Genomic DNA, 56,744 nt, shown 5'->3' on the forward strand with positions numbered 1-56,744 from the left:
AGGCGGTCACGGGGGCGTTCATGGCGTGGACGAGCGAGCAATCGATGGCTGCTCGATCCCGACCTACGCGGTGCCGCTCAGGAGTTTTGCGCTTGGCTTTGCCCGCATGGCCACGACGAATGGTTTTGGCCCCGAGCGGGCCAAGGCCGCGAGGCGCCTGCTGGCGGCCTGCATGGCAGAACCGTTCTTTGTCGCCGGCACCGACCGTGCCGACGTCGCCTTGATGGAGGCCGCACCCGGGCGGATTTTTGCGAAAGGCGGTGCCGAAGGTGTCCACTGTAGCGCGATACCTGAACTTGGCCTCGGCATCGCCATCAAATGTGATGATGGCGCCGGCCGCGCTGGCGAAGCCATGGCTGCCGCCGTGCTGGCCAGCCTGCTGCGGGCTGACGAGGCCTTGGCGGCAAAGCTGGTTGAATTGGCGAACACGCCTATTGAAAGCCGGATTGGCGCCAAGGTCGGGGCGCTCAGGCCGACGTTGGCACTCAGCTGACGTGATTGCGCTCGACGGTCAGATGGGCATAGCCGCTCTTGTCCGATAATGTCAGGTCGCCTGTCGCCGGTTCGGCCCAGCGCTGGCCGACAACGGCGCCGTTCAGCGCGCCATCGATGACATTGTCCGAGATGACGGCCGTGCCGGCGCCCTCGACCACGCTGACGACGATGCCGGTTCCAGCCTTGCGGATGATGTTTCCCGTGGCGACGACATTGCGCAGGTACGGCCCCCAGCCGATCTGCATGCCATAGAGCGGTGCGTTCTCGATGACATTGTTGGAAACGGTGGTGTCGGCCTCGACGCCGATGCCGACGCCAAAGCCGGGCGGGTCGGCGGGGTAGGGGCCGCTGGTCGACAGATTGCGCACGATGTTGCCCGAGCACACACCCATGCGGCCGCCTTCGTTGAAGTTGACGATCGAGATGCCGTTGGCAGCGCCGTCGACAATGTTGTTGCTGATGATGGCGCCTTCGAAGGAGAATTCGGAATAGACCGCGGTCTCGCCCGAGCGCGAGCAGGTGTTGCCGGAAATCTGCAGATTGCTGGCGCTGTTGGCGCGGATTGCCGAAAAGGCGCAGTCCGAGACGATGTTGCCGGAGATCACGACATTGCCGGCCCGGAAAGCATTGATGCCGTTGCCGTTCTGCCCGGTTCCGCCACTGCGCGCCTGGATGCGTTCGACGCGGTTGCCGGTGATCATGGTGCCGTCTTCCGCCGCCTGCCAGCGGTGCACCAGAATGCCGCCATTGGCGCAGTCGGAGATGGTGTTGCCTGTAATTGCCAGCCCGCCGGCCTCGACCGAATAGATGCCGGCATCGGCGGCCCCCGATATGTCCGAGCGCTCGACCCGGCCCGCCGCGTGTTCTAGCGCCAGTCCGTTCTTGCCGCTGCCGGTTATCTGGCAATTGTCGACGACGAGGTGCGCGACCCGGCGCAGATCGAGCAGCCCCTGCGCGTAGTCGCCCATCGAGCGGTTTGTGCCGTCGAAGACCAGCCCGCTGAGTTCGATATGGTCGGCCTGTTCGGCCTTGAACAGGTGGCCATCGCCGCCATAGACGATCCGCGTTGCGCCCGGCACGCCGGAAAGACGCACACGGCCGGGCAGCGCGAGGTTGGACACCACATAGGTGCCGGGCGGCAGGAACACCGGCATGTCGCGCTCGTTGGCGTCGCGCAGCAGCTTGGCGAAGGCCTTGCTCTGATCATCAAAGATGCCAGGTGAGACGCCAAGTTCGGTGGCGTTGATCGAACCGCGCATCGACGCTCTCTCGATGCCGGTCAGGCTGGCGGCCGCCGCTCTGCCAAGCGAGAGGCCCATGACGGTAAAGCCGGCGGTTCCGGTTAAGAGCGTTCGTCTGTTCAACATCGGCACAGGATCCTGGCGTTCAACCGCGATACCGCAGGAATCGTGCCAGACATTCTGTCTCTCATCGCCAGCGCGGCGACAATGGCTTGTCGAGTAGCCTCAGCGCGCCTAAGTTCAGTGGATGAGCAGAGCTTTCACCCGCGAGGAAGACAGCGAAAACGCCATTGCCGGCGTCGGCGAGCGGCCGATCAGCCACCACCGCAATCTGGTGACGGAGCGCGGCCTGGCGATGATCGAGGAGAATCTGGCCGACCTGCGCGACATAATGGCCAAAGCCGAGAGAAAGGCGGATCGCGAGCGCATCGCGGTGGTCTCGCGCGACCTCCGTTATTGGACCGCCCGACGCGAAAGCGCCGAATTGTCGGTGCCGGAACCGGGCAGCGACCTTGTGCGCTTCGGCATGGGCGTCACGCTTGCGGGCGATGACGGCAGGAAGGTGCACTGGAAAATCGTTGGCGAGGACGAGGCCGACCCGGCCAAGGGCACCATTTCCCACGTCTCGCCGATGGCCATCGCCTTGTTCGGCAAGAAGGTCGGCGACTTGGCAGTGGTCAACGGCAACGAATGGCAAATTGTCAAGCTCTCCGACAGCTAGTCCTCGAGCTTGACAACATGGTCTCGGAAGAAAGCTGCAGCTCCGGCTTCATCGATTTCGCCGGCGGCAACCATCAAGACCAGCTGAATGATATCCTGTTGCTCGGCTTCGATGCTGAACCCGTTGAAGTAGAGGAACAAGTCCGCTGCGGTAAAGGCGGTGCGTTTGTTGCCGTCGACGAAAGAATGGTTCTTGGCTATGCCGAAGAGATAGGCGGCCGCCAGTTCGCACAAATCCGGTTCGCCATAAATCTCTCTTTGTTGCGGCCAGTGGAGAGCCGACTTAAGCATTCCCTCGTCGCGGATGCCTGCCGTGCAGACGCAACTGCTCGGCGTGCAGCGCTCCACGAATTCCCGCGAATGATGCTCGGTCATTTTGCGAGCGCACGGTAGGCAACCTCGTATTTTTTCATCCGCTCACGCGCGACGCGGCTGACTTGCGTTGCAACGGATATTATAACATGGCCTGTCAGGCCTGTAGCAGCCGGTCCATCAGCCGGTCCGCCGCCTCCGGAATGACCGTACCCGGCGGGAAGATTTCCGCCGCACCCGCCTGCACCACCGCGTCGTAGTCCTGCGGCGGAATGACGCCGCCGGCCACGATCAGCATGTCGCCGCGACCGAGCTTTTTCAGCGAGTCGCGTAATTCCGGGATCAGCGTCAGGTGTCCCGCCGCCAGCGACGAGGCGCCGATGATATGGACGTCGTGCGCGACCGCCAGCCTGGCGATCTCATCCGGTGTCTGGAACATCGCGCCGACGGTGACGTCGAAGCCGAGGTCGGCAAAGGCGGTGGCGATCACCTTCTGCCCACGGTCGTGGCCGTCCTGTCCCATCTTGGCAACGAGGATGCGCGGCTTGGCGCCGAATTTCTTCTCGAAGGCATCAAGCTTGCCCTGCAGTCCGTCGACCACGGCATTGTCGCCGAGCGCCTTGCGATAGACGCCTGAAATGGTCTGCACCGTAGCGACATGGCGCCCAAATGCCCTTTCCAATGCGTACGAGATTTCACCGACCGTGGCATTGGAGCGCGCGGCGCGGATGGCGAACTCCAGCAGGTTTTCATTGCCCTCCGCCGCACGGGTCAACGCATCGAGTGCGCTCTCGACGGCGCCGACATCGCGTGTGCCTTTCAGGCTTTGCAGCTTCGACAATTGCCGCGCCCTGACTTCGGCATTGTCGATCTTCAGCACATCGACCTCGATGTCGGTCTCGGGGCGATGCGCATTGACGCCGACCAGCATCTGCTCGCCGGAATCGATGCGCGCCTGCGTGCGCGCTGCCGCTTCCTCGATGCGCAGCTTGGGAATGCCTTGTTCGGTCGCGGCGGCCATGCCGCCGAGCGCCTCGACCTCCTCGATATGGGCAAGCGCGCGCGCCGCCAGATCATGCGTCAGCCGTTCGAGGTAGGCCGAACCGCCCCACGGGTCGATGACGCGCGTGGTGCCGGATTCCTTCTGCAGGATGAGCTGGGTGTTGCGGGCGATCCGCGCCGAATGGTCGGTCGGCAGCGCCATCGCTTCGTCGAAGGAATTGGTGTGCAGCGACTGCGTGTGGCCCTGCGTCGCCGCCATCGCCTCGATCATGGTGCGGATGATGTTGTTGTAGGGATCCTGCGCCGTCAGCGACCAGCCCGAGGTCTGGCAATGGGTGCGCAGCGACAGCGAGCGCTCGTCCTTGGGCGAAAAATTCTTCTTCATCAGGGTTGCCCACAACAGTCGCGCCGCCCGGAGCTTGGCGACTTCCATGAAGAAGTTCATGCCGATCGCCCAGAAGAAGGACAGGCGCGGCGCGAAGCGGTCGATGTCGAGGCCCGCCGCGACGCCGGCGCGGGCATATTCGATGCCGTCGGCGATCGTATAGGCAAGCTCGAGGTCGGCCGTCGCCCCGGCCTCCTGCATGTGATAGCCGGAGATCGAGATCGAATTGAACTTCGGCATGTTCTTCGACGTGTAGGAGAAGATGTCCGACACGATCCGCATCGAGGGTTTCGGCGGATAGATGTAGGTATTGCGGACCATGAACTCCTTCAGAATGTCGTTCTGAATGGTTCCGGCGAGATCCTTCTGCGCAACGCCCTGTTCTTCCGCGGCGACGATGTAGAGCGCCATGATCGGCAGCACCGCGCCGTTCATGGTCATCGACACCGTCATGTCGCCGAGCGGAATGCCGTCGAAGAGCTGCCGCATGTCGAGGATGGAATCGATGGCGACTCCCGCCATGCCGACATCGCCGGCGACGCGCGGATGGTCGCTGTCATAGCCGCGATGCGTGGCGAGATCGAAGGCGACCGACAGTCCCTTCTGGCCCGCGGCAAGATTGCGCCGGTAGAAAGCGTTGGATTCCTCCGCCGTCGAGAAGCCGGCATATTGCCGGATCGTCCAGGGCTGCTGGACATACATGGTCGGGTAGGGGCCGCGCACGAAGGGCGGCAGGCCCGGATAGGTGTCGAGATGCGGCAAACCCTTGAGGTCGCTTTGATTGTACAGATGCTTGGCGACGAGGCCTTCCGGCGTCATCCGCTGGCCTTTGACCTCGACGGGTACGCGGCGTGGCGGCACCCAGCCGATCTGGCTGAAATCAGGGATCAAGACGCGGCTCCGATCGATTGGTCGATGCGGACCGGAAACAGGGGCTCGCAGACGGCAACGCCTTCGGTGAAGGCAGGCCGCCGTTCCGCTGCCAGGGTCTCGACCGGACGCTCGCTCTTCGATGGGTAGAGTGTTGTGCCGATGATGGCTCGCTCGCCTGCCTGGTAGGCTGCGTTGCGCCGCGTTGCCGCGGCATGAACGCGCTTCTGGATATGTCCGTCCTGAAGGCTGGACAAGATGCCGCCCTCGGCCTCGATTGTCTGCAATTCCGCCCAGGCCATCTCGCACAGTTCCGCGGTCAGCGCTTCGACCGCGCCGGACCCGTTGGCAGGATCGGCGACATGATCGATATGGCTTTCATGGGCCATGATCAGCTGCGCGTTGCGGGCGACGCGACGGGCAAAACCCGCCGGCAGGCCATGCGCGATCGTGTGCGGCAGGATGGAGATCGAATCGGCGCCGCCGGATGCCGCGGCAAAGCAGGCAATCGTGGTGCGCAGGATGTTGGTCTCCGGGTCCATGGCCGTCATCATGCGAAACGACGTCTCGGCATGGATATTGGCGGTGGAATTGGGGATCGAGCAGGCCTCCTGCAGCCGTGCCCAGAGCCTGCGCAAAGCCCGCACCTTGGCCATCGACAGCAACTGGTCCTGGTCGACGCTGAGCGCAAAGCCGATATGGGGCGCGGCATAGACAAGCGGCTGCCGCGCCGTCTCGAACATTCTGAGATAGGAGACCGCCGAAGCCAGCATGATGCCAAGCTCCTGCGCTTCCGTGGCGCCGGCATTGTGGAACACGCGGCCGTCCGCCTCCAAGAGCACGCCCGGAACGCCCATCGAGAAGAAATGCGCCAGCGACTGCGGCATCGAGGCCTGCAAAGCCTCGATCGACATGCGCAGCCGGCCGGTTCCGGCGAAGATCGCCGCCGGATCGATGCCGAAGGAGAGATTGAGTTTTGCCGGGTCCGAACGCCGCTTGCTCAGGAACGCCACCAGCCAGTCGGCCACCGCGCGACTCCAGGGATGCGCATCGATACGGACCTGGATGCGGTTGATCGGCACACCATCCAGCACTGTCTCCAGCGCCTGCGCCGTTCTCGGCAGGCCGTAGCCGAACGCGTTCGGCGCTCCTTCGAAGACAAGCGACAGGCCCGTCGCGCCTTGCGCCACGTCCTCCAGGGCCTGGGCTTTGGCGCGGTCGATATCCGGATCATCGATGCGCTGGCTGACGATCCAGGGCGATTTCGGGTTTGCGCGCACGGCCGGTTCCGCTGCGATGCTGCGGTCGTAGAGCGGTTCGATGCGGATGTTGTCGTCGCTATGCGAGACCAGCGTTTCCTCGAAGGAAGCGCCCGCCAACGCCTTTTCCGCCAAGGCCAGCCATCGCTGGCGCTCGGCATTTTCTGGTTCAACGTCCTGGATCAAGGCTCCGGCGCCCATCCGTCTTCCTCATTTCATGCGGCCGCACCAGCCTGGAGCAGTTCAGTCTACGGTCCCCGGTTCGATATCGCAATTGCAATGCGCTTTGGCGGTCCGAATTCGATCCATCAGATATAGGTCAGCCCGCGTGGACGAACCATGAACGATTGCCAAACACCGGCAAAATCCGCAAGTTCCAAAATCCGATTTCGACGATTGGCCTCCACTTGAACGAATGGCCCCTCACTTGAAACGAATGGCATTGTCGCTGTGCGACGGCCTCACTATACCTGCGGCAAGGCCACTGGCCTTAAACACATCAGTCTGCGGAGACCGGACATATGGCTGACGACACCAGTATTTTCATCGGCGCCAGCCGCAAGCCGGACGACAGCTATCAGCGTGCCGAGCATTTGTTGCTGCAATATGGGAATCGTCACGGCCTGGTGACCGGCGCCACCGGCACCGGCAAGACCGTCACCTTGCAGATCCTGGCGGAAGGATTTTCCAATGCCGGCGTGCCGGTGTTCTGCGCCGATATCAAGGGCGACCTGTCCGGCATCGCCATGATGGGAACGGCGCAGGATTTCCTGGTCAAGCGGGCCGAGCAGGTCAAGCTCGACCCTTACGACTTCCAGGAATTTCCGGTCATCTTCTGGGATCTGTTCGGCGAGCAGGGCCATCCCATCCGCGCCACGGTTTCCGAAATGGGACCGTTGCTTTTGTCGCGCCTGATGAACCTGACCGAGGCACAGGAAGGCATCATGAACATCGCCTTCCGCCTGGCGGACGAGGAAGGCCTGCTGCTGCTCGACATGAAGGACCTCCAGGCGCTGCTGGCCAACATCGCCGAGCGCGCCGACGAGCTGGGCTCGCGCTACGGCAATGTGACGAAACCGTCCGTGGGAGCCATCCAGCGCACGCTGCTGGTTCTGGAGCAGCAAGGTGCGGCGCATTTCTTCGGCGAGCCGGCGCTGCGCATCGCCGACATCATGCGCACGACCCGTGACGGACGTGGCGCCATCAGCGTGCTTGCCGCCGACAAGCTGATGATGAATCCGCGGCTCTACGCGACCTTCCTGTTGTGGCTGATGTCGGAGCTGTTCGAGGTGCTGCCGGAAGTCGGCGATCCCGACAGGCCGAAGCTGGTGTTCTTCTTCGACGAGGCGCATCTGCTGTTCGAGGACGCGCCGAAAGTGCTGATCGACAGGGTGGAGCAGGTGGTTCGCCTGATCCGCTCGAAGGGCGTCGGCGTCTATTTCGTCACCCAAAACCCGCTCGATGTTCCGGAAACCGTTCTCGCCCAGCTCGGCAACCGGGTGCAGCACGCGCTGCGCGCTTATACGCCGCGCGAGCAGAAGGCGGTGAAGACCGCGGCAGAAACCTTCAGGCCGAATCCCGACTTCGACTGCGCCACCGCGATCACCCAGCTCGGCACCGGCGAGGCGCTGGTTTCCACGCTTGAAACCAAGGGCGTGCCGTCCATGGTGCAGCGGACGCTGATCCGCCCGCCGTCCTCGCGCCTCGGGCCGATCACGCCCGCCGAGCGGCAGAAGCTGATCCAGGAAAGCCCGGTCGCCGGCCAGTACGATCAGGTCGTCGATCGCGAATCGGCTTTCGAGATGCTGCAGAAGAAGGCCAGGGAAGCGCAGGACGCCGAAGAACAGGCACAGCAGGCGGGCAGCGGCGGCTCGCGCTGGACCATTCCGGGCTTCGGCAACGACGATCCGGCGCCGCAATCGGGTGGCAGGCGAGCACCCGCGCCGCGGCCGTCCAATCGCCAGACGGTGGCCGAGGCCGCGATCAAGTCGGTGGTGCGCTCGGTTGGCTCGTCGGTGGGCCGCGCGATCGTGCGCGGGATATTGGGGAGTTTGTCCAGGGGGCGCTGAGCTTCAGACCGAAGCGGAGCGGCGTGGCTCCGCCGCCCTACAGCGCCACGTGTCCCCGGCGCTGTCGTCGGTTCAGAAAATCGAATTCGTGATCTCTTTCAACGGCCCGAGCAGGATCGATCCGTCCGGCACGCCGGCGTCGATCGGGATGGCCCGGCGGTTGGCGGTCGCCACCATCGGCTGATTGACATCGGCGGTCACGATGACCGGGCTCTTCGAGGGCACGCGATCGTAGAGATCGATGATGTCCTGGTTCATCAGGCGAACGCAGCCTGATGAGACCGATTTGCCGATCGACTTCCATTCAGGCGAGCCATGCAGGCGGTAGAGTGTGTCGACATTGCCCTGGAACAGATAGAGCGCACGCGCGCCGAGCGGGTTCTTCAGCCCGCCGGGCATGCCGCCATTGTCGGCGCTGTATGGCTTCAATTCCGGCTGCCGGGCGATCATTTCATCCGGCGGCGTCCATTTCGGCCATTTCTGCTTCCATTGGACGACGGCGTCGCCGGACCATTCGAAGCCGGCGCGGCCGAGACCGACACCGTAACGGATCGCCTGGCCGCCCGGGCGCACGAGATAGAGGTGGTGCCCGGTGGTGTCGACGATGATGGTGCCGGGCTTCTGTCCCGTCGGATCGGGAACGATCTGGCGCAGGAACTGCGGATCGATCTTCTCGAACGGTATCGCCGGAAGATCGAAGCCGCCATCGCTGACCGCCGCGTACATCGTCGCATAGTCGGGCAGCGGCGGCTCGACATAGGTTGGCGGTGGCGGCGGCTCGACCGGTGCCGGTCCAGTGGTAACGCATGCGGAAACCGCGATCGAAGCGGCGCCCAGTGCGGCGGCATTGAGAAAGCCGCGACGGCTCAGGCGATAGGATTCGATTTCGGCTATGGACATGGTTGCTTTCTTTAAGTCTCAAAATCGCAACAAAGCGTGTACGCTGGCAGTTGCGCTGGCGCGATAGGCGGTTCCGATTCTGGCCCGAACGTGGACAAAGAAAGGCGAAGCTGTGACTGCGTCGCCACTGTGTCGCCAGAGCCACAGCTTTGCGACCTCTGTTTTGTGGATGTCGTTGTCCCAAAACCGGGGCCACTTTTGGGCGGCATGCACTAGCTGCCGGGCACCAGCGCTTCGAGCGATGGCAGGATCAGGGCCGGCGGAAAGTCCCGGTACTCTTCCGGCTGGTTGGAACGGTTGATCCACACCGTGCGGAAGCCGAATTTGGCCGCACCGGCGATGTCCCAGCGATTGGAGGACTGAAAGGAAACCGCGTTGGGATAGAGGCGCCAGCCGGTGGTGACCATGTCGTAGACCGCCGGATCGGTCTTGAAGCGCCGCACCGTATCGACGGAATAGATGTCGTCCAGAACCTGATCGAGCGCGGCCGATTTGACCGCTGCCTGCAGCATTTCGGGCGAGCCGTTGGACAGGATCGCCAGTTTGGCTCCCGAGGCCTTGAGCGCCTTGAGCACGGCCGGCACTTCCGGATAGCAATCGAGCCGCCAGTAGGCGTCCAGCAATTTCGCCTTGAGGCCGGGATCGGCGGAGGGAACCTTGCGCAAGGCGAAATCGAGCGCCTGTTCGGTCAGTTGCCAGAAATCGGCATAGGCGCCCATCAGCGTGCGCACCCAGGAATATTCGAGCTGCTTGGCGCGCCAGATTTCGGACAACAATTGGCCGTCCGGCCCTATCTGGTCGGCATGCCGACGCACGGCGGCATGCACGTCGAACAGCGTGCCATAGGCGTCGAAAACATAGGCGGCGTATTGCATGGCAACAGTTTTGAGGCGAGGCGCGACAAGGTGCAAGCCTTGATTGCATCGCGCCCGTCGCTGGCCTCAACAAAACTCCTCGATGCCGGTTGACGGCGCCCGCCAAAGCGTCCTCCAATAGCTGTGACACAGGATTGATTGAAACGGGACAAGGCGATGACACTGGCGGCTGCGGCACAATCCGCGACATGGACTTTCGTCGATGGTGATTGGCACGAGGGCAATGTCGCCATTCTGGGGCCGCGCAGCCACGCCATGTGGCTTGGCACCAGCGTGTTCGACGGCGGCCGCTGGTTCGAAGGGGTGGCGCCCGACCTCGACCGCCATGCCGCCAGGGTGAATTCCTCGGCGATTGCGCTCGGCCTCAAGCCGTCGATGACCGCCGACAAGATCGTCGGGCTGACCTGGGACGGGTTGAAGAAGTTCGATGGCAAGACAGCCGTCTACATCAGGCCGATGTATTGGGCCGAGCATGGCGGCTATATGGGCGTGCCGGCCGATCCCGCATCGACCCGTTTTTGCCTTTGCCTCTATGAATCGCCGATGATCCCGCCGACCGGCTTCTCGGTGACCGTGTCGCCGTTCCGGCGCCCGACCATCGAAACCATGCCGACCAACGCCAAGGCCGGCTGCCTTTATCCCAACAACGGACGTGCCATTCTCGAAGCCAAGATGCGCGGCTTCGACAACGCGCTGGTGCTCGACATGCTGGGCAACGTCGCCGAGACCGGTACCTCGAACATCTTCCTGGTCAAGGATGGCCATGTGCTGACGCCGGCACCGAACGGCACCTTCCTGTCCGGGATCACCCGCTCGCGCACGATGGCGCTGTTGGGCGAGTATGGCTTCAAGACCACCGAAAAGACGCTGTCGATACGGGATTTCCTGGAAGCGGACGAAATCTTTTCGACCGGAAACCATTCCAAGGTGGTGCCGATCACGCGCATCGAGGATCGCAATCTGCAACCCGGGCCGGTGGCCAAGAAGGCGCGCGAGCTCTATTGGGATTGGGCGCATTCGACGTCGGCTGGCTGACGCGCCCGGCCCGGCCCTTTTGCCGCTGCGCGCTTCGTTGTCGGAAAACCGTGTGACAGTTTTCCGCAACCCGCTTAGAAAGGGAACCGGCGCTTCATTTCGGCGTTGTTCCAGCTCAATCCAGACCTATCTTAGTCCGGTATCGACACCGGATTTTTCCACGAGGGAGTACCATCCATGGCTTTTGAATTGCCCGCTCTGCCTTACGACTATGAGGCCCTGCAGCCTTACATGTCGAAAGAGACGCTGGAATATCACCACGACAAGCACCACAAGGCCTATGTCGACAACGGCAACAAGCTCGCCGCGGAAGCCGGCATGGGCGATCTGTCGGTCGAAGAGGTGGTCAAGCAGTCGTTCGGCAAGAATGCCGGCCTCTTCAACAATGCCGCCCAGCACTACAACCACATCCATTTCTGGAAATGGATGAAGAAGGGCGGCGGCGGCAACAAATTGCCCGGCGCCCTGCAGAAGGCGGTCGACAGCGATCTCGGCGGCTACGACAAGTTCAAGGCCGATTTCATCGCCGCCGGCACGACGCAGTTCGGTTCCGGCTGGGCCTGGGTATCGGTCAAGGACGGCAAGCTGGCGATCTCGAAGACGCCGAACGGCGAAAACCCGCTCGTCCATGGCGCGTCGCCGATCCTCGGCGTCGATGTCTGGGAGCATTCCTATTACATCGACTATCGCAACGCCCGGCCGAAATATCTCGAAGCGTTCGTCGACAGCCTGATCAACTGGGATCACGTCCTCGAAATGTACGAAAAGGCCTGATGCATGTCGCCCAAAAGCGCGCAGCGGTTTTGGGACAACGACATGCACTAAAACAGAGACGCAAACTGCGTCGTTCGAGTCCGTCTGGGCACGACGCGTTTGATGTCCTGATCGATCTCCAGAAAAGCCTCGGCATGCCGGGGCTTTTCTTTTTGCGCGCCGTGGCCTCGTGCCGTTAAAGTCGGACAAATCATCCGAGGAGAAGGGAATATTCCCCCCATCGCATCCGTTAACGTCCTGTCCCGAAATCCCTCATCGCCGAAATACCTTCATCCTGGAGCCAAATGAATGAGAAAGCTTGTTATCGCCATCTCAATGCTCGCACTCGCCGGTTCGGCGGCTTTTGCCGACCCGATCCTCGATCGGCAGGTTTTGATGAAGGAACGTGGAAAGATTGCCGGCGGATTGTCGAAAGTGGTCAACGGCCAGGAGCCTTTCGAGGCAGCAGCGGTGCTGACGGCGTTGCAGGCGCTGCAGGCGAATGCTGAGAAGTTGGATATCGACGCTCTTTTCCCGGTCGGCAGCGATGCTGGCGACACCACGGCTGCTCCCAAGATCTGGGAAGACATGGCCGGATTCAAGACGGTTCAGGCCAAGTATCTCGCTGACGTCAAGGCTGCGGTCGCAGCCGCACCAGCGGATGTCGACGCCTTGAAGGCGCAGTTCGACACCATCGGCTCCGATTGCGGCACTTGCCATCAGACCTACAGGATCAAAAAGGGCTGATCGCGGGCAATGCCCTTGCTGAAAAAACTCGTCGGCGCCGCCCTCGTTCTGGGTGGTGTCGGTGCTGTTGCCGGATGGCTGCTGTCGGCGCCGGTCAAGCTCGACGTCGAAACCTTGGCGCAACTCGGCCCCGGCGATTCCGCTAGAGGCAAGCGCATTTTTAATGCCGGCGGCTGCACGTCCTGTCACGCCAAGCCGGGTTCACAGGGCGAGGCGCGGCTCGCGCTCGTGGGCGGCCTCGCGCTCAAGACGCCGTTCGGTACCTTCGTGCCGCCGAACATTTCGCAGGATGCCAAGGACGGTATCGGTGCGTGGTCGGTCGAGGACCTCGCCAATGCCATGCTGAAGGGGGTGTCGCCCTCGGGGGAGCATTTCTACCCGGCGTTTCCCTACCCGTCCTACGCACGCATGAGGCCCGCCGACATCGCCGATCTATACGCCTTCCTGAAGACGCTTCCGGCGGTTGCCGGCAAGGCGCCAGATCACTCGTTGAGTTTTCCCTTCAACATCCGTCGCGGTCTCGGGTTGTGGAAACGGCTCTATTTGAGCAAGGAGCCGGTGATTGCTTTCGCTGATGGCACGCCGGATCCGGTGATGGCCGGTCGCTACCTTGTCGAAGGGCCAGGCCACTGCGGCGAATGCCACACGCCGCGTGACTTTGCGGGCGGCACCAAGAAGAGCGCGTGGTTGGCGGGTGCCTTAGCCGCCGAAGGCAGCGGCGTCGTGTCGAACATCACCTCGGGCGAGGGCGGCATTGGCAACTGGTCGGAAGCCGACATCGCCAACTATCTCGAAACCGGCTTCACGCCGGAGTTCGATTCCGCGAGCGGTGCCATGGTCGATGTACAAAAGAACATGGCCGAACTGACCGCAGGGGATCGCACGGCGATCGCCGCCTATCTCAAGGCCATACCGCCGCATCCAAACGGCTATCCAGCGCGCAAGAAGACGGCGAACTGATGCATGTCATTCAAAAACGCGCGGCGGTTTTGACAACGACATACATAAAAACAAAAAGCGCGTCGTTTGAACCCCTCGAACTCGACGCGCTTCAGATGTCGGATGCCGCGTGGCGATCACCCAGGAAATCGAAGCCGGTTTCGAAGAAGTGATTGTAATCGCAGGTCAATTCCTCGCCGGGCGCGATGTCGCGCAAGGCGTAGGTCTCCTCGGGCGAGGAGACGTCGCAATTCGGCTCGTCGTCGTGGTTCATGTAGCGCGCGTCGTCGGCTTCGAAGACGATATAATTCGGGTCGCGCCGGTCGGGATAGGAATAGCGGTCGAGATAGTTCTTCACCGGCCCGGTCTCGCCCTCATAGGTCTCGACCTCGATGATCCGGTCGAACCTCGGATCCAGCTTCCAGATCAGCGTGCCGCGTGGAATGCGGTTCTTGGCAAAGACGCCGATGCCCTGGATGGGCGATTTGTCGAGATAGACGTCGACGAGCAGCATAGTGGACCTTTACGCGATTGGGACGGTGGTGGCCTCGGAGAAGCAGCGCATTGGGTAGCGCGCAGCCATTGCAATTGCGAGCGGAAAATCCACTTCCCATGGCTGGAATAGAAGCGTCGGACGGGATCATGCGCAAATCAAAAGTGATGACTGTGAGCGGCCGGCAGCGCAGTGCCGGCACCTCGCAGCGCGTCAGCGCTGCTGCAGCGCCAGACGAACACCCAGAGCACAGTAGATGCCGCCGACAATCTTGCCTTGCCACTTGAGCACCCTCGGATTTCGGCGCAGGAAACTGCCGAGCCGACCGGCGCTCACTGCAAAGACGACCGTGCTGAGAAGACCCAGCATGACGAAGACGACCCCTAGTATGGTGAACTGAAGCATCACCGAGCCGTTTTCAGGCCGCACGAACTGAGGCAGGAAGGCAAGAAAGAAAAGCGCGGTCTTGGGGTTGAGCACTTCGGTCAGGATAGCCTGTCGAAACGCCTTGCCGGCGGAGATCGCAAGTGACCCGGCAGCCGGGTTGGCCGGCGTTTTCTCGATGATCGCGCGAATGCCGAGATAAACGAGGTAGGCGGCGCCGATGTACTTAACGATGCTGAACAGCGCCGCCGACGTGGCGATGATCGCCGATATGCCGACCATGGCCATGGCGGTGTGAACCACGTCGCCGGCCGCGATCCCGGCACCGGTCGCGATGCCCACCTTCGTTCCGGAACTCGTTGCCCGCGCGACGGTAAGGAGGGTGGCTGGACCTGGAATGAAGACAAAGCCGAGCACAATCGCGATGTAGGCTGTCAATGTGGCCAGATCGATCATTGGCGGATATCTCCTGTAAGCTGCGCCTTGCCCGTCACTTTCAGCGCGAAGGAAGTCACTTTCAGCGCGAAGGAATAAGTATAGGCGATTTCCTCCAGTCGCGAAAACCGGCCGGAAGCGCCGGCGTGGCCTGAATCCATGTTGATCTTGAACAGCACAGGATTGTCGCCGCTCTTGCGGTCGCGCAGCCGGGCCACCCATTTGGCCGGTTCCCAGTAGGTGACGCGCGGATCGGTGAGACCGGCCAGCGCCAGGATCGGCGGATAGTCGAGCGCGGCGACATTGTCGTAGGGCGAGTAGGCGGCGATGGTTCGGTAATCGTCCGCGGACGCGATCGGGTTGCCCCATTCCGGCCATTCCGGCGGCGTCAGCGGCAGGCTGGCGTCGAGCATGGTGGTGAGCACGTCGACGAAGGGAACCTCGGCGACGATGCCGCCGAAACAGTCCGGCGCCATGTTGGCGACGGCGCCCATCAGCATGCCGCCGGCCGAGCCGCCATGCGCGACGATTCGGTCGTGCGCCGTGTAGCGCTCGGCAACAAGGTGGCGGGCACAGGCGATGAAATCCGTGAACGTGTTCATCTTGTGCGCGCGCTTGCCGTCATCGTACCAGCCATAGCCCTTGTCCTTGCCGCCACGGACGTGAGCGATGGCAAAGACAAAGCCGCGGTCGACCAACGAGAACCAGTTGGTGTTGAATGCGGCCGGCACCGCGATGCCATAAGAGCCGTAGCCGTAGAGCAGGCAAGGTGCGGACCCATCCAGCGGCGTATCGCGATGATGCAGAAGCGAGATCGGCACCAGTTCGCCGTCGGTGGCGGGCGCCATCAGGCGCCTGGTGACATAGTGGTCCGGGTCATGGCCGGACGGCACTTCCTGGGTCTTGAGCAGCACCCGCTCGCGGGTGCGCATATTGTAGTCGAACACCTGGGCCGGCGTCGTCATCGACGAGTAGGAAAAGCGCATGATCTCGGTGTCGTACTCATAGGAACCCGACAGGCCGAGCGAGAAGGCCTCCTCGTCGAGGGACAAAAGATGCTCCTCGCCGCTGTTGCGGTCGCGCACGACGATGCGCGGCAGGCCTTCCTTGCGTTCGAGCCGGACCATGTGGTCCCTGAAGCCGATCACCGACAGGATCAGCCGGCCGGGCTCATGCGGCACCAGTTCCTGCCAGTTGGCGCGCACCGGATCGCTCGCCGGCGCCGTCATGATCTTGAAATCCTTGGCGCCGTCGGCGTTGGTCAGGATGAAGAAGATGTCGCCGCCTTCTTCCAGATCATACTGAAGGCCGATCTCGCGCGGCGAGACCAGTTTCGGTTCGGCAAACGGGTCGCCGGCGCGCATCAGGCGGTATTCCGAAGTCTCGTGATCGTTGATGCCGATCATGATCCACTCGTTGTTGCGGGTGCCGTCGACATTCATGAAGAAGCCGGGATCGGTTTCCTCATAGATCAGCCGGTCACTTTCCGGGCTTTGCCCAAGCGCATGGAACAGCACCTTGGACGGGCGGTGGTTGGGATCGAGGCGGGTGTAGAAGAAACCGTCATCGCCGGCGTTCCAGACGCCTGAACCGCCGGTGTCGGGAATCTGGTCCGCAAGCTCCTTGCCATCGGCAAGGTCGCGCACGCGAAGCTTGTAGAATTCGGAGCCCTTGTCGTCGAATGCCCACAAGAGCTTGCGATGGTCTGCCGAATGATCGACGCCGCCAAGACGGAAATAGGCTTTGCCCGCGGCCTCCGCGTCGCCGTCGAGCAATATCTGCTCGGCGCCGCCGTCACGCGGCATGCGGAAATAACGCGGCTGCTCGCCGCCGAGCTTGAAGGATGAGCCGTAGGCATAGGGTCCGTCCTTCATCGGCACGGAGGAATCGTCTTCCTTGATGCGGCCCTTCATTTCCTTGAACAGCTGCTTCTGCAGCTCGGCCGTGTCGGCCATCAGCTTCGACTGATAGGCGTTCTCGGCCTCGAGCTCGGCGCGGATTCCCGCATCGAGCAATGACGGATCCCGGAACATCTCCTGCCAGTTGTCGGCCCGCAGCCAAGCATAGTCGTCGGTTCGCGTGATGCCGTGATGCGTGTCGGAAACCGATCGTTTCTCGGGCGTTGGCGGGCTGACGTGTGGAAATACGGAAATCTTGGTCATTGCGTCTCGCTTTGCCAGTATCTTGTATGGGGAAGTATCTTGAATGGGGAAGTACCTTGAATGGCGAATGAACACGCCGATCAGCGCGGGTTCAAGAGCCGCGGCGTAGGGATCGTGTCGGCTTCAGGAGATGAGCCCGGGGGAGAGATGATGAATATTTATTCTCGGACTGCTGCGGCTTTCGCCGTTGCTTCGCTAACTCTGGCTTTTACCGGCCAGTCTCATGCGGCCGTATTCGCGGCTTGGCAAGTGGCCAATGTGCCGTTCGGTGACACGCTCAATGTGCGCAAATACCCTTCGGGCACATCCCAGAAGCAGGCGGCATACCCGAACGGCACCGTTCTGCAGATGACCGGGCGATGCACCGGCGGGATAAACCTGCTCGACATCGCCAATCAGCCTGCGTGGAAGCAGGAACAGACGGTTCGCTACCGCTGGTGCGAAGTCTGGCATGATCCGGCCCAAAACGGCAATTTCGTCACCGGCTGGGCCTATGGCAAATACGTCACCCCGTATTGATTGACCTGGCAGCGATTGATCCCGAGCCAGCCAGATGACAGCCGTGTCGCCTGATTGCTTGTGCGGGACAGTGGCAACCTGTGGTTTTGTGGACAGATATGAACAACCAATCTTGCCCATACGGCAGCCAAGCAAAATCAAGCATTGAGGCTGCTTTGTGAGTTATCGCGAATGTAACGGCGAACTGACGTTGCGTCAGCGGTTGCTGGTTGGCGAGCGAAATATCGAAAAATTACACAATGCACGAAAGATTGAAGCTGATCCGGGAATAATTGACCAACATTGTTAAATATAGCGCAAAGAGCGAATTGACTTACTTGGTCTGCAGGCTCATTGATGTGTCCGCGACACGAATCGCAGAAGCTCTACCTACACAAAATTCGTGCAATGCCCTGCCTGAAAAAGGGCGCACACCGACGTAACTCTTGTTGGGGCCTGATGACCATGGATATTGTCGAAACACCTTCCAGAGACAGCGATGCGCTGATCGAATTGACCGCCGATGTGGTGGCCGCCTATGTCAGCAACAACCCCGTGCCGGTCGGCGAATTGCCGAACCTGATCGCTGATGTCCATGCCGCGCTCGGGCGCGTGGGCGGAACCGCCGAACTGCCGCCTGCCGACAAGCAAAAGCCGGCGGTCAACCCGAAGCGCTCGGTTCATGACGACTACATCGTTTGCCTTGAAGACGGCAAGAAGTTCAAGTCGCTGAAGCGTCATCTGATGACCCACTATGACCTGACGCCCGATCAGTATCGCGAAAAGTGGAACCTCGACCCGACCTATCCGATGGTTGCTCCCAACTATGCCGCCGCGCGGTCCCAGCTTGCCAAGAAGATGGGTCTCGGCCGCAAGCGCAAGGCGCGCTGATCGCTGCTCGCCGGATCGAATCGACATCAACGGCGCCTTCGGGCGCCGTTTTTGATTTTGCAAGGCGCCAACGCGCTGATTGATTGCTGTGGCTAATGCATGTCGCTCAAAAGTGGCCCCGGTTTTGAGACAACGACATGCATGGAACAAAGACTTAATGCGCGTCGCATGACCCCGTTTCGGCGCGACGCGCTTCAGGCGGTCTGTTTGAGCGCCGCCTCGGCATCGCGCTTGATGCGCTTGACCATGGAGCGAAGGCCGTTGGCGCGCTGCGGCGACAGATGTTCGTCGAGGCCGAGCTCTTTCAATGTCGCTTCCGCATTGGTCTTCTGGATCTCGCTGGCGGTCCTGCCGGAAAACAGCGCCAGCATGATCGCGACCAGCCCGCGCACGATATGGGCGTCCGAATCGCCGGTGAAGGTGATGACCGGATCGGCTCCCGCCCCCTGTTCGGTGGTCAACCAGACCTGACTGACGCAGCCCGGCACCTTGTTGGCCGGGTTGCGCTCATCGTCCGGAAACGGCGGCAGCGCCTCGCCGAGTTCGATGACGTAGCGATAGCGGTCTTCCCATTCCTCAAGGAACGAAAAATCGTCGCGGATCGTCTGGATCGTGGTCGTCATGATCTGGATATAGTCACGCAGCGGTGCCACGTCACGGAAAAAACAAGGACACCGCGGGCGTCGAGAGGGCAGACAGCCCGCGGTGCGCCGTCGAGACGGCTTAATTCTGCGCCGGCAATGTGACCGGCAAATTGACTGTTTGGGGCAAGACGATTTCCTCCGGCACACTGCCGGTCGTCGTCGACGTGTCGGGGCCCGCGGCTGACTTGTCGTCGAGCATGGCTGCCGCGATCTTGGCGGTCTCCTTGGCGCGGGCGGTGATGGTGTGCATGGCCGACTTGCCGGTTTCGCAGACGTCGGGCTTGCGTTCGCAAATGCCGGCGATGTCGCCGACCGCCTCGCGCGCCGCAAACAGAGCCTGGATCGGCCCGACGCTCTCGCGGCCCGAGTCATCGGAGCCGACGCTCAGCGGCAGCGCCAGCAGCACCAGCGAGAACCAGAAAGCCATTCTTATCAGGAAGACCATGCCCTTGCCCTCTCGTCGTGACCGGATCATGCATCCATATGGCATGACCTCTTTTGTGGGCAGGATGTTGGCACACAGGCGCAAAGGGCGGCTTGCGGGTTAGCCGAGAATTTTCCTCAAATTTTAGGCGAATTCGAAACGAACCGTTGTGCAATCAATTCGTTTCAAATCCGAACGATTTTCCTTAACGCCGGACAACCATCTATCTATCTGTCTCAAATACGTTTTTCGTGAAAGCCGGGAGTCCAGGCGCGGCGTGCATCCACCCCACGGGCGCCGGCGCTGGATAACCCTCCGTTTACTATGGCGGCATTTGTGCGGGCTTTCGGCTGCCGGCATCCCGATATTTGCCGCGGGCCGGGTCTTGGTCGGCCCTGCCTTATCCATTCCTTAAACGCTGGATGCGAGTTTCGGAGCCAACCAGAACAATCTGCAAAAGCAGAGCTGTCCACGACGAGTGCGGGTGCGTTGAGTTGAGTTCGATCAAGGCCAGATACGTTGAATTGCCTGGTGCGATGGCCGCTGGTTGCGAACGCATGGTGCATCCGTCCATCCTTGGGCGGAGCGACCGCGAGCGCCAGCGCCGTTTCATCGGCGTCATGCTGGCGGCACCTTTCTTTGCCGCCGGTGCCGCGGTCACATTGGTCACTTCGGGCATGGGCGCCGCCGTCACCGTGGCCGCCATTTTTGCGGCCTTTGGTCTGTGCTGGTTCATCGCCCTGCTGGTGGCGGCGACCGGCAGGATGGCCATCGCTGCCCAGGTTGCCCTGGCGATGGCGGGCATTGCGCTCGGCGGTCTCATCGCCGCCGCCGGCGGGCTGAGCTCGCCGGTCGCCATGCTTGTCGTGGCGCTGCCGTTCGAAGCCTGGTGGATCGGCGCCTCGCGGCGTGCGGCACTGTGGGGAGCCGTGGCGGCCGCTGTCGCCATCCTGGCGCAGCCTCTGGCCGGAATTCTGTTCCCGTTCGCCGGAGCACAGATTGCCGCGTGGCACTGGCTGGTGCCATTGGCCTGGGCGCTGACACTGATCCCGCGCGCGTCGGCGTTTCAAGACACCACCGGTGCAGCCGATGTCACCGACACGACCGACAGTCTTGAAGACATCATCGATGCGGTGGTCTTGCGCGTCGCCCGCCATGGCGAAGTTCAGGATGCTTCGGCCAAGGCGCGCACGCTTTTGAAGCTGCCGCCCGAGCTGCTTTCCGGAAACGGCCTCTTTGATCGCATCCATCTGTCGGATCGCGTTTCCTATCTCAGCGCCTTGGCCGACATGCGCGACGGCGCGCTGTCGCGCCGGCTCGAACTACGCATCAGGTTGCCCCAGAACGGCAATGGCCTGGCGGCCGACAATTATCGGCCGTTCTCGCTCGACATGGTGCGGGGTGAGGAACAGGGCGATGTCTTCACCATTGTCCTGCGCGAGAATGGCGAGATTGCCCGGCTGCGTGACGAACTCGCGGCGGCCAATGAGGCGGCCGCGTCCGCCGAGGTGGCAAAGGGACGCTTCCTGGCGGTGGTGAGCCATGAGCTGCGCACGCCGTTGAATGCCATCATCGGCTTCTCGGACATGCTGCTGCACGAGATGTTCGGCGCCTTCAAGGATCCGCGCCAGAAGGAATATGTCGGCCTGGTGAGGGATTCGGGCCAGCATCTGCTCGCCGTCGTGACCTCGATACTCGACGTGTCCAGGATCGAATCAGGTGTCTATGCGACCGAGCCGGAGCCGTTCCGGTTCTCCGAAGCGGTCGACATGTGCCAGTCCATGCTGCGGCTGCAGGCGCAGGCGAAGAACATCGATCTGCAGGCACAGATCGCGCCTGACGCGGGCGACATCAATGCCGATCGGCGTGCCGTGCAGCAGATGCTCATCAACCTGGTCTCCAATGCGGTCAAATTCACCCCCGATGGCGGCGATGTGGTGGTCGGCGCCAAGCGGATCGGTTCGCGCCTGCATTTCTGGGTCAGGGACACCGGCATCGGCATCGCCGAGGAGGATTTTGCCAATCTCGGCAAGCCCTTCATGCAGATCCAGAACGACTATACCCGCCGCTTCGAGGGCACTGGCCTCGGCCTTTCGCTAGTCAAGGGCCTGGTGGCGCTGCACGAAGGCACGATGTCCATCGAAAGCATGCCGGGCGAGGGCACCACGGTGACCATCAGCCTGCCGGTGAACGGACCGAAGGGACATCAGGCGGAGAAGGCCGGGGTGCTGACGATGCCGATGGCCATGGGGAAAGGGGACAGAAATGGCTCGCTCCGCAAAACAGCCTAAGGCGGTCAAGCGCCGCGGCAATGCCTTTCAGGACGGCGCCGTCGCCGTCGGCGGCATGATCTCGCGCAACCCCGTCCTCGTGGGCGGGTCGACGGCATTCCTGGTGACGCTGTTTTACGTTTCCGCCAATGCGTTGTGGTATCAACCTTTCCCGCACGCCGGCGCGTTCTTCGCGACCCGCAGCATCGAGGGCTTTCCGCGCACGGCGTCCGACGAACCGGAGACGACATTCAACATCCTACGGCCATCCGGCGCGCCGGCACCGATCAAGGGCGATCCGGTGGTCGAGCAGGTGCAGGGCATATTGAAGGATCTCGATTTCTACTCCGGAACGGTCGATGGCATTTCCGGGCCCAACACGCGCAAGGCCATCCAGGCCTATCAGCAGAAAGTCGGGCTCAATGCGTCCGGCGAGATCGACGCGCTTCTGCTGGATCAGTTGGGCGCTACGCCGAAAACGGCGGCCGTCATACCGAAACCGCAGCCGCGCCCGGATATGCAGGCCGCCGTTCCGGTGTCTTTGCAGACAAATTCCGGGCAGACGAATTCAGGGCAGACGAATGCCGACCAGACGAGTGCCACGGCGCAGGAACCCGATGCCCGCATCGTCAAGATCCAGGCCGGGCTCAAGGCATTCGGTAATGACGACATGCAGCTGGACGGCGTCGTCGGCGCGCGCACCAAGGCGGCGATCAAGGAATTCCAGTCGCTTTTCGGGCTGCCTCAGACTGGCGAGCCCGATGAGCTCGTCTACGTCAAGATGCGCGAGATCGGCCTGACCAACTGACGGCTGAAACGACGCCTCGCGGAGCGGCGGAAATATCGGTAGATAGCCCGTGTGCCTAAAGCGTGTCGCGCCGAAACGGATTCATGCGACGCGCTTCAAGCCGTTGTTTCATGCATGTCGTTGTCCCAAACCGGGGCCACTTTTGGGCGGGCATGCATTCGCGGAGTTCTGTCATGCGCGTCACGTCGGATCTGTGGGTGTCGGCCCTGTTGCGCCGGGTTTTCGTCGCCGGCGGATTTGCCGCCGTGGTCAAGCGCGGCGCAACCGAAGCCGGCGCTGTCTTCGTCCTGGCGCGAGGCAGGTCGGGAGACATTGCCCTGTTCGGGCCGGCACCGCAGACAAGCTACGATTCGGCCAAGCCCGACGATCGCTTCTTCAGCCTTCTCGGCGCCGGCGATGATGCCGCCGTCCTCGAGGCGCGGCTGGAACGGGAAAAGAGGTTCGATCCCGACATCTGGGTTGTCGAGATCGAGGCCGGTGCTGTCCCTGTCGAAGAGCTTATTTCCGTGAAGACGCCCTGAGGCCGGACGAACCCACGGCATCGTCGCTGTTCGATGCCGTACGGGTATCGTTGTTTGCAGGTGCGGCGCCGCGAACCACTCTTGAGAGGGTCTCGGCTTTCCAGAGCCGCACCTTGTCCACCGCCGCATCGCGATGCAGCAGGCGGTAGCGGTCGAGGAAGGTGCGGATGGCCTGCGGATGCGGGAACTGGCTGGGATAGACGGCAACCGCGATCAGGAATGCCCTGTCCTCGCTGAGGTCGAGCGAGCGCAGCGCTGCGAGCAACGAGGCATAATTCTGGTTGGCGGTGAGCGATCGCGCGATCGAGAAATCGATGTCGAGCGCATCGGCGAGCGCGGTCTGGAAGAACGCCGCGTTTCCCGTCAGCGCCGTCTCGCGCAATTTGACATAGGTGTCCGCGCCCGTGAAAGCATCGGCGTTCGTCGCCGCTGCCTCGTCGCCGGTGCGCATCATGGAGCGCAGCCTGCGACTTGCATTCTCGGCGGCAATGCCGGGCGACCGTTCAATCGGAGGCTCTTCGGAAGCGGCTTTCGTGCTCACCGGGGCGATCTTGTCCGCCGCAGCCGTCGCGGCTTTGTCCGCCGACGTGGCTTTCGCGTCGGGCTCCCGCACCCGTACCAGGGTCGGCCTTTCGAGCGCCCTGATCAGGTCGGCGATGGTCGGGTTCAAATCCTTGCGGCGTGCAATGGCGCGTGCATGCGGCAGGCCGTGCCGCCCGATCAGCGCGATGAGATCGATGTCGCTGACCGCGCGGGAGCGGATGAGCAGCGGCGCGGCAATGTCGACCGGCTCCTCGCAAAGGCGGCGCACCAATGCGGCGGGGGCATATTCGCATTCGGAAAGGGCGGCTGCCACGTAACGGCGTGATTCGACCGACACATTGTCGAACAGCGGCAGCGTCAGGTCTTCGAGCTGGCCGATCTCGCGGCGCGACGGGCGGGTGAGCGAGCAGAACGCCGACACCGCGGCGCGGAACAGCCTTTCAGCCTTTCCCGAGTCGTTTCGCGCTGCAATTTGCCTGAAGTCCGAAGATGACACGAAGGATACGCCCGTACTCGACACAAACTCGACCCACGCTCGACCGCGACTGTGTCGGTTTCGCGTTTGTCTCGGATCAGGACGTCCCGACCTCCAGACAAAGATCAAGTTAGCGACGATCCGTTAGCGCTCCGTTAACCCTCTGGCGTCCTTAATGATATTTGGAGGCGTTGCGTTGTGCTCCGGGGAAACCGAGAGGAATGCGCGAATCATGGGCATGGTACTGTCTTTCGTGCCGCGTACGGCACCAAGCAATCGGACAAAGCAAACCGCCGAAATGCCGGCGGCGGTGATCATCTTTCCCGGCATCCGCTACGAGCGGTCTCATGCCGGCGAAGTGCGGCCGGTCGATCCCGACAAGCCGGGATCGCCAGGGACGAAGCCGGTTCCGCACCACTGAGTTTCGGCAAACACGGACCATTGGTCCGGGATGCAGCCGCGGATCATTGGTCCGGGACCATGCCTACCTAGAAGTCCTGCAGCTCGCAGGAACTCTGCTCGAAAAAGCGCGATACGATCGGCTTCCAGCTGTCGTCGGGCACGAAGGCGCGGATGACGAAAATGCCTTCCTCGATCGGCGCTTCGACAAAGATCGCTCCCTGAAAGTCCTCGGGAAGGTCCTTGCGCACGTCGATCATTTGCGCCGGTGTCAGCACGACCGCATCCAGCACGCCGCCGGTCGCGGTGTGGTCGTTGAAGGAGTAGATGTTGTGGCCGCTGCGGTCGTAGACCGACACCGACCAGAACGGGACATGTCCCGGCGCCTTGATGCGGACCATTCCTTCGCCGAGGTCGAACCGGCAAGCCGTTGCGTAAAACAACGGGTCGACGGATTTCACCACTGGCGCGCCACCGGCCTCGGCATCGAGCCGGGTCATCCTGTAGAGGTCCGAGGCCATGGACAGCCGCGACCAGGCGTCACGTTCGGAAAATTCAGGCACGAGAAGCAGCACGACGATGTGCACGATGCCGGCGCCGAGCAGGCCGAGCAGCACCGCATGCAGAAGCTTGCGCATCGTCGCGTGAAAGTCACGCATCGCAGCCGACCTTCACGATCCGGGGCAGCGAAACGTCGGACAGGCCGGTGCTGCTGGCGATCGGCGTGTCGTAGAATGTCAGCACGAAATACATTCTGCCGAAGCCGTCGGTCAAAAGCCAGTTGCCCGGCATCGGGTGATGGCTGGCGGAAATGATGACCGAATTGTCGGGTTGTCGCACCACCCCATAGGATTGCAGCGCCGCCAGCCGTGGTTTGCCGGTGTCGACCACGCCGAGCGACTGATCGGCGGCATAGAGGGTCCAGAACCGTGCCGTCGGAAATCCACCCTCGATTGTGTAGGTGCATTCGCGCTTGAGCTCGCCGCCGCCAGTGTCGCGCTCGGCGACGAAGGACAGCCCTTCGGCGCGGCCGAGCGCAAGCACGCCCTCGCGCGCCACGCGGGCCTTCGAATAGGGGTCTGCGGATGGCGTGCCGATATCGGGAAAGGCCGTCCATTGGCCGATCCGGATGGCGCCGACGCCATCCTGGACTTTCAGCGCATACCAGACGCTGCCGCCACCGCCGCCGATGGCTATGGCAAGCGAAAGCAGCGTCAGCAATGCATTCTTGAGCATGAAGGGCCGGGGATACGAAGAGTTGCTGCTCGGGGATATCGCGGCGTGGGGTCCTGTGGCAAGCGCCGGGTGCAGAATTGCAAGCGTCGTCGCTACGTGCGGCTTCTCCTTCTCCATGGCCGCAAGGGGAGAAGGAGGGCCGCGCCAATCACAGTGCCGACAGCGCTTCCGGCGGTTGAGGCGCAGCGAGGGCTGGCGCTGACTGGAACAGCTTGGTCATGTCCCTCAACGTCTGCGTGGTCCGGCTGGATAGAACGGGCGGCCGTTCGGCGGCGGCATCGGCCGCCGCCTGTTCGTCGCTCTTCTTCTGCGCTTCCTCGGCCTTGGCCGCGATCTCCTCGTCAACGAAAGGCTTGTCGATGCCGGGGATCGGCTTGAGGTCGATATTCTGATGGGCATAGACCATGAGACGCTGCCAAACCATCGCCGGCAGCGAGCCGCCAGTCATGTTCTTGGTCGGCGTGAAATCGTCGTTACCCAGCCACACGGCCGCTGTGTAGTTGCCGGTGAAGCCGACAAACCAGGCGTCGCGGTAGGACTGCGTCGTGCCGGTCTTGCCGGCGACGACGATGTTGGGAAGTTGGGCGCGCCGCGCCGTGCCCATCACCGGCACTGCCGCCAGCATGGTGTTCATGGATTTCAGCGCCTGCTCGGACAACACCCGGTGCGGCGGCGGCGCATCCTTGGCGAAGTCGTAGACCACTTCGCCGGTGCGGGTGACGAGCTGCGTGATGCCGTGCCGGGAGCCGACGAAGCCGTTCTGGGCGAACACGCTGTAGCCCGTCGCCTGGTCCATCACGGTCATGCCCGAGGTGCCGAGCACCATCGTCTTGTGCGCTTCGAGCGGCGATTCCACGCCCATCGCCTCGGCCATTGCCTTGATCGGCGGGATGCCGAGATAGTCCTTGGCCAGCCGTACCGGCACCGTGTTGATCGATTTGGCCATCGCCACGATCAGCGTGACGTTGCCGGCCGATCCGCCGCTGTAATTGTGCGGCGACCAGCTGCCCCAGCTGATCGGGCCGCCGGAAACGACGGAGTCCGGCGTGAAGCCGTGCTCCATCGCGGTTGCATAGACATAAGGTTTGAACGACGAGCCGGTCTGGCGCAGCGCCTTGGTGGCGCGGTTGAACTGGCTGGCGCCATAGTCGCGGCCGCCGACGATGGCCCTGACGGCGCCGTTGGTCTCGATGACGACGACAGCGCCTTCGGTGACGTTGTACTCCTTGCCGAACTGGCGCAGGTGGAACTCCACCGATTCTTCCGCCGCCTTCTGGATGTTGGCGTCGAAGGTGGTGTGGGCCACCAGCGAGTGCTGACCCGGCTTGGCGATCTTCTTGACCTCGTCGAACGCCCAGTCGAGGTAGTAATCCGGGCTTTTCTGTTCGCCGCGATCGACGACATCGGCAGGGTGCAGCCTTGCCTGCAGCACCTGACCCTCGGTCATGAAACCGGAATCGACGAGATTGGACAGCACCACATTGGCGCGCGCACGCGCCGCCGGCAGGTTGATGTGCGGCGCATATTTGGTCGGCGCCTTGAACAGACCGGCCAGCATCGCCGCCTCGGCGAGGTTCAGGTCCTTGACGCTCTTGCCGAAATAGAAGTCGGCGGCCGCCTCGATGCCGAACGTGCCGCCGCCCATATAGGCGCGGTCGAGATAGAGCTGCAGGATTTCCTTCTTCGACAGATTGGCCTCCAGCCACAGCGACAGGAAGGCTTCCTTGATCTTGCGCTCGAGTGTGCGCTCGTTGGTGAGGAACAGGTTCTTGGCCAGCTGCTGGGTGATGCTCGAGCCGCCCTGGACCACCGAATTGGCCCGCACATTCTCGAAGATCGCGCGTGAAAGGCCCAGCACATCGATGCCGTAGTGATCGAAGAAGCGGCGATCCTCGGTGGCGAGCACCGCCTTGATGACGTGATCGGGCATCTCGTCGACCGGCACCGAATCGCGCTGGATGATGCCGCGCTGGCCGATCTCGTTGCCGTAGCGGTCGAGGAAGGTGACGGCGAAGTCGCCCTGCGCGCGCCAGTCGCCGGCGGTATCCTGGAAAGCCGGAACGGCCAGCGCCAGCATCACCACAATGCCGCCGGCCCCCAGCGTGAAACCTTCGCTCAACAGCTCGATGATGCCACGGCGCCAGCCGGTGAGGCGGAAGCGCCGCGAGAAGATCGTTGCCGCTTCCCAGAACTGGCGTGCCTTGAAACCGATCTCGTAGAGCGAGGAATCGAGCCACGCATCGAGCGCCAGCAGCCAGGCGGCGATCGGCCCTCTTCTCTTGCGCGGTTCAGGACTGGCCATTCAGAAATCCGGCTGGGCGATGGCGCGACCTGAAGACCGCAAATCGGCAATTTCAGGGCGATGCACTTGGGAGAATATTCCTCCATTTTTCCGGCGCTCACAAGGGCGGCGAAGACACAGCTGCAGCTTTGTTGATGGCGGGCGGGGGAAGCCGTTGTTGCAAATTGGCCCCACCGCAGGGTGCCGGAAGACACGCTGCGTTACCTTGCGCCAAGCCAGGTTTGGTAACGGCGGTCGATCTTGGGTTGAATCGCCGAATAAGTGTCCCATCCATCCGGTACGGAATAGAGCGTCTCACCGTCAGGAAACGTATCGCTGTAGTCTGCCATGTATGAAACAGGGTCCGTGTCGGCGGCATCATAGTACCTTGCCGCAAATAGATTTCCGGCGCCGTTTAGATCGTCATCCGTGAACTTGCCGTCGCAGACCTCGAGAAACCACTCCCTTGGAGTAAGTTTTTTGACTTTTAGGCGTTCCATCTGGTCAGCGAAATGCTCCGTGTGCATCTCGCCAGCCAAACCATTCAAGACTGCCCAAGCAACAAACATTGCAATGTGGGTGGCCCCTGCTTCATCCGGAAGGTCCTTCGGAAAATTGCCTCCGTAGTGCCACGACGCGTCATCATACTTCATGTCTTCACCCAGCCTTCATCGGACTATGAAGTTCCTAATCAATCTCCGCAACAGGTGCTGAGAGTCGGCCTCCCACCCGGAGCTCGTAACGATGAGCTACGACGACACGCCGCTGGTGATCGGCTGACTACCGACGGCGATGAATAGGTCCCTCAAGCCGGTTCGCGCTTCAGCGCCTGGGCCATGCAGTGGATGCCGCCGCCGGTCTTGGAGATTTCGCTCATGTCGACCGCCGCGACCTCGAAACCGCGTGCCTTGAGCTGGCCGATCAGCGTCTGGCTGGAGGTCGGCGCGATCACCCGGTCCTTGCCCAGCGACATGAAGTTGCAACCGAGCGCCATCGTATCCTGGAACGGCACATCGATGATCTCGTGGCCCTTGCCCTTCAGCCAGTCGACGATGCCCGGCTCGGTGCAGGCGAGGCAGACAGCGGTCAGTTTTTCGGCGATCGGCACCACCATCAGGTCGATATGGACGTAGTACTCGTCGATGAAGGCGATACGGGTTTCCCAGCCCTCCTTGTCGAACCAGGCCTGCACTTGGCGAGCGCCTTCTTCCTGCGTGCGGGCGCCGCCGCAGCCGATCAACGCGACGCCGTCCTCGATGACGTTGAAGTCGCCGCCCTCGAAAGTGCCTGCCGTGACCATGTCGTAGATCGGGATGCCGAGTTTTTCGTAGGTGCGGATGGCGGCATAATTCTCGCCGCGCCGCCACCAGTTGGCCATGGCGGTGATGACGGCGCCGTAAGGTGTCATGACACTGGAATCGCGGGAATAGACCTGCATCGGCAGTTCCGGTGTCGGCTCGTGCCAGTGGATGTTGACGCCGAAATGCTCGTAGGCGGCGACAAGGTCCTTGTGCTGCGCCTGCGCGATCTGAACGTTGCAAGGCGCCTCGCGCAGATGCTTACGCGACAGCGAGCTGGTCGACAGGTGGCGCAGGAAGTTGGGGGAGCCGAGCAGCACGTCGGTCAGGACATCGGTCTCGTTGGCAAAGCCCCAGGCGGTCAGCGGCTTGGTGCCGCCGGCCGGGTTGCGGCGCTGCAGCGAAAACGGCTCGGCGACGATGCGGTCATGAACGGTCATGGGGTTCTCCTCGTGAGGCGGCTTGGTTGATCATGTGGCTTGGGAGTGCTCGGTATCCACCAGTCCCGTCCGCGCGGGGTGGTGACATATTCCGGCCAACGAAATCCAATCGGCGGTTCGTAGTCGCAGAGCGGCGCGATCCAGTTCGAGCCGCCGATGCCGCCACCGGTGCGGGCGACGAATTCATTCATCGCCGCATCGCGGGCAGTCTGGTCTTCCAGCAGGCGAAGGGCGGCGAGCGCTATGGTCTTCGATGCGCAGGTGACCATCGGGTCGATGGTGGCGGGAATGCCGCCCAGCGCATTCATTACCCATGACGGATAGGGGTAACCGGTTTCCGAGCGCAGCGCCGGGCGGGCGACATAGAAGCGCGCGGTCGGGGCATGCCAGCTCATGTCGGTGTAATCGTCGGAGGTCGAATTCACCTGCGAGGGCGGCAGATCGCGGCGCAGGATCGCTTCCGCCGCCTGCGGCTCGATCAGGCGCTCCAGTTCCTCGATGAACGGCTCGTCGCTCGCCATGCGCCCGGCATTGACCTGTATCTCGCGCGCGACTGCCTTGGCGTCCTCGTCCCAGCGCGGCGGCCCGACGGTCGACAGCGCTTCATAGGCAATGCCCGACATAGCGTGATTGGCCAGGCCCGGCCGTGACTTCGATACCCAGTGCCGCTCATGGCGGCAGCCGCTCATGCTGGCAGCGGCCTCGGCATTGCGGTCGAGCGCGGCGGTGACCTGCTCGGCCATCGCCAGAGTCGGCACACGGATCATGTACTGGATCTCGGCCAGCCCCGCCGGCAGGTTGTCTGCGGTCGCCTGGCCGGCTGTGAGGATCGCCTCGCTGATCGACCAGCCGCCCTGGTGCGGCAGCATGAAATCGCGCAGCGCCTTGGACGCCATGTACATCATCATGAGCGCGTCGTTGGCGCCGGGCGCGCGCACCGCCGAATGCGCCTGCGGAATGGGCGCCGCGCCGCCCGCCGCCCGCGCCCAGCGCTCCGGTTGGTCGCAGATGAAGCGATAGATCATCGCATAAGCTGCGCCGCAATGCGTATCCCAGCGCGCCGTGTTGCAGAGCGGCAGCATGTAGAACGGATGGAAGGAGATCATGCCGGCAAGGCCGTCATAATAGCCCTTGGCGGCATGGATCGGCTTTGATCCGCGCACCTTCTCCGCCGGCTCGCCGGTAAAGCGCAGCGTGCCCGGGATGCCGTGGCGTTGCATCGCCGCCTTGGCCGCCAGCAGCCCGCCGAGGCTCGAAATGCCCAGCCCGGAATGCGGGTCGGTATGACCACCGGCATGTTCAGAGAGGCCTGGGCGCGGACGCTCGACCGTCGCGGCATCCTGGCAATTGCCCGGCACCGCGTCGTATTCGGCGTACATGCCGATGGTCGGGCCCGGACCGTTGGTCCAATGGGCACAGAAGGCGGTTGGCATGCCGCCGGAACCCTCTTCGACGGAAAAGCCTTCGCGCTTCAGCCGCTCCACGTACCAGGCGGCGGATTGATACTCGCGCCATGCGGTTTCGCCGAAGTCGAAAATGGTGCGCGTCCACGCCGACAGCAACGGCTGGATGTCGTCGAGACAGGCAAGCGCGGTTGCTTGCGCCGAGGTGGCCAACGGTTTCTCCATGGCAGGACAAGAAAGCAGTGAAGCGGCTTGCCAAAAAGTGATATGTTTTCCCGACTCATGCAAATTCGGTTCACCTGAGGCCTCTTGCGCATACCATCCACCCAAGCGCTGCGCGCGCTCGACAGCTTCGCCCGTCACGGCAGCGTCTGGCGCGCCGCCGACGAGTTGCATCTGACCCGAAGCGCCGTGAGCCATCAGCTTCGCCTGCTTGAACGCGACCTTGGCTTCGACCTGCTCGAACGCATCGGCAAGGGCGTGGCGTTGACGCCACGCGGCCAGCGCTACGCCAGCGACGTGCGCAAGGCGCTGACCGTGCTGGGCGATGCGGTGACGCGCCATGCCGGCACCGGCGTCGGCGGCTCGTTCAGCATCAGCTGCACGCCGGGCTTCGCCTCGCTGTTCCTGTGCACCCATATCGGCGAGTTCAGGCAGATGTACCCCGATGTCGCGCTGCGCATCCTGACGCCGCGGCGGCTCGATGATGTCAGCAACGCCGACGCCGACGCTTTCATCGCCTTCGGCGTTGGCAATTGGCCGAACCGGGCGGTCGAGCTTCTGTGCGAAATCTCGTTCACGCCGCTCTGCAGCCCGACGCTGCTCAACAGGGTCGGTGGATTTTCGAAGCCCGCCGACGTTTTGCGCGCCAATCTCCTGCATCTCGGCGACACCGAGGACTGGGCGCGCTGGCTGGCGCTGTCCAAGGTCGAGAACCCCGACCCGGAAGGCGGTATCTTCTTTTCGGACATGAATCTCGTCTTCTCGGCTGCGATCGCCGGCCAGGGCATGGCCATGGGCGACGAACTGACCAGCGGCAAGGCCCTGGCCGAAGGCAGGCTCGTGCGTCCCTTCGACATCGCGATCAAATCGCCGCGCTCCTACTTCCTCGTCTCCGAACACGCCAAGGCGACGCACCCGGTGCTTGAGGCGTTCGCCGGATGGCTGCGATCGAAACTCGCGGAGAGCATTGCCAAGGGCATGGCCGACCACGGGCGCCACCGATTGGACAGATGAATGGAATTTGCCGATCCGGCGAAAACTATTCGGTTGCGGTGAGGCCGCGCGCTGCCTTACGATTTCTCTCGGGAATTGAGGAAACAGGCAGGATGCAGCAACCCGGCCGGGCCGCAGAGATCAAGGCAATCGGGATCGGCAAGAGCTTCGGCTCGTTCCGTGCGCTGGACAATCTGACGCTCGATATTGGCCGTGGCGAGTTCCTGACCCTGCTCGGGCCGTCCGGCTCGGGCAAGACCACCTTCCTGATGATCCTTGCCGGCTTCGTGCAGCCGACCGAGGGCCGGCTGTTCAGCGATGGCGTCGACATCACCGAACGGCCGGCCGAACAGCGCGCGGCCGGCATGGTGTTCCAGGGCTACGCGCTGTTCCCGCATATGAGCGTCGAAGCCAACATCGCCTTCCCACTCAAGGTGCGCAAGAAATCGGCGGCCGACATCAAGCGCCGTGTCGGCGAGATGATCGAACGCGTGGGCCTCAAGGGCCACGAGAAAAAACTGCCGGCGCAACTTTCAGGCGGTCAGCAGCAGCGCGTGGCGCTCGCCCGGGCGCTGGTGTTCGAGCCGGGCGTGCTGTTGCTCGACGAGCCGTTCTCGGCACTCGACAAGGGCCTGCGCGGCCAGATGCAGGCCGAGATGAAGCGCCTGCACCAGGAGACCGGGACCACCTTCGTCTTCGTCACCCACGACCAGAGCGAGGCGCTGGCGCTGTCGTCGCGCGTCGCCATCTTCAATCACGGCAAACTGCTGCAGGTCGGAGCACCCGACGAGGTCTACGACCGGCCGGACAACCGCTTCGTCGCCGAGTTCCTCGGCGAGATCAACATGCTGCCGCTGAGGGGGGTGCGCCCGGCCGACAATGGCTCGACCGGCCTCTGCGAAGACCGTACGGTCTCCATGCGTTGCAAGGCCGGCGCAGTGCGCGGCGATGCAATCCTGGCGATCCGGCCGGAATACATGTCGATATCGGGCGAGGCGGCAGCCGGCGAGAATGGAATTGCCGCGACAGCCACCAACTCCACCTATCTCGGCGCCGCAACGCGGCTTGACCTGACGACGCGGCAAGGCGCCAAGGTCACAGTCTCGGTGCCGAATGAAGTCGCTGCCGCAGCGCTGAGCAAGGGCAATTCCGTCTGGCTCACCTGGCCAGCGGAAAAGGGTTTCCTCCTTCCAAGTGGAGGACAATGACGAACGGTGTGGCGAGATATCGGCGCCACCGCTTTCCGGTACTATCAACGAGAAAAAAGGGGAACTGACATGACAAATGATACCAAGAAACAAGCCATCGAGAGCCTGTCGGCCAGGGCAGGTCGCGGCGAGATCTCGCGCCGGCAATTTACGCAGCTGGCGGCGCTGGTGCTGGCCGGCACGCCGATGCTGCTGCGCTCGACCGGAGCCTTCGCCGCGGCGAAGGAACTGGTGCTGGTGAACTGGGGCGGCGACGCCATCACCGCCTATGATGCCGCCTACGGCCAGGCCTTCACCAAGGAAACCGGCATCACCGTCAAGATGGACGGCTCGGGTCCGACCGAAGGCGCCATCGCCGCGCAGTTCAAGAGCGGCGCGCCGACCTGGGACCTCGTCGACGTCGACCCGTTCTCGGCCATCACGCTCGGCGCGCAGGGCGCGCTCGAGCCGATCGACTATTCGATCGTCGACAAGAAGAAGATGCGCGAGGGCTTTGGCTGGGAATACGCCGCCTCGACCTATTTCTTCTCCTATGTCATCGCCTACGACTCCGAAAAATACGGCAAGGACGCGCCGACCGGCATGGCCGATTTCTTCGATGTGAAGAAATTTCCCGGCAAGCGCTCGCTCTACAAATGGGGCGTGTCGAGCTGGGAGGCAGCCCTGCTAGCCGACGGCATTGCGCCTGCCTCGCTATATCCGCTCGACCTGAAGCGCGCGCATGACAAGATCGCCGCCTTCAAGGAGAACGTCGTTGCCTATTGGGGCGGCGGTGCCGAGAGCCAGAGCGTGCTGCTCAATGGCGAGGCCTCGATGGCGATCGTCTGGTCGACCCGCGCTTCGCTGATCGAGCAGGATTCCGGCGGCAAGATCAAGTTCATCTGGGACCAGGGACTGATCTCGCCCGGAGCGCTCGCCGTGCTCAAGGGCAATCCCGGCGGCAAGGACGCGGCGATGAAGTTCATCGCCAGCGCCCAGGACCCGCAAAAGCAGCTGATCATGTTCGACAAGCTCGGCCAGGGTCCTGCGAACCCGGCCGCCGATGCGCTGATCCCCGCCGACAAGAAGCGAATCAATCCGGTCGACCCCGAGAACATGAAGAAGCAGATCGCGCTCGATATGGACTGGTACGCCAAGAATTACGGGGCCGCGCTCGACGAATACACCAAGATCATCTCCGCCTGACCGAGGCAGGGATAATCGAACCGACATGAGAGCATACCTCTCCGACAGGATGGGCGCGGCGCTGTTGATGGCGCCGCTGCTCCTGTTCCTCGTCCTGGCCTATGCCTGGCCGTTCCTCGGCGTCGTCAAATGGAGTTTTACGCTGCCGGCGCCGGGGCTCGGCCAGTATGAGGCGCTGCTCACGGATGATCTGGTGCAGTCGGTGTTCATCCGGACGCTGCGCATCGCGGCGGTCGTCACCGTGGTTTCGGTGGCAGCTGCCTATGCTATCACCGTCGTCTGGGTACGCGGAACCCCGGTGCAGCGGGTGATCGCTGAATTCTGCATCCTGGTGCCGTTCTGGATCTCGGTGCTGACCCGTGCCTTCGGCTGGGTGGCGCTGCTGTCCAATCGCGGCCTGATCAACACCTGGCTGCAGGCCATCGGCTTCATTTCCGAACCGCTGGCGCTGGTGCGCAACGAATTCGGCGTCATCGTCGGCATGACGCATTTCCTCATTCCTTTCGCCGTCTTCCCGCTGGCGTCCTCCATGCGCAGCCTCGACGACCGCGTGCTGCTGGCCGCGCGCGGGCTCGGCTCCAGCCGCATGCGCACCTTCTGGTCGGTCTTCGTACCGATGACCCGCTCCGGCATCGTCGGCGCGGCCCTCATCGTCTTCGTGTTTTCGCTGGGTTTCTTCGTGACGCCGGCGATCCTCGGCGGCGGCCGCAGCGTCATGGTCGCCGAGCTGATCTATCTCAGGATCTTCCAGAGCCCGGACTGGGGGCTGGGCGCGGCGATCAGCGTCGTTCTGGTGCTGTTCGTCGGCGCGCTGATGGCGCTCCTGTTTCGCTATGTCAGACCGAAGCAATTGATCTGATGCCGACCTACCGCCCCGGTCCCGTCTCCCTCATCATCGCCGCCTTCGTGGCACTGTTCCTGTTGATGCCGTTGCTCGCCGTCATCCCGGTGTCGCTGACACCGAGCCGCATGCTGGCGATGCCATCAGGCGAACTGTCGCTGCGCCACTATCGGGCGCTGATCGAGGATCCGCGCTGGATCGACTCGATCCTGCTCTCGATCCGCATCGGCATCGTCAGCAGCGCCTTTTCCACTGTGCTCGCGCTCTGCTTCAGCCTCGGCGTGTGGATGTTCCAGCCGCGCTTCACCGCCGCCCTCGTCGGCTTCGTTCTGCTGCCCATGGTCGTGCCGCCGGTGGTCTCGGCCATCACGCTCTACTTCCTGCTCACCTCGATCTCCGGCTTCAGCTCGTTCTTCGGCTATGACACCTGGCTTGGCGTCGCCATGGCGCATTCGGTGATGACGGTGCCCTTCGCCACCGTGCTGATGCTGGTCTCGCTCAGCCAGCTCGACCGGCGCATCGACCTTGCCGCGCGCGGTCTGGGCGCCTCGGTATGGGAGCGCGCCACCCGCATCATCATGCCCAACATCAAGTTCGGCATCATCACCGCGGCGCTTCTCTCCTTTGTGCTGTCCTGGGAAGAAATCGGCGTCACGCTGTTCATCACCTCGGTCAACGCCATCACGCTGCCACGGCTGATGTGGATGGGCCTGCGCGATAACATCGACCCGGCGATCGCCGCCCTTTCGGTGATCCTGATCATCATCACGGTGCTGGTGCTTGCACTTCGCAGTTTCGTGGTTAGGCTGCGCGCCGCCCGCTGATTGGCAAGCCTGGCAGAAGCCCGGGTACGCTTGAGGGCGAGTCCTGATGATGCAATGATCCGCAAGGCTGTGACAGCGAGGAAAAGAAGATGACCGCGTCCGGTGACTTGCTGCAGGCATTGTTCCAGAGACTGAGGAGCGATGCATCGCTGTCGGCGCTGCTGGGCGGCGCCGGACTGCTTGAGCGGCCAACCGACAATGCCGCCTTTCCCCACGTGACCTGCGGTCAGACCAGCGCCTTCGACTGGGACACCGGGGTCCAGAACGACGCCGATCAGCTGGTCACGCTGCATGTCTGGTCAAAGACCCATGACGCGGCCGAAACGCGTGCCATCATGGACAGCATCAAGGCGCGCCTCGCCGACGCGGTGCTGATCATCGGGTCGCGTGGACAGACACGTCTCGTGCTGGAATTCGCCGAGGCCCGCTATGACGAGGACCTCCTCGTGCATCACGGGCTGCTGCGTTTTCGCGCCATAACCCAGGAAAATGACTGATGCGCTTTCAATGTGGTCCAAACGGAGTCTAGACTGATGCTTCCGGGATTTCGCCGGGTGGGCGGCGAAATCCGATCGGTTGTCTCGCGTTTCAGGGGTGTAGCGGACATGGTCCTCGCGGCGTTCACTGTTCATTTCACGTTCAGCACCGATGCGTTACAACGCCGACCATGAAAACGCTTCGCTCCCACTTCCGAACCGCGACACTGGCGCTCTGTGCTACCGGGCTGTTTGCGTCGCAGGCGATGGCGACACCGGTCATCGTGCCTGACCAGGGCGGCCCGATCGTATTGGCGGCGTCCGATTGCTACGCCATCGGCCAGCAGGTGGCCGAGCAGAATGGCGGAACGCTGGCCAAGGCCTCGCAATCCACACGCGGCGGTCAGCCGGTCTGCGTCATCGTCGTGCTCGTCCCGGGCAAGGACGGACAGCGTCCGCGCCGTTCCGAAATCGTCGTACCGCTGAACTGACGCCTGCCGTTTCCCAGGCCGCCGGAATCGGCCTATATCTGCCCTTAGCTCTTCAACAACAGGTATCGATCTCCGCATGCGCGTACTCGTCGTCGAGGATGACAAGGATCTCAACCGGCAGATATCCGACGCGCTCGTCGACGCCGGCTATGTCGTCGACCGCGCCTTCGATGGCGAGGAGGGCCATTTCCTCGGCGACACCGAGCCCTACGATGCTGTCGTGCTCGACATCGGCCTGCCGCAGATGGATGGCATCAGCGTCGTCGAGCGCTGGCGTCGCGGCGGCCGCAAGATGCCGGTGCTGATCCTGACGGCGCGCGACCGCTGGAGCGACAAGGTCTCCGGCATCGACGCCGGCGCCGACGACTATGTCACCAAGCCGTTCCACATCGAGGAGGTGCTGGCGAGGCTCAGGGCGCTGATCCGCCGCGCCGCCGGCCATGCCTCGTCCGAACTGACCTGCGGGCCGTTGCGCCTCGACACCAAGGCCTCGAAAGCCGATGTCGACGGCGTGCCGCTGAAGCTGACCTCGCACGAATTTCGTCTGCTTGCCTACCTGATGCACCATATGGGCGAGGTCGTCTCGCGGACCGAACTGGTCGAACATCTTTACGACCAGGATTTCGACCGCGATTCCAACACCATCGAGGTGTTTGTCGGGCGGCTGCGCAAGAAGATGGGCATCGACATGATCGAAACCGTGCGCGGCATGGGCTACCGCATGCGTGAGCCGGAGGCGTAACTCGGAACCGCTCAAACCACTCGCAAGGACGCCGCTTTCGCTGCGTTTGTGGCCGCGTTCGCTGACGTTCCGCGTGATCGCCTTCTCCACCGTGTGGGCGATCCTGACCCTCGTCGTCATCTTCACCCTGATCACCACGCTCTACCGCCAGGCCAGCGAGCGCGGCTTCGACAGCCTGCTTTCGGCGCATCTGTTCAACCTGATCGGCTCCGTCGGCATTTCCGACAGCGGTGCGCTGACCGGCGCCCCCGATCTCGGCGACCTCCGGTTCTCGGAGCCGAATTCGGGCTGGTACTGGTCGGTTGAGCCCGCCTCGGAAGGCGTGCACGGAGATCTTCATTCGTCGTCGATGACCAAGACGATCCCATCGCCTGATGTCGCCGATGTGCCTTTCAACGCCAGTTTCCAGCGCAGCTACGCGACCGAAGGCATCGACGGCGAGCAGCTCGAAGTGTTCGAGAGCGAATTCGTTCTCGATGCCAAGAACCGCGCGGCGCGTTTCCGCGTCATGGGCAACCAGAGCGAACTCGAACAGGAGATCTCGACCTTCCAGCGCCGCCTGCTGACTTATCTCAGCCTGTTCGGCGTCGGCATGATCGCCATCAACGCGATCGCCATCCTGCTCGGCCTGCAGCCGCTGCGCCGAGTCAGGAATGCGCTGGCCATGGTGCGCGAGGGCACCGCGCACAGGCTCGACGGCCGCTTCCCGGCCGAGATCGAACCGCTTGCCAACGAGACCAATGCGTTGATCGAAAACAACAGGCGCATCGTCGAGCGGTCGCGAACCCAGGTCGGCAATCTCGCCCATTCGCTGAAAACGCCGCTTGCGGTGCTGCTCAACGAGGGCCGGGCGCTTGGCGGCGCCAAGGGGCAGCTGATCGCCGAACAGGCCGCTTCCATGCAGAAGCAGGTCGATCACTACCTGCAGCGCGCCCGTGTCGCGGCGCAACGCGACAGCGTCGTCTACCGCACGCCGGTGGCGCCGCTGGTGCAGCGCATGGTGCGGGTTCTGCAGAAGCTCAATCCGCGGACCAACCTGTCGCTGGTGCTGCCGGCGACAGAGGTCGTCTTCGCAGGCGAGCGCGAAGACCTTGAGGAATTGCTGGGCAATCTGCTCGAAAACGCGATGAAATGGGCAAAGAGCGCGGTGCTGGTCTCGGTCGTGCCTTTGACGGGCAAGGATGACGCAGCCAGCCAGTTTGAGATCAGCATCGAGGATGACGGCCCGGGCATTCCCGAGGACAAGGCGCGCGAGGCGCTGAAGCGCGGACGGCGGCTGGACGAGACGAAGCCGGGAACAGGTCTGGGGCTGGCCATTGTCGCCGACCTCGTCAACGAGTATGGAGGCGTCCTGGCACTCGAACGGTCCGGCATGGGCGGATTGAAGGCGGTGGTGCGATTGCGGAGCCTTCAATGATGCTTTCCAGGGGCCAATCGACATCGATGGACGGGGCATATCACGGCGGCATGTCGATTGATCCCAGCGGCCAAATTTCCGACAAATATCAATACTATGGCCACGCCGACTTCTCCGATGACGCGGCCCCCGGCTCATCCATGGCAGGCTCCAACTCAAGAAAACCGGTTGTTGGCATGAAGATTCGCGTCGCGCTTGTTTCCGCATTGCTGGCCGTTTCCGGCTGCACCACCTTGAGCGGCAAGGGTCCCACGGTCACGCCGACGCCGGCCTCGACGCCTCCTTCCGGCGGCAAGGTCACGACGACGATCATTTCCGCGATGGACGGCGGCCTGGTCGGCGGCTCGATCGGCAACGGCCTGAGCGAGACCGAGAAGCGCAGTGCGCTCGAGGCGGAATACAAGGCGCTCGAATATACGACCAGTGGCCAGAAGGTGGCATGGAAGGGCGACCAGGCTTCGCACTATGGCGAGGTGGTTCCGGGCCAGCCCTACCGCGTCGGTTCGCAGGACTGCCGCCAGTATACGCAGACGGTGTTTACCGGCGGAGCCGGCGTGACGGCGCGCGGCACCGCTTGCCGCAATGCCGACGGCAGCTGGACGCCGCTGACCTGACAATCAACCGGGTTCGGCTGGCATCCGGCCAATTGATGTCGATCAAGGACATGCGGCGCGCCTGCCGTCAAAGCGTCGCAGGATGCATCTGTTGGCAGGGCATGGCTCTGCCTTTATTGGAAGAACCATGCTGTTCTGGGTCATAGCCGCAATTCTCACGCTGGGTGCAAGCCTGGCGGTGCTGCTGCCGCTGGCCGCCAGCTCGAAGAGTGCGTCGTCGACCGGCGATCACGATCTGGAAGTCTATCGCGATCAGTTGTCCGAGCTCGACCGCGACGCCGCGCGCGGCTTGATCCAGCCGGCGGAGGCTGCGGAAGCGCGCGCCGAGATCGCTCGCCGCATCCTTCGCCTCGACAATGCGGCAGCGGCCGGCAAGACATCCGCCAGGCCTGCGTCCGTCGTGGCAAGGCTGGTGGCGACCGTGGCCGTGCTGGTGGTGCCCTTGGTCAGTTGGGGCCTCTACAGCCAGCTCGGCTCGCCCGATCTGCCGTCGCAGCCGCTCAGCGAGCGGCTGGCCAAGAATCCGGCCGACAGTTCGGTGGACGAGTTGGTGGCGCGGGCCGAAGCCCATCTTGCCGCCAATCCTTCCGACGGCAGGGGATGGGATGTGCTCGCCCCCGTCTACCTGCGCATGCAGCGCTTTTCCGATGCGGCGGCAGCCTATCGCAATGCCATTCGCCTCGACGGCGACAGCGCGGTCCGCCAGGCCGGTCTTGGCGAGGCGATCGCCAATGCGGCGGGCGGTATTGTCTCGGCCGATGCCCAGGACGCTTTTGAGGCGGCCTTGAAGCTCGATCCGGCCAATGCAAAGGCCAGCTTCTACCTGGCCATGGCGCTGGCGCAGGAGGGCCGCGGCAAGGAGGCGGTCGCGGCCTGGCAGGGGATGTTGGGCAGGCTGCCGCCGGATTCGCCGTGGCGCGGCGCGGTCGAGCAGGCGCTGGCCAAGTCCGGCGGCCCCGAAGTTGCTTCGGGCGGCGCCACCAACGGTCCCGGTGCCGGCGATATCGACGCAGCATCCTCCATGTCACCATCGGACAGGGAGGCCATGATCAACACCATGGTCGCCGGCCTCGACGACAAGCTGCGGCAAAATCCGCGCGACCCGGAAGGATGGATGCGGCTCGTTCGTTCGTATGTCGTGCTCGGCAAGGCCGACCAGGCGCGTGACGCGCTGGGTCGCGCTATTGCCGTCTTTGGAGCCGACAGTGACGAGGCGAAAAAATTCACCGCCTTTGCCGCCTCGCTTGGCCTGACGGCGACGGAGTAGAACCGGATATGACGCGCAAGCAGAAACGATTGTCGGTGATCGCGGGCGGGCTGGCGTTCCTGGGCGCCGCGACCGGGCTGACCTTCTATGCGCTTGGCCAGAAGGCGTCCTATTTCTACATGCCGGCCGATCTCACCACCGCCAGCGTGCAGCCCGGCCAGCGCATCAGGCTGGGCGGGTTGGTCGAAAAAGGCACCATCCAGCGCGGGCAGGGGGCGACGGTCGCCTTTTCGGTCACCGACACGCACAAATCGGTCAAGGTCACCTACACCGGCATCTTGCCCGACCTTTTCCGCGAAGAGCAGGGCGTCATCACCGAGGGCACCTTCGACCCCGACGGCACCTTCGTTGCCGACAGCGTTCTGGCCAAGCATGATGAGCGCTACATGCCCAAGGAAGTCGCCGACGGCCTGAAGGCCAAGGGCGTCTGGCAGGAGGGCAAGAGTGAATAACTCCGGCAGGAGAGCAAGAGTGAATTACGGGCGCATCAATGGTTGAAACCGGACATTTCGCCCTGGTCCTGGCGTTTGCGCTGTCGCTGGTGCAGACGGTCGTACCGCTGTTTGGCGCGCGCCTGAACAACCAGCGCCTGATGGCGGTCGGCGGACCGGTCGCGGTAACCGGCTTTGCCTTGACGGCGCTGTCCTTCGTGGCGCTCGCAAGCGCCTATGCGAGCTCCGATTTCTCGGTGGCGAGCGTGTGGGAAAATTCGCATTCGCTGCAGCCGTTGATCTACAAGATCACCGGAACCTGGGGCAATCACGAAGGCTCGATGCTGCTCTGGGTGCTGATCCTGACCTTCTTCGGCGCGCTTATCGCCGCTTTTGGGTCGAACCTGCCGGCAACGCTGCGCGCCAATGTGCTTGCCGTGCAGGGCGCGATCGGCGCCGCCTTCTTCCTGTTCATCCTGGCGACGTCCAATCCGTTCATGCGGCTCAATCCGGCGCCGATCGAAGGCCGCGATCTCAACCCGATCCTGCAGGATCTCGGTCTCGCCGTTCACCCGCCGTTTCTCTATCTCGGCTATGTCGGCTTTTCGATCTGCTTTTCCTTCTCGGTCGCGGCCCTCATCGAAGGACGCATCGACGCGTCCTGGGCGCGCTGGGTGCGGCCGTGGACGCTGGTCGCCTGGATGTTCCTGACCGGCGGCATCGCCATGGGATCGTACTGGGCCTATTACGAGCTCGGCTGGGGCGGGTTCTGGTTCTGGGATCCGGTCGAGAACGCCTCCTTCATGCCGTGGCTGGCGGGCACCGCGCTGCTGCATTCGGCGATCGTCATGGAAAAGCGCTCGGCGCTGAAGATCTGGACGCTGCTGCTCGCCATCCTGACCTTTTCGCTGTCTCTGCTCGGCACCTTCCTGGTGCGCTCCGGCGTCTTGACCTCCGTCCACGCCTTCGCCACCGATCCGACCCGCGGCATCTTCATTCTGTGCATCCTGACGCTGTTCATCGGCGGCTCGCTGGCGCTGTTTGCGTTGCGCGCTTCCCGGCTGACGGCCGGTGGCCTGTTCCATCCGATTTCGCGCGAAGGCGCGCTCGTCCTCAACAATCTGTTCCTGACCACGGCGACCGCGACGGTGCTCGTCGGCACGCTCTATCCGCTTGCCGTCGAGGCCTTCTCGGCCGACAAGATTTCGGTCGGCGCGCCTTTCTTCAACCTGACCTTCGGACCGCTGATGGTGCCGTTGCTGGTGATCGTTCCGTTCGGGCCGCTGCTGGCCTGGAAGCGTGGCGATGTCTTCGCCGTCGCCCAGCGCCTGATGGTGGCTTTTGCCGCAGCCCTTCTGGCGACGCTGGTCACCGCATTGTTTATCGACGGCGCGTCGGTGTTCGCGGCCCTGGGCGTCGGCCTCGCCGTCTGGCTGATCCTTGGCGCGCTCACCGATCTCGCGGTCAAGTCAGGCTTCGGCAATGTCACAGCCGGGGTCATGGTCAGGCGCCTGCTCGGCTTGCCGCGCTCGGTCTTCGGCACCGCCTTCGCTCACTTTGGCCTTGGCCTGACCACGCTAGGCATCGTCGGCACGCTTTGCTTCGGCACCGAAAAGATCCTGTCGATGCATGCCGGCGAGACCGTCGAACTGTCCGGGCACACGCTGCGTTTCGTCGGGCTTTATCCTGCCCAGGGTCCGAACTACAGCGAGGACCGCGGCCGCTTTGAGATGATCGGCGCCAGCGGCAGCGCAGTTGGCGAAATCAGCTCCGCCAAGCGTTTCTATCCGGTGCGGCAGATGACGACGACGGAGTCAGGCATCAGGACCATCGGCTTCTCCCAGCTCTACATCTCGCTCGGCGACGAGGGCAAGGACGGCTCGGTCGTGGTGCGCATGTGGTGGAAGCCGCTGGTGACATTGATCTGGGGCGGCGGCCTTGTGATGATGGCGGGCGCGGCGATGTCGCTGATGGACAGGCGCCTGCGCGTCGGCGCGCCGTCGCGCCGGCGCAAGCAGGCCGTGACCTCCGCAGGCCTGACATGAGCGCACGGCTTTCGCTGACCTCGATCGTCCTGCTGCTGGCGCTGTTCTTCGCCGGCGCGGCACAGGCGGTGAAGCCAGACGAGATGCTGGCCGATCCGGCGCTCGAGGCGAGGGCGCGGGCGCTGTCGGCAGGCCTGCGCTGCATGGTCTGCCAGAACCAGTCGATCGACGAATCCGACGCCGATCTCGCCCGCGACCTGCGCATCCTGGTGCGCCAGCGCCTCGTTGCCGGCGATACCGATCAGCAGGTGATGGATTATGTCGTGTCGCGTTATGGCGAGTTCGTGCTGCTGAAACCGCGCTTCGAGCTGCGCAATGCCTTGCTGTGGGGCACGCCGGTCATCTTGCTGCTCGTTGGCGGCATTTTCATTGTGATGACCGCGCGGTCGCGTCGCCCGCTCGCAACAAAATCCCTGTCCGCCGAAGAGCAGGCATCGTTGGACGCCATATTGCGACGGGACTGACTGCTGCGGTCACCCCAAACATTACCAAAGTTTCATGTGTCGGAAATGGCGCCGTAATGTGCGCCTCTCTAATTCTCTTTCCCGAGGATGCCGATCAAGCGCGTCCATTGAAAGAGGATACGAGACCCATGAATATTGCCCCCAATTCACATTCCGTCACCCGCAAGCGTCTCATGGCTGCCGTCGCGTCCATCGCCGTCGCCGGTGCGATCGGCGTCGGCGCGCTGACGACTGGAACAGGGCCTGTTCTGGCCGATGCCGTGCGCGTCGAGGCGCCGCAGGTGCCGGGCTTCGCCGACGTCGTCGAGCGCGTTTCTCCCGCCGTGGTCAGCGTCAAGGTCAAGGCCAAGATCAGCCCGGCCGCCGATGACGGCTCCGATCAGTCCGACGATCCGGACGGCATGAACAACCTGCCCGACAATCCGCAGCTGCGCCGCTTCTTCAAGGAATTCCGTGGCTTTGGCGACCAGAACGGCCAGGGTGGCATCCGCCGCTTCGGCCACCGCGACCACAGCAACGACCAGCCGCGGCCGGTGGCGCAGGGTTCCGGCTTCTTCATCTCCGATGACGGCTATCTCGTCACCAACAACCACGTCGTCGAGGAAGGCTCGGCCTTCACCGTGGTGATGAATGACGGCAAGGAACTCGACGCCAAGCTGATCGGCAGCGACCCGCGCACCGATCTCGCCGTGCTCAAGGTCGATGGCGTCGGCAAGTTCACCTATGTCGACTTCGCGGATGACTCCAAGGTTCGCGTCGGCGACTGGGTGGTGGCCGTCGGCAATCCGTTCGGCCTCGGCGGCACGGTCACCGCGGGCATCGTCTCGGCGCGTGGCCGCGACATTGGCGCTGGCCCTTATGACGACTTCATCCAGATCGACGCCTCGGTCAATCGCGGCAATTCGGGCGGCCCGACCTTCAACCTCAACGGCCAGGTCGTCGGCATCAACACCGCGATCTTCTCGCCGTCGGGCGGCAGCGTCGGCATCGCCTTCGACATTCCTGCTTCGACCGCCAAGCAGGTCGTTCAGGATCTGATGAAGAGCGGTTCCGTGCAGCGTGGCTGGCTCGGTGTTGAAATCCAGCCGGTCACCTCCGACATCGCCGAATCGCTGGGCCTGAAGTCGCAGAATGGCGCTCTGGTTTCGAGCGCCCAGGACGATGGTCCCGGCAAGAAGGCAGGCATCGCTGCTGGTGACGTGATCACCCAGGTCGACGGCAAGGACGTTGCTTCGCCGAAGGAACTGGCCCGGCTGATCGGCGCTTACTCGCCTGGCAAATCGGTCGACGTCACCGTGTGGCGCGACGGCAAGAGCCAGACGGTCAAGGTCGATCTCGGCAAACTGCCCTCGAGCGACAAGCAGGCTTCGACCGACCAGCAGCAGCCCGCCGCTCCGGCCAAGCCCGACTCGCTGGCCGATCTCGGCCTGACCGTCACCAAGTCCGAAAACGGCAAGGGGTTGGTGGTGACCGATGTCGATCCAGACAGCGATGCCGCCGAGCGCGGCATCCAGCCGGGCGACGTCATCACATCGGTCAATTCGGCCGAAGTGAACGGCACCGACGACGTCACCAAGGCGATGACCGAAGCGGTCAAGGCCGGCCGCAAGGCGGTGCTGGTGCAGATCACCCGCGACGACAGCAATCGTTTCGTCGCACTGCCTGTCGCCAAGGGCTGAGGGCACGGCCCCGGAGCGTTCTTGCCTCTCCAGTCGGATGAGGACGCTTCGGCGGCAGGTTCGATTTTCCAGTGCGGCGATTTCAAACACCCCCGAGCCGCCGCACGGGAAAGCATGAGGAGCGCGCGTTAGTCAGTCATCGTGCTCTCCCCTGGCGGCAGCGGGCATCCCTTCGCCCGCTGCCGCACACCCAGGGATGTGCTGCGCACACCCAGGCATGTCGTCAAAAGCGTTTGAGCGGTCTTGACGCAACGACATCGGGGACAAGGACTTTATCGCGCACGGCTTCGGATGATCTGATCGCGATGCGCTTTGGCAAAGGCCCCAATGCAGATGTCTGCCACTCAACCTTCCAGCGAAATCGCGTATAACAGTCCTATGAAGATTCTCGTCATGGAAGACGATCGCGAGGCCGCCGATTACTTGCAGAAAGCCTTCACCGAGGCCGGTCACACCGCGCATGTCGCCGGCGACGGCGAAACCGGCTTTGCGCTCGCCGACGCCGGCGACTACGACGTGATGGTTATCGACCGGATGATGCCGCGACGCGACGGCCTGTCGGTGATCGCCGGTCTGAGGTCCAGGGGCAACACGACGCCGGTGCTGATCTTGTCGGCACTCGGCGAGGTCGACGACCGGGTCACCGGCCTGCGTGCCGGTGGTGATGATTATCTGACAAAGCCCTATGCCTTCTCGGAGCTTCTGGCCCGCGTCGAGGTGCTGAACCGCCGCGCCAGCGCCAAGGAGGCGGAAACTGTCTACCGCATTGGCGATCTCGAACTCGATCGGCTGTCGCATTCGGTCCGCCGCGCGGCGCGCGAAATCACGCTGCAGCCGCGTGAATTCCGTCTGCTCGAGTATCTGATGCGCCATGCCGGCCAGGTGGTGACGCGCACCATGCTGCTCGAAAATGTCTGGGACTATCACTTCGATCCGCAGACCAATGTCATCGACGTCCATGTTTCGCGGCTGCGCGGCAAGATCGAAAAGGGCTTCGACAAGCCCATCCTGCACACGGTTCGCGGCGCCGGCTATATGCTGAAGGGCGGCTAGCAGCAGCATGGCTCTTTCCGTGCCAGCCATCATGAAGACGACGGCAGCGCGGCTTTCAGCGCTCTACCTCCTCCTCTTCGCGCTCTGCGCCGTGCTGCTCGTCTTCTACATGACCTCGCTGTCGGCGCGCATGCTGACCGCGCAGACGCAGGAGACCATCAACGACGAGGTGCTCGGCCTCGCTCGCGCCTATCAGCGCGGCGGCCTGCCGGTCCTGGTGCGCGTCGTGGAACAGCGCTCGCGTCAGCCGGGCGCCAACCTCTATCTGATCGCCGACGCCAACGGGCAGATCCTGACCGGCAACGTTCAGAGCCTGGAGCCGGGCGTGCTCGAAACCGAAGGCTGGACCAACAGCCCATTCTCCTATCAGCGCTTTGGCGAGGGAGAGCTTGAGCGGCAGCGCAATCTGCCGGCGGACCAGGGCACCACCCAATCCGAACAGAGCGATGCGCAGGCGCAGGGCGAGAAAGGCCACAACGCCATCGCGCTGGTGCTGCGGCTGCCGAACCAGATGATCATGCTGGTCGGCCGCGACCTCGGCGAGCCGGAGCGGTTTCGCGCCGTCATTCGCCGTGCCCTGATGCTGGCGCTCGGCATGATGGGGCTTGGCGGACTGCTGATCTGGTTCTTTGTCGGCCGCGCCGCGCTGAAGCGCATCGACAGCGTGTCGGAAGCCAGCCGCCGCATCATGGGCGGCGACCTGTCGGGCCGGCTGCCGGTCACCGGCGCCGGCGACGAGTTCGACCGGCTCTCCGAAAACCTCAACGCCATGCTGGCCAGGATCGCCACGCTCAACGAAGGCCTCAAGCAGGTTTCCGACAACATCGCGCATGATTTGAAGACGCCGTTGACCCGGCTGCGCAACCGGGCCGAAGCGACGCTCTCCGGCAAGCACAAGACCACCGACTACCGCCAGGCGCTGGAAGGCACCATTGCCGAATCCGACCAGCTGATAAAGACTTTCAACGCCATTCTGATGATCTCCCGGCTGGAGGCTGGCTACTCCTCCGAGAACACCAGCCGCGTCGATCTTGCGGAAGCCGTGCGCGATGTCGTTGAACTCTACGAACCCGTGGCGGAGGAGGCAGGCGTCTCGCTGCAGACAGACGTGCGGGAGGCGGCCTTCGTCAACGGCAACCGCGAACTGATCGGCCAGGCGCTGTCGAACATCGTCGACAACGCCATCAAATATTCGACCGACGCCAATGCCCAGCCGGCCGTGCGCGTGGCTGTCGAGCGCGCCGGTACGGACGTGCGGCTGTCGGTCGTCGACAATGGCCACGGCATTCCCGACGATGGCGACCGTGCCCGCGCGACGGAGCGTTTCGTGCGGCTGGAGAAGAGCCGTTCGCAGCCGGGTTCCGGTCTTGGCCTGAGCCTCGCCAAGGCGGTCATGACATTCCACAACGGCCGGCTTGATCTGTTGCCCGGCAATCCCGGATTATCCGTGGTCATGAGTTTCCCCTCGCGGGAGGATCACGGATGACAGCGGCTGCGAAGCAGGCTGGGACGGATTGGCTGCTGAAGCCGGTCGCCAGGCTTGCTGCGCTGGACGAAAACCGGGCGCGACAAAAGCTGACCGAAATCGCTTCCGCGGCGCGGGAAGAAGGGTTGGCGCGGCTGGCCAAATTCCTGGCCGGCAAGGGGCCAGGCCAGGACTTCATGGCGGCCGTCTTCGATCTGTCGCCGTTCCTGCGCGATACGGCGCGTCGCCGGCCACAGATTTTGGACGGGCTGTTCGACCAGACTGTCGAGGCGCGGCTGAAAGCGATCGGTGCGGGCATCGACCAGGCGCATCTGGCCGAGGCGGTCTCGGAAGCCAACCTGATGATGGAACTGCGCCAGTGGAAGGCCGAGGCGCATTTCCTGATCGCGCTCGCCGATCTTGCCGGCGAAGCCGAAACGGTGCTGACGGTACGGCGGTTGAGCAATCTCGCAGACGCTTGCACCCGCGCCGCCGTCGACTTCCTGCTGCGCGATGCGCATGGCCAGGGCAAGCTCAAACTGCCGGATCTCGACAATCCGTCGAAGCAATCGGGCTGGATCCTGCTCGGCATGGGCAAGCTTGGCTCGCACGAACTGAATTTCTCATCCGACATCGATCTCGTTGTCTTCTTCGATCCGGAAGCGCCCGCCGTCGTCGATCCGCCCGACGCCACCGAGCTGTTTTCGCGCCTGACGCGCCGCCTTGTGCGCATCCTGCAGGACCGCACCGAGCACGGATATGTTTTCCGCACCGATCTGAGACTGCGCCCCGATCCCGGTTCGACACCGCTGGCGATCCCGGTCGAGGCTGCACTGCGCTACTATGAGGCGCGCGGCCAGAACTGGGAGCGTGCCGCGATGATCAAGGCGCGTCCGGTAGCGGGCGACCTCGCCGCGGGCGCCGCTTTCCTCAAGGAGCTCCAGCCCTATATCTGGCGCAAATACATGGACTACGCCGCGATTGCCGACGTCCATTCGATCAAGCGCCAGATCCACGCCCACAAGGGCCATGGCGAGATCGCCGTGAAGGGCCACAACGTCAAGCTCGGGCGCGGCGGCATCCGCGAGATCGAGTTCTTCGTCCAGACCCAGCAGCTCATCGCCGGTGGTCGCTTCCCGGAACTGCGCGGGCGCGAGACCGTGCCGATGCTCGGTCAGCTTGCGGCGCGTGGCTGGATCACCGCCGATGCGCGCGACGCGCTCGCTCGTCAGTACTGGTTCCTGCGGCGTGTCGAGCATGCCGTGCAGATGGTTGCCGACGAGCAGACGCATACGTTGCCGGAAGACGATGAAGGGCTGGAGCGCATCGCCCGCATGCTGGGTTTTGCCGATGCGGCCGCCTTTTCCCAGGCGTTCCGCGCCTCGCTGCAACAGGTCGAACGCCACTACGCAGCGCTTTTCGAAACCGCGCCGGAACTGTCGACGGGCATCGGCAATCTGGTCTTCACCGGCGATGTCGACGATCCCAATACGTTGCAGACCTTGCACGGCCTCGGCTTTCAGCGGCCGAGCGACATCTGCCGCGTCATCCGCGGCTGGCATTTCGGCCGCTATCGCGTCACCCAATCGGCGGAAGCGCGCGAGCGGCTGACGGAGCTGACGCCGGCGCTGCTGCGGTCCTTCGGCCAGACGCGCCGGGCGGACGAGGCCTTGATGCGCTTCGACGAGTTTCTTGCTGGTCTACCCGCCGGCATCCAGCTGTTTTCCTTGCTGCAGTCCAATCCGGCCCTGCTGAAGCTCATGGCGACGATCATGGGTGCGGCGCCCCGGCTTGCGGCGATCATCACCCGCCGGCCGCATGTCTTCGACGGCCTGCTCGACCCGGCCTTGCTGACCGAACTGCCGGACCGCGCCTATCTGTGCGCGCGGCTTTCCGCCTTTGTCGAGGGCGACCGGCTTTATGAGGACGTGCTCGACCGGTTGCGCATATTTGCCTCCGAGCAAAAGTTCCTGATCGGCGTCCGGCTGCTGGCCGGCTCGATCGATCCGGCCCGGGCCGGCCGCGCCTTCTCCGATCTGGCGGACCTTACCATCGAGGCGGCGTTGCAGGCGGTGACGGCCGAATTCGCGGCACGCCACGGCACGATTGCCGGCGGCGTGGTTTCGCTGCTCGGCATGGGCAAGCTCGGCAGCCGCGAACTGACCGCCGGATCGGACGTCGACCTCATACTGCTCTACGACCACGCGCCGGATGCCGAGGAATCCGATGGCGGCAAGCCGCTGGCGCCTTCGCACTACTACACCCGTATGACCCAGCGGCTGATCGCGGCCGTGTCCGCGCCGACGGCGGAGGGGGTGCTCTACGAACTCGACCTGCGCCTGCGGCCGTCCGGCAATAAGGGTCCGGTCGCCACCCACATCGACGCCTTCAAAAAGTACCAGCGCCAGGAGGCCTGGACTTGGGAGCACATGGCGCTGTCGCGGGCGCGCGCCATTGCCGGCGACGCCGGCCTGTGCGGCGAGGTTGAGGCGGAAGTGGCGGCCGTGCTTGGCCAGCCGCGCGAGGCGGCAAAAGTGAGGGCCGAGGCCTCGGATATGCGCGCCATGATCGAAAAGGAAAAGCCGCCGCGCGACTTGTGGGACATCAAGCTGATCCCCGGCGGCCTGATCGATCTCGAATTCATCGCTCAGGTGGCCGTGCTCTCCGGGCAGGTCGAAGCCGGGCCACGTGCCCCGGCCGTGCCAATGGCACGTGCCCCGGCCGTGCCAGTTGCACGTGCCACCGGCACGGCCGAGATCCTGTCCCGCCTTGCGCCGGGCTTCGCCGATGTCGGGGTCAGGCAGGAGCTTGGCGATGCCTACGCGTTCTATCTGGCGCTGACCCAGATAACACGGCTGTGCCTTACCGGGGCGTTCGAGCGCGACGATGTTCCGCCGGGGCTTTCGGATTTGCTTCTGGCGGTGACCGACCTGCCGGATTTCGGTGTGCTGGAAGCGCACCTCAAGGAGACGTCGCAAAAGGTCAGGAAGGACTTTGATCTTTTGCTTCGTACCGGACGACCGTGAAGCGGCTGGTCCGGTCGCATCGGGGGTGACGATGCAACACAGGAGAAGACCATGAGAACGACAACCAAACTTGCCCTCGCCTTCGTCGCCTTGGCCGGCGCCGTCGGCACCACTGCCTATGCCGAAAACAGTGCCAGCGAAAAACTACGCGAGGGCACGATGATGCGCCTCAACAGGGTGATGATCGATTCCAACGGCACCATCACCTTCTACCAGTTTTCCGACGCCATGAACGCGCGGCTGAAGAAGCTCGTCGCCGACAATGGCGGCAAGCTGACCGTCGCCCAGCTCGCCGATGCGCTGGAGAAGGCGCGTTTTGAGCAGATGGCCAAACGCATCATCGCCCGCTACGACACTAAGGGCGACGGTACGCTGACCATCGACGACATCACCAGTCGCCAGAAGAAGGTCTTTGCCATGCTCGACAGGAACAATGACGGCAAGATCGAGAAGAGCGAACTGCCGAAGGGCGGCCGCTTTGGCCGTCACCGCCAATGGGATGGCGGCGGCAATGACGGCGATGACATGCAGTAAATCAGCAGGTCACGCTGTGGAGGTCAAAACTCCGGCGACGTAGGTCGCCGCCGGAGACATGGCCCGGTCACCCCGGAAGCTTGTCAGGCCGCGACCTTTATGGCCGGCGCGGCCTTCTTGACCGGAATGCGAACCGACACGATTGTGCCGACGCCTTCGGTCGAACGGATTTTCAGCGCGCCACCCTGGAGCTCGGCCAGCGAGCGCGAGATGGCGAGGCCAAGGCCGGACCCGGCATGGCTCTTGGAGAACTGGTTCTGCACCTGTTCGAAGGGACGGCCGAGCTTGCCGAGTGCGTCTTTCGGGATTCCGCAGCCATTGTCCTCGATGGTCAGCACCAGTGCGCCGGACGTGTTGCGGGCCCTGACCGAAATGTGGCCGCCCTGGCCGGTGAATTTCACCGCGTTGGACAAGAGGTTGATGACGATCTGCTTGATCGCACGGCGATCGGCGATCAGCGTCAGCGCGTCGGCGATGCGTGTTTCCACGGTGATCGCCTTTTGCGCCGCCTGCAGCGAGACGACGCGAACTGTCTCGCTGATCAGCGGACCGAGGTCGATCTGTTCCTGGTCCAGCGAGAACTGGCCAGCCTCGATCTTGGACATGTCGAGAATGTCGTTGATGACGCCCAAAAGATATTTGCCGCTGCTGTTGATGTCGGTGGCATACTCCTCGTAGCGCTCCGACCCCAGCGGACCGAACAGCCCCTGTTCCATCAGTTCGGAGAAGCCGATGATCGCGTTCAGCGGCGTGCGCAATTCGTGTGACATATTGGCCAGGAATTCGGACTTCGCCCGGTTCGCCGCTTCGGCGCGTTCGGTTTCCTTCATGTATTTGCGGTTCAGGTCGACCAGTTCGCGCGACCGCTCCTCTTCGGCCCGGCGGGCGAGGCTCAGATCATGGATCGTCGCCATCAGCCGGCGCTCGCTGTCGACCAGCTTCTCCTGATGCAGCTTGATCTGGGTGATGTCGGAGCCGACCGAGACGATGCCGCCGTCCCTGGTTTTCAGTTCGTTGACCTGCAGCCAGCGGCCGTCGGCCAGCTGCCGCTCGAAGGTGGCGCCGCCTTGCAGCCCACTGGTGTGGGCAAGCCGCCGTTCGGAAGCAAAAGCCAGCATCCGATCTTCCAGCACCGCGCGCGTGGTGCCCGGCATCACGTCGCGGTCCGAAAGCCCGTTGTCCTGCACACAACGCTTCAGCTAATCCGCTCCAGCAAATAATGCCGGGACTAAACACCAGGCTATGAGCAACATTGCGGGCGAGCGCTACGATCATCTTCGTTTTGCGTGCGGCGGTCGGACCGTTCCGTGTCGCGCACCGGTACCATTGGGCCAGAGCGTGCTATCCTTCTGGAACCTGCAGAAGCGCCAGCAAGCTGGATCAGGCTGCGACGAGACGCGGGCGTTTACCTGCATTCGCCAGTCCCGTCCTGCTGCCGCTTAGAGCCACTTTCGTCGGGCGCGCCGGTCAGGCCGGCCATAGCGCGCCACAGCCCGCCGTCGCGAAGATTGCGGGAGATAGCACCTCCTGAACCAGCATGTCTGCTGTCTCGATGCCGCGATGCCGATATGCTGCGATGAGACTCACATCGCGTGCGCCCCGCGCCGCTCCTGTCGAGATCGCGCAAGGCGGGCCTTCTCGATCGCTTTTGATTTGCGCGCAGTCTGCGCTGGCGAGCCGGCCATGTCGCGCCGGAGATTCGATACGCTCGTATTGGGTAGCATGGCAAAGAGCCCGTCCGGTGTCCGCACCCGTCAGGCGCTGTACTGCCTTTCGCATTTTGGGATTGAAGCTGGGCGGATCCCGAGCCACGCCAGGATCGCCTTCATGCGGTTGTATGATCCGCGTGCGCTCCTGACCAGACTTTCCCGCTCACGGCTTGGACGCCTGGCATCCTCTCTCGAGCGTCGAACTGCGACCATCCCGCATGCCCACGCTCGCCGCGTAGCCAGCCCAGGAAGACGCGCATCAGCATCGCCGGGTCCAACCGATCGGTCTTCGCCCGACGATGTTTCGCGCGACACCGCGGACGGCTAGTCGAATGGACGACGTGCACCTCGATGCCGCGCCTCTCCACCACCGCGCCAGCCAGAACCCATCGCGCCCGGCCTCGAAGCCAGCGCAATCCGTTCGATTGCATTGCCCACCTTGACCGCCTCGTCACGCCACCGCTCCAACCAGCCGCAGCAAAGCATAGATCAGGCTCCAACTTTTCAGAGGCAAGCGTTCAATGCGGACCTGTCCCGGCGCCAACCAACTCGATTCACTCATTTTCACGACGAATTTACGCTGCTATTTTGATCAAAACGGGACTAGCGAACGGCTCAGATCGTCAACCTGGGTCAAACTCAGCGCGCGCGCAGCCAGTTCCTCTTGCGTCAGGTCCTGCTCATGGGCCGCTAGGGTAAGGTGGGCGGCCGAGACTTCGCCCGGAGCCTGCAAAGCAATCGGGCTCGGTCCTCGCGAAGCAGATCCTGCGGTCTCGCCCGCCGACGCCTTGTTAAGGATATTCGACTTGAGGACGTTTCTCGCTGAGCTCCCCTTATCGTTGACCTATTCGGTGGCGAGAACGAGGAACCTGTGCCAGCAGCTGGCAGGGTCGACCTCCAGAATCTCCGCTAGTTCTAAAAACTCAAATGACGTCCAAACGACTTTCACCGGCCCTCATATACTTTGCGACGAAGGACTGTGGGCGGCCCAGCGCCTGCGCAACCCTGGAGCTGGGTCAGGCCCTTGTTCTTTTCGCGCCGCAATCAGCTGTTTCAGCATCTGGCGCTGGCGAGATGATCGAAGGGATTTCGGCTTTTGCGAACCGGCCATGAAGGAACCGGCTCCGCCGACTAATCCCAGTTTCGGAGTATCCCGTTTAGGATATTGACCGGGCGGTCAGGGCGGACGCGCGGATCGTACAAACCGAGAGAGAGAATTGGGGAAACAGATCGCGCCTCGAGCCTAATGAACCGTTATCGACGAAGTCCCCTGGTCGGACAGTCTCACGGCCTACGACAGGGAGCATTTCACGATTTCTACATGCGGCTGCTGATGCATCGGCCCGACAACGCAAGCAAGGGAAGAGATGGCGCAAGTCATTCTCGGCCTCGATCCGGTATGCGAACCGGAGCGAGCCCTAAAGTCGCTTGACAGTCATCTGCGACTTGGCAAACTGATGGTGAGGACGGGCTACAAGGCAATGTTCGGCAGCTGACCATTTGCTCGTGGCGCCACACCAGCATTTCAAGGTGAAGCAGGTCCTTGTATCATCGTTCATGAGGGCATGGCCGCGGCGTATGGCGCGACGGATCAGGTCGCGCAGATGATCGCGCGGATCTGCCCAATCGGCCCTGACGCGCGCGCTTGGCCAGCAGGGCTTCGGCGATGACCCGGTGCGTTGCCCCCCGACGAGCGACCCATCGAGCGCACGAAGGACGAAGCGGAGGACGTCGGCCACTCGCCCTTCGGGGGGGGGGGGGGGGGGGGGGGGCGCACGAAACATGGGTATATTCGGCAGCCGTCCGCGTCATCGCCAGGCTGTTGAGCATTCAAGTTCCCATAGCCGATGCTTCGCCTGCCCGGCCGGCCAGATCCGCGTCTGACCTTCAGGCCACGCGCCTGAGTCGACTGTCTGCACCTGAAACCGCGAGCTGAAGATGTCCGCTCAGCAGGGCGCAACGAGAACGTGCTGGCGGCCGTTGCCTGCCTAAAAGCATCCGTGGCACGACATGGCGGCGCCGCAGATCGAAAGCGGGGCGCGCGCGCAAGAGGAAGATGCCGGTTCGGCGGTGATTCGGCAAGACGTTGGGACATTGGCGTGGACACCAGAATACACGCGCATCAGGCCGCAAGGAGGTTCCGCGAAAACAAAACCACCCACCGCGTCGTCGGCGGCGCGACGACGAGATGTCGAGCAGAGCCTTGGACTGCCCAGCCATTCGGCCCCCCTCCAGTGCCTTGGCCAGGATCGTTTGCGGAATGCCGGATTTCGCCGCAAGAACTCCCAGGCCCACTCTCGCCGCGTCAGACGAAACGTATGGCTGGTTACGCCCTATCATCGCACCAGTCCGGCCAGTCGGCTCCGGTGTCCTCCACGACCTCATTGGACAAGCCCCACGGACAAACCGACAGGCATCACATCGCGCCGCAGGCTATTGGCGCCCACAGAACCGGCCCATGGAAACCGCCATTGCGCCGAACGGAACCAAGCGTCTCGGCCGAGACGTCGAGATAATCCGGCCACCGCGCGGGTAGGCCGATCGCGTGCGGTTCGCCGATCCGCTCAAGCGGCCACCGGCGCGGCGCAGGATGCCGCTCCATGCGCAGATCGGTGACCGTGACAATTCGCTCGAGACTGCATGACAGGCCGAATTCGATGATGCCGCGAAGAGTCGTAGGTGGCGACAGCCACGCCGCCGGGCCCTTGGGGTCGATGGGCTGAAGATCGAGGGCAAAGCGGCTGCTTTCCCCCGATTATCCGGCTCGCTGGGCGCTTGCCTTGCCTTCCAACAGCTCGGCAAAAGTGTGGCCCAGCATGGTGGTCGGGGGGGGGGGGGGGGGGGGGGGGGG

49 protein-coding genes and 3 pseudogenes are annotated in these 56,744 nt (G+C 63.3%); 32 read left to right on the top strand and 20 right to left on the bottom strand.

All coding sequences use genetic code 11. From position 1 onward, the window contains the following. On the top strand, positions 1-493 hold a 493-nt coding region (locus tag ACFSQT_RS34865), incomplete at its 5' end, for an asparaginase (RefSeq protein ID WP_379026582.1). Here the strand turns inward: ACFSQT_RS34865 and ACFSQT_RS34870 are convergent. Continuing rightward, complete coding sequence (locus ACFSQT_RS34870) at positions 486-1,862, bottom strand: TIGR03808 family TAT-translocated repetitive protein (RefSeq protein ID WP_379024591.1); 1,377 nt, start codon at positions 1,860-1,862, stop codon at positions 486-488. The two genes, ACFSQT_RS34865 and ACFSQT_RS34870, sit on opposite strands and share 8 nt — an antisense overlap. A 121-nt stretch (positions 1,863-1,983) precedes the next feature. On the opposite strand from ACFSQT_RS34870, the gene greA reads away from it, so the two are divergent. Further along, a complete protein-coding gene (gene greA / locus ACFSQT_RS34875; RefSeq protein ID WP_379024593.1) occupies positions 1,984-2,457 on the top strand; it encodes a transcription elongation factor GreA in 474 nt (157 codons plus the stop codon). Here the strand turns inward: greA and ACFSQT_RS34880 are convergent. The 3 genes and pseudogenes from ACFSQT_RS34880 to ACFSQT_RS34890 all read right to left on the bottom strand — a co-directional run bounded on the left by ACFSQT_RS34880 (position 2,454) and on the right by ACFSQT_RS34890 (position 6,485). Continuing rightward, a pseudogene (locus ACFSQT_RS34880) lies at positions 2,454-2,831 on the bottom strand (type II toxin-antitoxin system death-on-curing family toxin). The gene greA and the pseudogene ACFSQT_RS34880 overlap by 4 nt on opposite strands. Before the next feature lie 94 nt (positions 2,832-2,925). After that, positions 2,926-5,046, bottom strand: a complete 2,121-nt coding sequence (gene scpA, locus ACFSQT_RS34885) for a methylmalonyl-CoA mutase (protein WP_379026583.1) — start codon at positions 5,044-5,046, stop codon at positions 2,926-2,928. Further along, positions 5,043-6,485, bottom strand: a complete 1,443-nt coding sequence (locus ACFSQT_RS34890) for a methylmalonyl-CoA mutase subunit beta (RefSeq protein ID WP_379026584.1) — start codon at positions 6,483-6,485, stop codon at positions 5,043-5,045. The genes scpA and ACFSQT_RS34890 overlap by 4 nt, the downstream gene beginning before the upstream one ends. Before the next feature lie 320 nt (positions 6,486-6,805). Between ACFSQT_RS34890 and ACFSQT_RS34895 the strand changes: the two genes are divergently transcribed. Further along, positions 6,806-8,353, top strand: a complete 1,548-nt coding sequence (locus tag ACFSQT_RS34895; protein ID WP_379026585.1) for a helicase HerA-like C-terminal domain-containing protein — start codon at positions 6,806-6,808, stop codon at positions 8,351-8,353. A 72-nt stretch (positions 8,354-8,425) separates the two neighbouring features. On the opposite strand, the gene ACFSQT_RS34900 is transcribed toward ACFSQT_RS34895, so the two are convergent. Together ACFSQT_RS34900 and ACFSQT_RS34905 are read right to left on the bottom strand one after the other, a co-directional pair. Next, positions 8,426-9,253 carry a L,D-transpeptidase gene (locus ACFSQT_RS34900; RefSeq protein ID WP_379026586.1) on the bottom strand — a complete coding sequence of 276 codons (828 nt, stop codon included), beginning with the start codon at positions 9,251-9,253 and terminating at the stop codon, positions 8,426-8,428. Positions 9,254-9,465: 212 nt separating this feature from the next. Beyond that, positions 9,466-10,128, bottom strand: coding sequence for a haloacid dehalogenase type II (locus tag ACFSQT_RS34905; RefSeq protein ID WP_379026587.1), 663 nt, complete (start codon positions 10,126-10,128; stop codon positions 9,466-9,468). A 156-nt stretch (positions 10,129-10,284) separates the two neighbouring features. Between ACFSQT_RS34905 and ACFSQT_RS34910 the strand changes: the two genes are divergently transcribed. The 4 genes from ACFSQT_RS34910 (at position 10,285) to ACFSQT_RS34925 (ending at position 13,623) form a co-directional block, all read left to right on the top strand. Then, the gene (locus ACFSQT_RS34910; RefSeq protein ID WP_379026588.1) at positions 10,285-11,163 is read left to right on the top strand and encodes a branched-chain amino acid aminotransferase; all 879 of its coding nucleotides are present in this window, start codon (positions 10,285-10,287) and stop codon (positions 11,161-11,163) included. Positions 11,164-11,340: 177 nt separating this feature from the next. Then, a complete protein-coding gene (locus ACFSQT_RS34915; protein WP_379026589.1) occupies positions 11,341-11,937 on the top strand; it encodes a superoxide dismutase in 597 nt (198 codons plus the stop codon). A 288-nt stretch (positions 11,938-12,225) separates the two neighbouring features. Beyond that, positions 12,226-12,663, top strand: coding sequence for a c-type cytochrome (locus tag ACFSQT_RS34920; RefSeq protein WP_379026590.1), 438 nt, complete (start codon positions 12,226-12,228; stop codon positions 12,661-12,663). Between the two features lie 9 nt (positions 12,664-12,672). Next, positions 12,673-13,623, top strand: a complete 951-nt coding sequence (locus ACFSQT_RS34925; protein ID WP_379026591.1) for a c-type cytochrome — start codon at positions 12,673-12,675, stop codon at positions 13,621-13,623. A gap of 91 nt (positions 13,624-13,714) precedes the next feature. Here the strand turns inward: ACFSQT_RS34925 and ACFSQT_RS34930 are convergent, their stop codons facing one another. From ACFSQT_RS34930 to ACFSQT_RS34940, 3 genes are all read right to left on the bottom strand, one after another. Beyond that, a complete protein-coding gene (locus ACFSQT_RS34930; RefSeq protein ID WP_379026592.1) occupies positions 13,715-14,116 on the bottom strand; it encodes an SET domain-containing protein in 402 nt (133 codons plus the stop codon). A 192-nt stretch (positions 14,117-14,308) separates the two neighbouring features. Next, positions 14,309-14,935, bottom strand: a complete 627-nt coding sequence (locus ACFSQT_RS34935; protein WP_379026593.1) for a LysE family translocator — start codon at positions 14,933-14,935, stop codon at positions 14,309-14,311. Further along, complete coding sequence (locus tag ACFSQT_RS34940) at positions 14,932-17,076, bottom strand: S9 family peptidase (RefSeq protein WP_379026594.1); 2,145 nt, start codon at positions 17,074-17,076, stop codon at positions 14,932-14,934. Before ACFSQT_RS34940 ends, ACFSQT_RS34935 begins: the two co-directional genes overlap by 4 nt. 147 nt (positions 17,077-17,223) lie before the next feature. Between ACFSQT_RS34940 and ACFSQT_RS34945 the strand changes: the two genes are divergently transcribed. Beyond that, positions 17,224-17,595, top strand: a complete 372-nt coding sequence (locus ACFSQT_RS34945) for an SH3 domain-containing protein (RefSeq protein ID WP_379026623.1) — start codon at positions 17,224-17,226, stop codon at positions 17,593-17,595. A 444-nt stretch (positions 17,596-18,039) separates the two neighbouring features. Next, complete coding sequence (locus tag ACFSQT_RS34950; RefSeq protein ID WP_379026624.1) at positions 18,040-18,465, top strand: Ros/MucR family transcriptional regulator; 426 nt, start codon at positions 18,040-18,042, stop codon at positions 18,463-18,465. Between the two features lie 194 nt (positions 18,466-18,659). Here ACFSQT_RS34950 and ACFSQT_RS34955 read toward each other — a convergent pair whose 3' ends face one another. After that, a complete protein-coding gene (locus tag ACFSQT_RS34955; RefSeq protein WP_379026625.1) occupies positions 18,660-19,088 on the bottom strand; it encodes a SufE family protein in 429 nt (142 codons plus the stop codon). A 100-nt stretch (positions 19,089-19,188) separates the two neighbouring features. After that, the gene (locus ACFSQT_RS34960) at positions 19,189-19,554 is read right to left on the bottom strand and encodes a DUF5330 domain-containing protein (RefSeq protein ID WP_379026626.1); all 366 of its coding nucleotides are present in this window, start codon (positions 19,552-19,554) and stop codon (positions 19,189-19,191) included. A 536-nt stretch (positions 19,555-20,090) separates the two neighbouring features. Here ACFSQT_RS34960 and ACFSQT_RS34965 point away from each other — a divergent pair. From ACFSQT_RS34965 to ACFSQT_RS34975, 3 genes are all read left to right on the top strand, one after another. After that, positions 20,091-21,824 (top strand): PAS domain-containing sensor histidine kinase, encoded by a 1,734-nt coding sequence (locus ACFSQT_RS34965; protein WP_379026627.1) that lies wholly within the window; start codon positions 20,091-20,093, stop codon positions 21,822-21,824. After that, a complete protein-coding gene (locus tag ACFSQT_RS34970; protein ID WP_379026595.1) occupies positions 21,799-22,611 on the top strand; it encodes a peptidoglycan-binding domain-containing protein in 813 nt (270 codons plus the stop codon). Before ACFSQT_RS34965 ends, ACFSQT_RS34970 begins: the two co-directional genes overlap by 26 nt. Positions 22,612-22,784: 173 nt before the next feature. Continuing rightward, on the top strand, positions 22,785-23,132 hold the full coding sequence (locus tag ACFSQT_RS34975; RefSeq protein WP_379026596.1) for a DUF1491 family protein: 348 nt from the start codon (positions 22,785-22,787) through the stop codon (positions 23,130-23,132). On the opposite strand, the gene ACFSQT_RS34980 is transcribed toward ACFSQT_RS34975, so the two are convergent. Continuing rightward, positions 23,110-24,171 carry a hypothetical protein gene (locus ACFSQT_RS34980; RefSeq protein WP_379026597.1) on the bottom strand — a complete coding sequence of 354 codons (1,062 nt, stop codon included), beginning with the start codon at positions 24,169-24,171 and terminating at the stop codon, positions 23,110-23,112. The two genes, ACFSQT_RS34975 and ACFSQT_RS34980, sit on opposite strands and share 23 nt — an antisense overlap. 211 nt (positions 24,172-24,382) lie before the next feature. Between ACFSQT_RS34980 and ACFSQT_RS34985 the strand changes: the two genes are divergently transcribed. Then, positions 24,383-24,571 carry a hypothetical protein gene (locus tag ACFSQT_RS34985; protein ID WP_379026598.1) on the top strand — a complete coding sequence of 63 codons (189 nt, stop codon included), beginning with the start codon at positions 24,383-24,385 and terminating at the stop codon, positions 24,569-24,571. A 67-nt stretch (positions 24,572-24,638) separates the two neighbouring features. On the opposite strand, the gene ACFSQT_RS34990 is transcribed toward ACFSQT_RS34985, so the two are convergent. The 6 genes from ACFSQT_RS34990 to ACFSQT_RS35015 form a co-directional block, all read right to left on the bottom strand. Beyond that, positions 24,639-25,187 (bottom strand): DUF1254 domain-containing protein, encoded by a 549-nt coding sequence (locus ACFSQT_RS34990; RefSeq protein ID WP_379026628.1) that lies wholly within the window; start codon positions 25,185-25,187, stop codon positions 24,639-24,641. Positions 25,188-25,200: 13 nt separating this feature from the next. Continuing rightward, the gene (locus tag ACFSQT_RS34995) at positions 25,201-25,785 is read right to left on the bottom strand and encodes a DUF1214 domain-containing protein (protein ID WP_379026599.1); all 585 of its coding nucleotides are present in this window, start codon (positions 25,783-25,785) and stop codon (positions 25,201-25,203) included. Positions 25,786-25,933: 148 nt separating this feature from the next. Then, positions 25,934-28,087 carry a transglycosylase domain-containing protein gene (locus ACFSQT_RS35000; RefSeq protein ID WP_379026600.1) on the bottom strand — a complete coding sequence of 718 codons (2,154 nt, stop codon included), beginning with the start codon at positions 28,085-28,087 and terminating at the stop codon, positions 25,934-25,936. A gap of 200 nt (positions 28,088-28,287) precedes the next feature. Next, a complete protein-coding gene (locus ACFSQT_RS35005; protein WP_379026601.1) occupies positions 28,288-28,719 on the bottom strand; it encodes a DUF7832 domain-containing protein in 432 nt (143 codons plus the stop codon). A 152-nt stretch (positions 28,720-28,871) separates the two neighbouring features. Continuing rightward, positions 28,872-29,804, bottom strand: coding sequence for a dimethylarginine dimethylaminohydrolase family protein (locus ACFSQT_RS35010; RefSeq protein WP_379026602.1), 933 nt, complete (start codon positions 29,802-29,804; stop codon positions 28,872-28,874). After that, complete coding sequence (locus ACFSQT_RS35015; RefSeq protein ID WP_379026603.1) at positions 29,801-31,432, bottom strand: zinc-binding metallopeptidase family protein; 1,632 nt, start codon at positions 31,430-31,432, stop codon at positions 29,801-29,803. The genes ACFSQT_RS35010 and ACFSQT_RS35015 overlap by 4 nt, the downstream gene beginning before the upstream one ends. Positions 31,433-31,516: 84 nt before the next feature. Here ACFSQT_RS35015 and ACFSQT_RS35020 point away from each other — a divergent pair, with 84 nt between their 5' ends. The 19 genes from ACFSQT_RS35020 (at position 31,517) to ACFSQT_RS35110 (ending at position 52,184) form a co-directional block, all read left to right on the top strand. Beyond that, positions 31,517-32,443: a LysR substrate-binding domain-containing protein gene (locus tag ACFSQT_RS35020; protein ID WP_379026604.1), complete on the top strand. Its 927-nt coding sequence runs from the start codon at positions 31,517-31,519 to the stop codon at positions 32,441-32,443. Positions 32,444-32,535: 92 nt separating this feature from the next. Beyond that, complete coding sequence (locus ACFSQT_RS35025) at positions 32,536-33,630, top strand: ABC transporter ATP-binding protein (RefSeq protein ID WP_379026605.1); 1,095 nt, start codon at positions 32,536-32,538, stop codon at positions 33,628-33,630. Positions 33,631-33,699: 69 nt separating this feature from the next. After that, positions 33,700-34,815 (top strand): ABC transporter substrate-binding protein, encoded by a 1,116-nt coding sequence (locus ACFSQT_RS35030; protein ID WP_379026606.1) that lies wholly within the window; start codon positions 33,700-33,702, stop codon positions 34,813-34,815. Between the two features lie 25 nt (positions 34,816-34,840). Then, positions 34,841-35,674 carry an ABC transporter permease gene (locus tag ACFSQT_RS35035; RefSeq protein ID WP_379026607.1) on the top strand — a complete coding sequence of 278 codons (834 nt, stop codon included), beginning with the start codon at positions 34,841-34,843 and terminating at the stop codon, positions 35,672-35,674. Beyond that, positions 35,674-36,480: an ABC transporter permease gene (locus tag ACFSQT_RS35040; RefSeq protein ID WP_379026608.1), complete on the top strand. Its 807-nt coding sequence runs from the start codon at positions 35,674-35,676 to the stop codon at positions 36,478-36,480. Before ACFSQT_RS35035 ends, ACFSQT_RS35040 begins: the two co-directional genes overlap by 1 nt. A gap of 89 nt (positions 36,481-36,569) precedes the next feature. Beyond that, positions 36,570-36,977 carry a DUF3168 domain-containing protein gene (locus tag ACFSQT_RS35045; RefSeq protein ID WP_379026609.1) on the top strand — a complete coding sequence of 136 codons (408 nt, stop codon included), beginning with the start codon at positions 36,570-36,572 and terminating at the stop codon, positions 36,975-36,977. Between the two features lie 170 nt (positions 36,978-37,147). Beyond that, a complete protein-coding gene (locus ACFSQT_RS35050; protein ID WP_379026610.1) occupies positions 37,148-37,447 on the top strand; it encodes a hypothetical protein in 300 nt (99 codons plus the stop codon). Between the two features lie 76 nt (positions 37,448-37,523). Then, complete coding sequence (locus ACFSQT_RS35055) at positions 37,524-38,189, top strand: response regulator transcription factor (RefSeq protein WP_023812809.1); 666 nt, start codon at positions 37,524-37,526, stop codon at positions 38,187-38,189. Continuing rightward, entirely contained in the window at positions 38,173-39,606 is a 1,434-nt protein-coding gene (locus ACFSQT_RS35060; RefSeq protein WP_379026611.1) for an ATP-binding protein, read from the top strand. Before ACFSQT_RS35055 ends, ACFSQT_RS35060 begins: the two co-directional genes overlap by 17 nt. Next, positions 39,603-40,220 (top strand): hypothetical protein, encoded by a 618-nt coding sequence (locus ACFSQT_RS35065; RefSeq protein ID WP_379026612.1) that lies wholly within the window; start codon positions 39,603-39,605, stop codon positions 40,218-40,220. Before ACFSQT_RS35060 ends, ACFSQT_RS35065 begins: the two co-directional genes overlap by 4 nt. 127 nt (positions 40,221-40,347) lie before the next feature. Further along, a complete protein-coding gene (gene ccmI / locus ACFSQT_RS35070; RefSeq protein ID WP_379026613.1) occupies positions 40,348-41,487 on the top strand; it encodes a c-type cytochrome biogenesis protein CcmI in 1,140 nt (379 codons plus the stop codon). A gap of 8 nt (positions 41,488-41,495) precedes the next feature. Further along, positions 41,496-41,939, top strand: a complete 444-nt coding sequence (gene ccmE, locus ACFSQT_RS35075) for a cytochrome c maturation protein CcmE (protein ID WP_379026614.1) — start codon at positions 41,496-41,498, stop codon at positions 41,937-41,939. A gap of 38 nt (positions 41,940-41,977) precedes the next feature. Next, positions 41,978-43,963, top strand: coding sequence for a heme lyase CcmF/NrfE family subunit (locus tag ACFSQT_RS35080; protein WP_379026615.1), 1,986 nt, complete (start codon positions 41,978-41,980; stop codon positions 43,961-43,963). Continuing rightward, on the top strand, positions 43,960-44,427 hold the full coding sequence (locus ACFSQT_RS35085; RefSeq protein ID WP_379026616.1) for a cytochrome c-type biogenesis protein: 468 nt from the start codon (positions 43,960-43,962) through the stop codon (positions 44,425-44,427). Before ACFSQT_RS35080 ends, ACFSQT_RS35085 begins: the two co-directional genes overlap by 4 nt. Positions 44,428-44,555: 128 nt before the next feature. Beyond that, the gene (locus ACFSQT_RS35090) at positions 44,556-46,106 is read left to right on the top strand and encodes a Do family serine endopeptidase (RefSeq protein WP_379026617.1); all 1,551 of its coding nucleotides are present in this window, start codon (positions 44,556-44,558) and stop codon (positions 46,104-46,106) included. Between the two features lie 378 nt (positions 46,107-46,484). Beyond that, positions 46,485-47,159, top strand: coding sequence for a response regulator transcription factor (locus tag ACFSQT_RS35095; protein ID WP_379026618.1), 675 nt, complete (start codon positions 46,485-46,487; stop codon positions 47,157-47,159). Positions 47,160-47,166: 7 nt separating this feature from the next. Continuing rightward, on the top strand, positions 47,167-48,645 hold the full coding sequence (locus ACFSQT_RS35100; RefSeq protein WP_379026619.1) for a sensor histidine kinase: 1,479 nt from the start codon (positions 47,167-47,169) through the stop codon (positions 48,643-48,645). Further along, positions 48,642-51,650, top strand: coding sequence for a bifunctional [glutamine synthetase] adenylyltransferase/[glutamine synthetase]-adenylyl-L-tyrosine phosphorylase (locus tag ACFSQT_RS35105; protein ID WP_379026620.1), 3,009 nt, complete (start codon positions 48,642-48,644; stop codon positions 51,648-51,650). The genes ACFSQT_RS35100 and ACFSQT_RS35105 overlap by 4 nt, the downstream gene beginning before the upstream one ends. Positions 51,651-51,701: 51 nt before the next feature. Further along, positions 51,702-52,184, top strand: coding sequence for an EF-hand domain-containing protein (locus ACFSQT_RS35110; protein WP_379026621.1), 483 nt, complete (start codon positions 51,702-51,704; stop codon positions 52,182-52,184). An 83-nt stretch (positions 52,185-52,267) separates the two neighbouring features. Here ACFSQT_RS35110 and ACFSQT_RS35115 read toward each other — a convergent pair. Then, a pseudogene (locus ACFSQT_RS35115) lies at positions 52,268-53,368 on the bottom strand (sensor histidine kinase); the annotation flags it as partial. Positions 53,369-55,881: 2,513 nt separating this feature from the next. Next, positions 55,882-56,205, bottom strand: a pseudogene (locus ACFSQT_RS35120) (hypothetical protein); the annotation flags it as partial. Positions 56,206-56,744: the final 539 nt, after the last annotated feature.

The organism is Mesorhizobium calcicola (assembly GCF_042682105.1).
Classification (GTDB): Bacteria; Pseudomonadota; Alphaproteobacteria; order Rhizobiales; family Rhizobiaceae; genus Mesorhizobium; species Mesorhizobium calcicola.

What these genes read in the sequence shown, in the direction of transcription:
- ACFSQT_RS34870 (WP_379024591.1), bottom strand. Translation starts at nt 1,862, where the DNA reads ATGTTGAACAGACGAACGCTCTTAACCGGAACCGCCGGCTTTACCGTC.
- greA (WP_379024593.1), top strand. Translation starts at nt 1,984, where the DNA reads ATGAGCAGAGCTTTCACCCGCGAGGAAGACAGCGAAAACGCCATTGCC.
- ACFSQT_RS34890 (WP_379026584.1), bottom strand. Translation starts at nt 6,485, where the DNA reads ATGGGCGCCGGAGCCTTGATCCAGGACGTTGAACCAGAAAATGCCGAG.
- ACFSQT_RS34895 (WP_379026585.1), top strand. Translation starts at nt 6,806, where the DNA reads ATGGCTGACGACACCAGTATTTTCATCGGCGCCAGCCGCAAGCCGGAC.
- ACFSQT_RS34900 (WP_379026586.1), bottom strand. Translation starts at nt 9,253, where the DNA reads ATGTCCATAGCCGAAATCGAATCCTATCGCCTGAGCCGTCGCGGCTTT.
- ACFSQT_RS34905 (WP_379026587.1), bottom strand. Translation starts at nt 10,128, where the DNA reads ATGCAATACGCCGCCTATGTTTTCGACGCCTATGGCACGCTGTTCGAC.
- ACFSQT_RS34910 (WP_379026588.1), top strand. Translation starts at nt 10,285, where the DNA reads ATGACACTGGCGGCTGCGGCACAATCCGCGACATGGACTTTCGTCGAT.
- ACFSQT_RS34915 (WP_379026589.1), top strand. Translation starts at nt 11,341, where the DNA reads ATGGCTTTTGAATTGCCCGCTCTGCCTTACGACTATGAGGCCCTGCAG.
- ACFSQT_RS34920 (WP_379026590.1), top strand. Translation starts at nt 12,226, where the DNA reads ATGAGAAAGCTTGTTATCGCCATCTCAATGCTCGCACTCGCCGGTTCG.
- ACFSQT_RS34925 (WP_379026591.1), top strand. Translation starts at nt 12,673, where the DNA reads ATGCCCTTGCTGAAAAAACTCGTCGGCGCCGCCCTCGTTCTGGGTGGT.
- ACFSQT_RS34930 (WP_379026592.1), bottom strand. Translation starts at nt 14,116, where the DNA reads ATGCTGCTCGTCGACGTCTATCTCGACAAATCGCCCATCCAGGGCATC.
- ACFSQT_RS34935 (WP_379026593.1), bottom strand. Translation starts at nt 14,935, where the DNA reads ATGATCGATCTGGCCACATTGACAGCCTACATCGCGATTGTGCTCGGC.
- ACFSQT_RS34940 (WP_379026594.1), bottom strand. Translation starts at nt 17,076, where the DNA reads ATGACCAAGATTTCCGTATTTCCACACGTCAGCCCGCCAACGCCCGAG.
- ACFSQT_RS34945 (WP_379026623.1), top strand. Translation starts at nt 17,224, where the DNA reads ATGATGAATATTTATTCTCGGACTGCTGCGGCTTTCGCCGTTGCTTCG.
- ACFSQT_RS34950 (WP_379026624.1), top strand. Translation starts at nt 18,040, where the DNA reads ATGGATATTGTCGAAACACCTTCCAGAGACAGCGATGCGCTGATCGAA.
- ACFSQT_RS34955 (WP_379026625.1), bottom strand. Translation starts at nt 19,088, where the DNA reads ATGACGACCACGATCCAGACGATCCGCGACGATTTTTCGTTCCTTGAG.
- ACFSQT_RS34960 (WP_379026626.1), bottom strand. Translation starts at nt 19,554, where the DNA reads ATGGTCTTCCTGATAAGAATGGCTTTCTGGTTCTCGCTGGTGCTGCTG.
- ACFSQT_RS34965 (WP_379026627.1), top strand. Translation starts at nt 20,091, where the DNA reads ATGGTGCATCCGTCCATCCTTGGGCGGAGCGACCGCGAGCGCCAGCGC.
- ACFSQT_RS34970 (WP_379026595.1), top strand. Translation starts at nt 21,799, where the DNA reads ATGGCTCGCTCCGCAAAACAGCCTAAGGCGGTCAAGCGCCGCGGCAAT.
- ACFSQT_RS34975 (WP_379026596.1), top strand. Translation starts at nt 22,785, where the DNA reads ATGCGCGTCACGTCGGATCTGTGGGTGTCGGCCCTGTTGCGCCGGGTT.
- ACFSQT_RS34985 (WP_379026598.1), top strand. Translation starts at nt 24,383, where the DNA reads ATGGGCATGGTACTGTCTTTCGTGCCGCGTACGGCACCAAGCAATCGG.
- ACFSQT_RS34990 (WP_379026628.1), bottom strand. Translation starts at nt 25,187, where the DNA reads ATGCGCAAGCTTCTGCATGCGGTGCTGCTCGGCCTGCTCGGCGCCGGC.
- ACFSQT_RS34995 (WP_379026599.1), bottom strand. Translation starts at nt 25,785, where the DNA reads ATGCTCAAGAATGCATTGCTGACGCTGCTTTCGCTTGCCATAGCCATC.
- ACFSQT_RS35000 (WP_379026600.1), bottom strand. Translation starts at nt 28,087, where the DNA reads ATGGCCAGTCCTGAACCGCGCAAGAGAAGAGGGCCGATCGCCGCCTGG.
- ACFSQT_RS35005 (WP_379026601.1), bottom strand. Translation starts at nt 28,719, where the DNA reads ATGAAGTATGATGACGCGTCGTGGCACTACGGAGGCAATTTTCCGAAG.
- ACFSQT_RS35010 (WP_379026602.1), bottom strand. Translation starts at nt 29,804, where the DNA reads ATGACCGTTCATGACCGCATCGTCGCCGAGCCGTTTTCGCTGCAGCGC.
- ACFSQT_RS35015 (WP_379026603.1), bottom strand. Translation starts at nt 31,432, where the DNA reads ATGGAGAAACCGTTGGCCACCTCGGCGCAAGCAACCGCGCTTGCCTGT.
- ACFSQT_RS35025 (WP_379026605.1), top strand. Translation starts at nt 32,536, where the DNA reads ATGCAGCAACCCGGCCGGGCCGCAGAGATCAAGGCAATCGGGATCGGC.
- ACFSQT_RS35030 (WP_379026606.1), top strand. Translation starts at nt 33,700, where the DNA reads ATGACAAATGATACCAAGAAACAAGCCATCGAGAGCCTGTCGGCCAGG.
- ACFSQT_RS35035 (WP_379026607.1), top strand. Translation starts at nt 34,841, where the DNA reads ATGAGAGCATACCTCTCCGACAGGATGGGCGCGGCGCTGTTGATGGCG.
- ACFSQT_RS35040 (WP_379026608.1), top strand. Translation starts at nt 35,674, where the DNA reads ATGCCGACCTACCGCCCCGGTCCCGTCTCCCTCATCATCGCCGCCTTC.
- ACFSQT_RS35045 (WP_379026609.1), top strand. Translation starts at nt 36,570, where the DNA reads ATGACCGCGTCCGGTGACTTGCTGCAGGCATTGTTCCAGAGACTGAGG.
- ACFSQT_RS35050 (WP_379026610.1), top strand. Translation starts at nt 37,148, where the DNA reads ATGAAAACGCTTCGCTCCCACTTCCGAACCGCGACACTGGCGCTCTGT.
- ACFSQT_RS35055 (WP_023812809.1), top strand. Translation starts at nt 37,524, where the DNA reads ATGCGCGTACTCGTCGTCGAGGATGACAAGGATCTCAACCGGCAGATA.
- ACFSQT_RS35065 (WP_379026612.1), top strand. Translation starts at nt 39,603, where the DNA reads ATGATGCTTTCCAGGGGCCAATCGACATCGATGGACGGGGCATATCAC.
- ccmI (WP_379026613.1), top strand. Translation starts at nt 40,348, where the DNA reads ATGCTGTTCTGGGTCATAGCCGCAATTCTCACGCTGGGTGCAAGCCTG.
- ccmE (WP_379026614.1), top strand. Translation starts at nt 41,496, where the DNA reads ATGACGCGCAAGCAGAAACGATTGTCGGTGATCGCGGGCGGGCTGGCG.
- ACFSQT_RS35080 (WP_379026615.1), top strand. Translation starts at nt 41,978, where the DNA reads ATGGTTGAAACCGGACATTTCGCCCTGGTCCTGGCGTTTGCGCTGTCG.
- ACFSQT_RS35085 (WP_379026616.1), top strand. Translation starts at nt 43,960, where the DNA reads ATGAGCGCACGGCTTTCGCTGACCTCGATCGTCCTGCTGCTGGCGCTG.
- ACFSQT_RS35090 (WP_379026617.1), top strand. Translation starts at nt 44,556, where the DNA reads ATGAATATTGCCCCCAATTCACATTCCGTCACCCGCAAGCGTCTCATG.
- ACFSQT_RS35095 (WP_379026618.1), top strand. Translation starts at nt 46,485, where the DNA reads ATGAAGATTCTCGTCATGGAAGACGATCGCGAGGCCGCCGATTACTTG.
- ACFSQT_RS35100 (WP_379026619.1), top strand. Translation starts at nt 47,167, where the DNA reads ATGGCTCTTTCCGTGCCAGCCATCATGAAGACGACGGCAGCGCGGCTT.
- ACFSQT_RS35105 (WP_379026620.1), top strand. Translation starts at nt 48,642, where the DNA reads ATGACAGCGGCTGCGAAGCAGGCTGGGACGGATTGGCTGCTGAAGCCG.
- ACFSQT_RS35110 (WP_379026621.1), top strand. Translation starts at nt 51,702, where the DNA reads ATGAGAACGACAACCAAACTTGCCCTCGCCTTCGTCGCCTTGGCCGGC.